At 70.3% G+C, this 56,111-nt stretch carries 52 protein-coding genes (2 of these 52 cut by a window edge); 24 read left to right on the forward strand and 28 right to left on the reverse strand.

Going from position 1 to position 56,111, the window contains the following annotated elements; translation table 11 throughout:
- The 6 genes from QRN19_RS10425 to QRN19_RS10450 all read right to left on the reverse strand — a co-directional run.
- Positions 1-1,364, reverse strand: partial view of a family 78 glycoside hydrolase catalytic domain gene (locus QRN19_RS10425; protein ID WP_285026800.1) — the beginning only. It extends 1,465 nt beyond the left edge of the window; the window shows 1,364 of its 2,829 coding nt (coding positions 1-1,364); its start codon is at positions 1,362-1,364; its stop codon lies beyond the left edge, outside the window.
- Entirely contained in the window at positions 1,361-3,838 is a 2,478-nt protein-coding gene (locus QRN19_RS10430) for a beta-glucosidase family protein (RefSeq protein ID WP_285026801.1), read from the reverse strand. The genes QRN19_RS10425 and QRN19_RS10430 overlap by 4 nt, the downstream gene beginning before the upstream one ends.
- Before the next feature lie 205 nt (positions 3,839-4,043).
- Positions 4,044-4,895, reverse strand: coding sequence for an ATP-binding cassette domain-containing protein (locus tag QRN19_RS10435; RefSeq protein ID WP_285026802.1), 852 nt, complete (start codon positions 4,893-4,895; stop codon positions 4,044-4,046).
- Positions 4,892-6,751, reverse strand: a complete 1,860-nt coding sequence (locus QRN19_RS10440; protein ID WP_285026803.1) for a dipeptide/oligopeptide/nickel ABC transporter permease/ATP-binding protein — start codon at positions 6,749-6,751, stop codon at positions 4,892-4,894. The genes QRN19_RS10435 and QRN19_RS10440 overlap by 4 nt, the downstream gene beginning before the upstream one ends.
- Positions 6,748-7,689, reverse strand: a complete 942-nt coding sequence (locus QRN19_RS10445) for an ABC transporter permease (protein WP_085511322.1) — start codon at positions 7,687-7,689, stop codon at positions 6,748-6,750. The genes QRN19_RS10440 and QRN19_RS10445 overlap by 4 nt, the downstream gene beginning before the upstream one ends.
- 207 nt (positions 7,690-7,896) lie before the next feature.
- Positions 7,897-9,417 (reverse strand): ABC transporter substrate-binding protein, encoded by a 1,521-nt coding sequence (locus QRN19_RS10450; RefSeq protein WP_079704502.1) that lies wholly within the window; start codon positions 9,415-9,417, stop codon positions 7,897-7,899.
- Between the two features lie 247 nt (positions 9,418-9,664).
- Between QRN19_RS10450 and QRN19_RS10455 the strand changes: the two genes are divergently transcribed.
- A complete protein-coding gene (locus tag QRN19_RS10455) occupies positions 9,665-10,225 on the forward strand; it encodes a TetR/AcrR family transcriptional regulator (protein ID WP_285026804.1) in 561 nt (186 codons plus the stop codon).
- Positions 10,226-10,247: 22 nt separating this feature from the next.
- Here QRN19_RS10455 and QRN19_RS10460 read toward each other — a convergent pair whose 3' ends face one another.
- Positions 10,248-11,378, reverse strand: coding sequence for a VanZ family protein (locus tag QRN19_RS10460; protein ID WP_285026805.1), 1,131 nt, complete (start codon positions 11,376-11,378; stop codon positions 10,248-10,250).
- Between the two features lie 117 nt (positions 11,379-11,495).
- On the opposite strand from QRN19_RS10460, the gene QRN19_RS10465 reads away from it, so the two are divergent.
- Positions 11,496-12,095: an NAD(P)H-dependent oxidoreductase gene (locus QRN19_RS10465; protein ID WP_285026806.1), complete on the forward strand. Its 600-nt coding sequence runs from the start codon at positions 11,496-11,498 to the stop codon at positions 12,093-12,095.
- A gap of 174 nt (positions 12,096-12,269) precedes the next feature.
- Here QRN19_RS10465 and QRN19_RS10470 read toward each other — a convergent pair whose 3' ends face one another.
- Positions 12,270-13,007: a FadR/GntR family transcriptional regulator gene (locus QRN19_RS10470; RefSeq protein WP_285026807.1), complete on the reverse strand. Its 738-nt coding sequence runs from the start codon at positions 13,005-13,007 to the stop codon at positions 12,270-12,272.
- A 140-nt stretch (positions 13,008-13,147) separates the two neighbouring features.
- Between QRN19_RS10470 and QRN19_RS10475 the strand changes: the two genes are divergently transcribed.
- The 8 genes from QRN19_RS10475 (at position 13,148) to QRN19_RS10510 (ending at position 22,148) form a co-directional block, all read left to right on the forward strand.
- Complete coding sequence (locus QRN19_RS10475) at positions 13,148-14,527, forward strand: MFS transporter (RefSeq protein WP_285026808.1); 1,380 nt, start codon at positions 13,148-13,150, stop codon at positions 14,525-14,527.
- A complete protein-coding gene (locus QRN19_RS10480; protein WP_285026809.1) occupies positions 14,524-16,308 on the forward strand; it encodes a dihydroxyacetone kinase family protein in 1,785 nt (594 codons plus the stop codon). Before QRN19_RS10475 ends, QRN19_RS10480 begins: the two co-directional genes overlap by 4 nt.
- Positions 16,305-16,775, forward strand: a complete 471-nt coding sequence (locus QRN19_RS10485) for a ribose-5-phosphate isomerase (protein WP_064295405.1) — start codon at positions 16,305-16,307, stop codon at positions 16,773-16,775. Before QRN19_RS10480 ends, QRN19_RS10485 begins: the two co-directional genes overlap by 4 nt.
- Positions 16,775-17,560 (forward strand): triose-phosphate isomerase family protein, encoded by a 786-nt coding sequence (locus QRN19_RS10490; RefSeq protein ID WP_285026810.1) that lies wholly within the window; start codon positions 16,775-16,777, stop codon positions 17,558-17,560. The genes QRN19_RS10485 and QRN19_RS10490 overlap by 1 nt, the downstream gene beginning before the upstream one ends.
- A complete protein-coding gene (locus QRN19_RS10495; RefSeq protein ID WP_285026811.1) occupies positions 17,557-18,354 on the forward strand; it encodes a sugar phosphate isomerase/epimerase family protein in 798 nt (265 codons plus the stop codon). The genes QRN19_RS10490 and QRN19_RS10495 overlap by 4 nt, the downstream gene beginning before the upstream one ends.
- The gene (locus tag QRN19_RS10500; RefSeq protein WP_082455984.1) at positions 18,351-19,223 is read left to right on the forward strand and encodes a phosphogluconate dehydrogenase C-terminal domain-containing protein; all 873 of its coding nucleotides are present in this window, start codon (positions 18,351-18,353) and stop codon (positions 19,221-19,223) included. The genes QRN19_RS10495 and QRN19_RS10500 overlap by 4 nt, the downstream gene beginning before the upstream one ends.
- 230 nt (positions 19,224-19,453) lie before the next feature.
- On the forward strand, positions 19,454-20,206 hold the full coding sequence (locus QRN19_RS10505) for an SDR family NAD(P)-dependent oxidoreductase (RefSeq protein ID WP_285026813.1): 753 nt from the start codon (positions 19,454-19,456) through the stop codon (positions 20,204-20,206).
- A 10-nt stretch (positions 20,207-20,216) separates the two neighbouring features.
- Positions 20,217-22,148: a D-apionate lactonase family protein gene (locus QRN19_RS10510; protein ID WP_285026814.1), complete on the forward strand. Its 1,932-nt coding sequence runs from the start codon at positions 20,217-20,219 to the stop codon at positions 22,146-22,148.
- 7 nt (positions 22,149-22,155) lie between these two features.
- Here QRN19_RS10510 and QRN19_RS10515 read toward each other — a convergent pair whose 3' ends face one another.
- On the reverse strand, positions 22,156-22,671 hold the full coding sequence (locus tag QRN19_RS10515; RefSeq protein WP_285026815.1) for a GNAT family N-acetyltransferase: 516 nt from the start codon (positions 22,669-22,671) through the stop codon (positions 22,156-22,158).
- Between the two features lie 160 nt (positions 22,672-22,831).
- Here QRN19_RS10515 and QRN19_RS10520 point away from each other — a divergent pair, with 160 nt between their 5' ends.
- Positions 22,832-23,110 (forward strand): hypothetical protein, encoded by a 279-nt coding sequence (locus QRN19_RS10520; protein ID WP_285026816.1) that lies wholly within the window; start codon positions 22,832-22,834, stop codon positions 23,108-23,110.
- Between the two features lie 10 nt (positions 23,111-23,120).
- Complete coding sequence (locus QRN19_RS10525; RefSeq protein ID WP_285026817.1) at positions 23,121-24,440, forward strand: MFS transporter; 1,320 nt, start codon at positions 23,121-23,123, stop codon at positions 24,438-24,440.
- An 11-nt stretch (positions 24,441-24,451) separates the two neighbouring features.
- Here the strand turns inward: QRN19_RS10525 and QRN19_RS10530 are convergent, their stop codons facing one another.
- A complete protein-coding gene (locus QRN19_RS10530) occupies positions 24,452-25,462 on the reverse strand; it encodes a diacylglycerol/lipid kinase family protein (protein ID WP_285026818.1) in 1,011 nt (336 codons plus the stop codon).
- Between the two features lie 170 nt (positions 25,463-25,632).
- Between QRN19_RS10530 and pdxY the strand changes: the two genes are divergently transcribed.
- Positions 25,633-26,481, forward strand: a complete 849-nt coding sequence (pdxY, locus tag QRN19_RS10535; protein WP_285026820.1) for a pyridoxal kinase PdxY — start codon at positions 25,633-25,635, stop codon at positions 26,479-26,481.
- Positions 26,482-26,553: 72 nt separating this feature from the next.
- On the opposite strand, the gene QRN19_RS10540 is transcribed toward pdxY, so the two are convergent.
- From QRN19_RS10540 to QRN19_RS10570, 7 genes are all read right to left on the reverse strand, one after another.
- Entirely contained in the window at positions 26,554-28,062 is a 1,509-nt protein-coding gene (locus QRN19_RS10540; RefSeq protein WP_285026821.1) for a PucR family transcriptional regulator, read from the reverse strand.
- Positions 28,059-29,114: a DUF917 domain-containing protein gene (locus tag QRN19_RS10545; RefSeq protein WP_285026822.1), complete on the reverse strand. Its 1,056-nt coding sequence runs from the start codon at positions 29,112-29,114 to the stop codon at positions 28,059-28,061. Before QRN19_RS10545 ends, QRN19_RS10540 begins: the two co-directional genes overlap by 4 nt.
- A gap of 9 nt (positions 29,115-29,123) precedes the next feature.
- On the reverse strand, positions 29,124-30,272 hold the full coding sequence (locus tag QRN19_RS10550; RefSeq protein WP_285026823.1) for an S-methyl thiohydantoin desulfurase family protein: 1,149 nt from the start codon (positions 30,270-30,272) through the stop codon (positions 29,124-29,126).
- Positions 30,269-31,366 carry an S-methyl thiohydantoin desulfurase family protein gene (locus tag QRN19_RS10555; protein ID WP_285026824.1) on the reverse strand — a complete coding sequence of 366 codons (1,098 nt, stop codon included), beginning with the start codon at positions 31,364-31,366 and terminating at the stop codon, positions 30,269-30,271. The genes QRN19_RS10550 and QRN19_RS10555 overlap by 4 nt, the downstream gene beginning before the upstream one ends.
- Positions 31,363-32,916 carry a hydantoinase/oxoprolinase N-terminal domain-containing protein gene (locus QRN19_RS10560; protein WP_285026825.1) on the reverse strand — a complete coding sequence of 518 codons (1,554 nt, stop codon included), beginning with the start codon at positions 32,914-32,916 and terminating at the stop codon, positions 31,363-31,365. Before QRN19_RS10560 ends, QRN19_RS10555 begins: the two co-directional genes overlap by 4 nt.
- Positions 32,917-32,980: 64 nt before the next feature.
- A complete protein-coding gene (locus tag QRN19_RS10565; RefSeq protein ID WP_285026827.1) occupies positions 32,981-34,333 on the reverse strand; it encodes a purine-cytosine permease family protein in 1,353 nt (450 codons plus the stop codon).
- 171 nt (positions 34,334-34,504) lie between these two features.
- Positions 34,505-35,233: an alpha/beta hydrolase gene (locus QRN19_RS10570; RefSeq protein ID WP_285026828.1), complete on the reverse strand. Its 729-nt coding sequence runs from the start codon at positions 35,231-35,233 to the stop codon at positions 34,505-34,507.
- Between the two features lie 229 nt (positions 35,234-35,462).
- Here QRN19_RS10570 and QRN19_RS10575 point away from each other — a divergent pair, with 229 nt between their 5' ends.
- Complete coding sequence (locus tag QRN19_RS10575) at positions 35,463-35,666, forward strand: hypothetical protein (protein ID WP_124768057.1); 204 nt, start codon at positions 35,463-35,465, stop codon at positions 35,664-35,666.
- A 16-nt stretch (positions 35,667-35,682) separates the two neighbouring features.
- Here QRN19_RS10575 and QRN19_RS10580 read toward each other — a convergent pair whose 3' ends face one another.
- From QRN19_RS10580 to QRN19_RS10610, 7 genes are all read right to left on the reverse strand, one after another.
- Positions 35,683-36,663, reverse strand: coding sequence for a cyclase family protein (locus tag QRN19_RS10580; RefSeq protein WP_285026830.1), 981 nt, complete (start codon positions 36,661-36,663; stop codon positions 35,683-35,685).
- Positions 36,644-37,435: an IclR family transcriptional regulator gene (locus QRN19_RS10585; protein ID WP_285026832.1), complete on the reverse strand. Its 792-nt coding sequence runs from the start codon at positions 37,433-37,435 to the stop codon at positions 36,644-36,646. The genes QRN19_RS10580 and QRN19_RS10585 overlap by 20 nt, the downstream gene beginning before the upstream one ends.
- 65 nt (positions 37,436-37,500) lie before the next feature.
- Positions 37,501-38,619 carry an extracellular solute-binding protein gene (locus QRN19_RS10590; protein WP_285026833.1) on the reverse strand — a complete coding sequence of 373 codons (1,119 nt, stop codon included), beginning with the start codon at positions 38,617-38,619 and terminating at the stop codon, positions 37,501-37,503.
- Positions 38,620-38,717: 98 nt separating this feature from the next.
- Positions 38,718-39,854, reverse strand: coding sequence for an ABC transporter ATP-binding protein (locus QRN19_RS10595; protein ID WP_285026834.1), 1,137 nt, complete (start codon positions 39,852-39,854; stop codon positions 38,718-38,720).
- 8 nt (positions 39,855-39,862) lie between these two features.
- The gene (locus QRN19_RS10600) at positions 39,863-40,753 is read right to left on the reverse strand and encodes an ABC transporter permease (protein WP_285026835.1); all 891 of its coding nucleotides are present in this window, start codon (positions 40,751-40,753) and stop codon (positions 39,863-39,865) included.
- On the reverse strand, positions 40,750-41,628 hold the full coding sequence (locus QRN19_RS10605) for an ABC transporter permease (protein WP_285026836.1): 879 nt from the start codon (positions 41,626-41,628) through the stop codon (positions 40,750-40,752). The genes QRN19_RS10600 and QRN19_RS10605 overlap by 4 nt, the downstream gene beginning before the upstream one ends.
- Positions 41,629-41,632: 4 nt before the next feature.
- Complete coding sequence (locus QRN19_RS10610; protein ID WP_285026837.1) at positions 41,633-42,400, reverse strand: IclR family transcriptional regulator; 768 nt, start codon at positions 42,398-42,400, stop codon at positions 41,633-41,635.
- 207 nt (positions 42,401-42,607) lie between these two features.
- Between QRN19_RS10610 and QRN19_RS10615 the strand changes: the two genes are divergently transcribed.
- The 9 genes from QRN19_RS10615 (at position 42,608) to QRN19_RS10655 (ending at position 52,333) form a co-directional block, all read left to right on the forward strand.
- On the forward strand, positions 42,608-43,528 hold the full coding sequence (locus tag QRN19_RS10615; RefSeq protein ID WP_285026838.1) for a DUF6282 family protein: 921 nt from the start codon (positions 42,608-42,610) through the stop codon (positions 43,526-43,528).
- A complete protein-coding gene (kce, locus tag QRN19_RS10620) occupies positions 43,528-44,460 on the forward strand; it encodes a 3,5-dioxohexanoate:acetyl-CoA acetone transferase (RefSeq protein WP_285026839.1) in 933 nt (310 codons plus the stop codon). Before QRN19_RS10615 ends, kce begins: the two co-directional genes overlap by 1 nt.
- Before the next feature lie 61 nt (positions 44,461-44,521).
- Positions 44,522-45,439, forward strand: a complete 918-nt coding sequence (locus tag QRN19_RS10625; protein ID WP_285026840.1) for a hypothetical protein — start codon at positions 44,522-44,524, stop codon at positions 45,437-45,439.
- 2 nt (positions 45,440-45,441) lie between these two features.
- Complete coding sequence (locus QRN19_RS10630) at positions 45,442-46,230, forward strand: HpcH/HpaI aldolase family protein (RefSeq protein WP_285027067.1); 789 nt, start codon at positions 45,442-45,444, stop codon at positions 46,228-46,230.
- Positions 46,231-46,306: 76 nt separating this feature from the next.
- Positions 46,307-47,089: an SDR family NAD(P)-dependent oxidoreductase gene (locus QRN19_RS10635; RefSeq protein WP_285026841.1), complete on the forward strand. Its 783-nt coding sequence runs from the start codon at positions 46,307-46,309 to the stop codon at positions 47,087-47,089.
- A 57-nt stretch (positions 47,090-47,146) separates the two neighbouring features.
- Positions 47,147-48,379 (forward strand): iron-containing alcohol dehydrogenase, encoded by a 1,233-nt coding sequence (locus tag QRN19_RS10640; protein ID WP_285026842.1) that lies wholly within the window; start codon positions 47,147-47,149, stop codon positions 48,377-48,379.
- Positions 48,376-49,845: an NAD-dependent succinate-semialdehyde dehydrogenase gene (locus QRN19_RS10645; RefSeq protein WP_285026843.1), complete on the forward strand. Its 1,470-nt coding sequence runs from the start codon at positions 48,376-48,378 to the stop codon at positions 49,843-49,845. The genes QRN19_RS10640 and QRN19_RS10645 overlap by 4 nt, the downstream gene beginning before the upstream one ends.
- A gap of 129 nt (positions 49,846-49,974) precedes the next feature.
- Positions 49,975-51,027 carry a sodium:calcium antiporter gene (locus QRN19_RS10650; RefSeq protein WP_285026844.1) on the forward strand — a complete coding sequence of 351 codons (1,053 nt, stop codon included), beginning with the start codon at positions 49,975-49,977 and terminating at the stop codon, positions 51,025-51,027.
- 118 nt (positions 51,028-51,145) lie between these two features.
- Positions 51,146-52,333, forward strand: coding sequence for a cobalamin-independent methionine synthase II family protein (locus QRN19_RS10655; RefSeq protein WP_285026846.1), 1,188 nt, complete (start codon positions 51,146-51,148; stop codon positions 52,331-52,333).
- Between the two features lie 15 nt (positions 52,334-52,348).
- Here QRN19_RS10655 and QRN19_RS10660 read toward each other — a convergent pair whose 3' ends face one another.
- From QRN19_RS10660 to QRN19_RS10670, 3 genes are all read right to left on the reverse strand, one after another.
- Entirely contained in the window at positions 52,349-53,257 is a 909-nt protein-coding gene (locus QRN19_RS10660) for a cation diffusion facilitator family transporter (RefSeq protein WP_285026847.1), read from the reverse strand.
- Between the two features lie 76 nt (positions 53,258-53,333).
- Positions 53,334-53,546, reverse strand: a complete 213-nt coding sequence (locus tag QRN19_RS10665) for a hypervirulence associated TUDOR domain-containing protein (protein ID WP_285026849.1) — start codon at positions 53,544-53,546, stop codon at positions 53,334-53,336.
- Between the two features lie 103 nt (positions 53,547-53,649).
- The gene (locus QRN19_RS10670) at positions 53,650-54,201 is read right to left on the reverse strand and encodes a hypothetical protein (protein WP_285026851.1); all 552 of its coding nucleotides are present in this window, start codon (positions 54,199-54,201) and stop codon (positions 53,650-53,652) included.
- A gap of 154 nt (positions 54,202-54,355) precedes the next feature.
- Between QRN19_RS10670 and QRN19_RS10675 the strand changes: the two genes are divergently transcribed.
- Positions 54,356-55,630 (forward strand): threonine/serine exporter family protein, encoded by a 1,275-nt coding sequence (locus tag QRN19_RS10675; protein WP_285026852.1) that lies wholly within the window; start codon positions 54,356-54,358, stop codon positions 55,628-55,630.
- Positions 55,631-55,681: 51 nt separating this feature from the next.
- On the opposite strand, the gene QRN19_RS18515 is transcribed toward QRN19_RS10675, so the two are convergent.
- On the reverse strand, positions 55,682-56,111 hold the 3' portion of the coding sequence (locus tag QRN19_RS18515) for a GrpB family protein (protein WP_350224034.1). It continues 644 nt past the right edge of the window; 430 of the gene's 1,074 nt are visible here — the last part of the coding sequence; the start codon falls outside the window, past its right edge; it ends in the stop codon at positions 55,682-55,684.

The following is a 56,111-nucleotide window of genomic DNA, read 5'->3' on the forward strand; positions in this document are numbered from 1 at the left end:
CAGTCGGTCGGGATGCTCAGGAAGTTGCCGCGCATGCCCCAGACGACGTTCTCGTGGAGGCGGTCCAGTAGCTCGTGCGAGGAGGAGAACCAACCGGTGCGCGTGAGGTCGCTGTGGAGGACGACGGCGGTGACCGACGCCGGGTCGAACGCGCCCGGCCAGCCGTCGATCTGCGCGTAGCGGAAGCCGTGGAAGGTGAAGCGCGGCTCGATCGTCTGTTCGCCGTCGCCCGAGAGCGTGACGTGGTCGGTGGCCGCGGCGTTGCGGAGGGGACGCAGGGCGAGTTCGCCCTCGTCGAGGACCTCGGCGTGCCGGAGTGTGAGCGTCGTGCCCCGCGGGCCGGCGACGGTGAGCCGGAGGCGGCCGACGAGGTTCTGGCCGAAGTCGAGGATGGTGGCGCCGGAGGGCGAGGTGAGCACTTCCGCCACCGCGCGCTCCTCGATGCGACGGACGGGCGCGGCGATGCGGGCCTCCGGCACCGGGTGCGCAGCGTCGTCGACGTCCACCTGGGCCCAGGTGGACGCGTCGAACGCCGTCGTCGACCAGCCGGGTTCGGCCAGGGTGGTGTCGATCGCCTCGCCGGCGTAGATGCCGCTGTCGACGAGCTCGGCACCGTCGGCCGCCGACCAGCTCGCGTCGGTGACGAGCGTCTCCGTCGTCCCGTCGAGGTAGTCGAGCTGCAGCTGGGCGGCGAAGCGTGGCTGGTCGCCGTAGATCCGCTCGGCGAACTGGAAGAACCCGTAGCGCTCGGTGTACCAGGCGCCGGCGACGGTCGCGGCGAGGACGTTCTCACCCGGCTCGACGAGCGCGGTGACGTCGACGGTCTCGTGCACGAGGCGGTCGCCGTAGGCGGTCCAGCCGGGGGAGAGGACGTCCTCCGAGGCGGGCATCCCGTTCAGCTGCGGTTCGGCGGCACCGAGCGCGGTCCAGAACAGCCGGGCGCGACGGACGGGCCCGCCGACCGTGAAGGTGCGGCGCACCCGGATCGGCTGCGCCGGACGCTCGGGCGCCGCGAGACCGATGAAGTGGGCGGTCCAGGCTTCGTCGGCGAGGAACGCGGCCTCGACGACGGTCGGCTCGCTCCAGGGTGTCTCCTCACCCGCGGTCGACGCGGCACGGACCTCGACGGTGCGCACCTCGTCCGGCGCGAGCGGCGGGAACGGCCAGGAGACGAGGACGGAGTCGCGCCCCTCGACACGCGCCGTGGCACCACTGCCGTCCCGGAGCTCGGCCCAGGCCTGCACCCAGTCGGAACGCGAGGTCTCGACGGTCCAGCTCAACCGAGGCGTCGGCGTCGCGACCGCCGGGCTGTCGTCCCGGGTCTCCGCCCGCAGCCGACCGATCCGCGCGACGTGCGCGGTCATCGGGAGGTCCCGGCGGGGATGGTGACGACGTGCTCGTGCACGAGGTCGACGACGGACGATCCGATCCGGAGGGTGACCTCGCCCGGCTCGACCTGCCAGCCGTCGGCCCAGTGCGCGAAGACGCGTGTCGGCAGTGCGACCTCCCAGGCCACCGACTCGCCGGCATCCGCGCGGACGACGGCCGATCCGACGAGCCAGCGCACGGGGCGGTCGACCGAGGAGTCCGGTCGCTCGGCGTACACCTGCACGACGTGCTTGCCGGCGCGGTCACCGGTGTTCGTGGCGGTCCCGGAGACGCGTGCGTCACCGGCGGCAACGTCACCCGAGACCTCGCCACCGTCGATGGACCAGCCCGTGTACCCGAGGCCGTGGCCGAACCAGTAGGCGGGCGTGGCGCCCGAGCGGAGCCACGCGCGGTAGCCGATGTGGATGCCCTCCTCGTAGCGGAGCACGCCGTCCACCGGGGTGACGTCGAGCACCGGGACGTCGTCGAGCGCCGCAGCCCAGGTGGTGCTCAGGCGACCACCGGGTTCGGAGACCCCGAGGAGCACGTCGGCCAGGGCGTTGCCCATCTCCTGTCCGCCGAACCAGCCGAGGAGCACGGCGGCGACCTCGTCGCTCCAGGGGAGCAGGACCGGGGCGCCGGAGTTGACGATCACGACGGTGCGCGGGTTCACAGCGGCGACGGCGCGGACGAGCTCGTCCTGACGGCCAGGGAGCGTGAGGTCGCTGCGGTCCCAGCCCTCCGACTCGACCTTCGAGTTCGTGCCGACGACCACGACGGCGACATCGGCCGCGCGGGCCGCCTCGACCGCCTGGGCGATGAGGGCGTCGGGGTCGGAGTCGTCGGGAGCGCGACCGACGGTGACGCTGATCGCGCCGAGCCCGTTCTCGCTCGGGGAGAGGTCGAACTCCGCGCGGAGCTCGACGGCGACGTCGGCCTGGGCGGCGAACGCACCCGTCGCCGACGGCGGGGCGAGCAGCGCCGCGCCGAGGTCGTTCCCGACGACCACGGGCTGCTCGTCGACGAGGAGGACGCCGTCGACGAAGAGCCGGCCGTGGAGCCCCGTGGCGAAGCCGAGTCGCAGCTGCTCGGTGGCCTCCGGCGTGTATGTGGTGGTGAGCACGAGCTGCGACGCCGTGGTGACCGGGGCGTCGCCGCCGAACCAGACGAGCGCGGTGGAGCGACGGTCCTCGGTGAAGAGTTCCGCACCGTCGGCGTCGAGGAACGTGGCGACGAGACCGGGGTCACCCGTGCGCGGGTTGGTGAGGCGCTCGAGCGGGAGTTCGGCGACTCCCTCCTGCACGATCGCGCCGACGGCGTAGTCGATCGTCGCCTCGGGGAGCGCGAGTCGGAGTCCTTCGAGCGGGCTGACGGTGTGCTCGGGCAGGACCGTCGCGCTGCCACCGCCCTGGGTGCGGGAGTCGCGGGCGTTGTGCCCGATGACGGCGACGCGGGTGAGCGCTGAGGCGTCGAGGGGCAGGGTGCCGTCGTTGTCGAGCAGCACGACGCCCTCGGTCTCGGCCTCGCGGGAGAAGGCGACCCCGTCGACCGGGGCCGGCGCCAGTGCTTCCTCGCCGAGGGCGCCGACGCGGACCGCGAGGGCGAGGAGCCGGGCGACCTTGCGGTCGACGTCGGACTCGGCGACCCGGCCGTCGCGGACGGCCTCGACGAGGGCCGCGCTCCACGCGGGAGCGGGGCCGGGCATGGCGAGGTCCTGCGACGCCGATGCCGAGCCGAGGCTGCGGACGCCGGTCCAGTCGCTGACGACGACACCGTCGAAGCCCCACTCCGAGTTGAGCGGCGTCTCCAGGAGGTCGTTCTCGCTCATCGTGACGCCGTCGACGGAGTTGTAGGCGCTCATGATCGCCCAGGTGCCGGCCTCGGTCACCGTGCGCTCGAACGGCGCGAGGTACAGCTCGCGGAGGGCACGCTCGCTCGCGTGCACGTCGACCGTGAAGCGGTCGGTCTCGGAGTCGTTGGCGACGTAGTGCTTCGGGGTCGCGGCGACGCCGTTGTCCTGCAGGCCACTGACGTAGGCGGCCGCGAGCGAACCGGTGAGCTCCGGGTCCTCGCTGAACGCCTCGAAGTGCCGCCCGCCGAGCGGGGAGCGGTGGAGGTTGATGGTCGGGCCGAGGACGACGTCGACGCCCTTGCGGCGGGCCTCGGCTGCGGCGACCGCACCGTAGCGGTAGGCGAGCGACGGATCCCACGAGGAGGCCAGTGCGGTCGCTGACGGGAGGTTGATCGATGGCGAACGCTCGTCCCACAGCGGACCGCGGACGCCGGCCGGGCCGTCGGACAGGACCATGGCGCGGAGACCGATCTTCTCGAGCGGCACGGTGGTCCAGAAGTCGGCGCCGGAGACGAGCGCGACCTTCTCCTCGAGGTCGAGCCGGGCGACGAGGGCGTCGATGGCCGCGGTGTCGACGGGCTTCGTGGCGGCGGCGTGCCGGGGAGTGGTGATGGTCATGCGATGTGGGTCCGTTCTGGGGTGGCCCTTCGACAAGCTCAGGGACCGGTTGTGGGTCTCAGGGACCGGTTGTGGGTCTCAGGGACCGGATGGTGGGTCTCAGGGACCGGATGGTTGTCCTTCGACAAGCTCAGGACCGGTGGTGCGCCCGGCCGGCCAGGTTCCTGGCCCCGGCCGACCGGGCGGTCGTGGTGATCCGGACGGATCAGGCGGCGGACTCCGCCGCACGCTGCTCGTCGATGAGGCGGCGTCGCTCCACGCGGCGGTCCTCCTGGCGGTCCGGGTCGGGGATCGGTGCCGCCATGAACAGCCGCTGCGTGTACGGGTGGGCCGGGTGCGCCGTCACCTGGTCGCCGTCGCCGGACTCGACGATCTCGCCGTGGTACATGACCGCCACGCGGTGGCTGATGTGCCGGACGACCGCGAGGTCGTGCGAGATGAACAGGTAGGCGACGCCCGTCTGTTCCTGGATGTCGATGAAGAGGTCGAGGACCCGCGCCTGCGTCGACAGGTCGAGGGCAGACACGGGCTCGTCGCACACGATGAGCTTCGGATCGAGGGCGAGCGCCCGGGCGATCGCGATGCGCTGCCGCTGGCCGCCCGAGAACTCCCGGGGGAGCCGTGAGGCCGCGCCGGTCGGCAGCTGCACCTGGTCGAGCAGGGATCCGACGCGCTTGCGGGCGTCGGCACCGGAGACGCCGCGGACGGTGAGCGGCTCGGTGAGGATCTGCTCGATCGTGAGCGAGGGGTTGAGCGAGGAGTACGGGTCCTGGAAGACGACCTGGATCTCCGAGCTCAGCGCCCGGCGCTCCTTGCGCTTCAGGTGCCCGATCTCCTGGTCGCGGTAGCGGATGCTGCCGCCGGTGACCGGGGCGAGGCCCAGCACGGCACGACCGAGCGTGGTCTTGCCGGAGCCGGACTCGCCGACGAGGCCGACGGTCTCACCGGGCTTGATGTCGATCGACACGCCCTTCAGCGCCTTGAACGGCTGGGCACGGAACCCCTTGCCCGGGTACTCGACTTCGAGGTCCTTCACCTCGAGCAGTGACGACGTCATCGGGTCTCTCCTGTCAGGTTCGTCGCGAGTGCCGGTCGGGCGGGACCCTCGTCGAGGATCGCGCCGAGCAGCGACTGCGTGTACGGGTGTTGCGCGTGGTTGAAGATCGAGCGCACCGGCCCGGTCTCCACGATGAGGCCGTTCTGCATGACCGAGACACGGTCGCAGAGGTCGGCGACCACACCGAAGTTGTGCGTCACGAGGAGCATCGCCATGTGGCGCTCCGCCTGGAGGTCGCGCAGCAGGTCGAGGACCTCCGCCTGGACGGTCACGTCGAGGGCGGTGGTGGGCTCGTCGGCGATGATGATGTCCGGGTCCGTGGAGACGGCGCCGGCGATGAGCACGCGCTGCGCCATACCGCCCGAGACCTCGTGCGGGAACGCGGCGAAGGTGCGCTTGGGGTTCGGGATGCCGACCCGCTCGAGCAGGGCGAGCGCCTTGTCCGTCGCCTCCTTCTTACTCAGGCCGAGGGTGACGCGCAGGGGTTCGACGAGCTGGCTGCCGATCGTGAACGCCGGGTCGAGGTTCGACATCGGCTCCTGCGGGATGTAGCCGATGCGCTTGCCGCGGATGGCCGTGTACTCGCGCTCCCCGAGGGTGTCGAGCCGGGTGCCCTCGTAGCGGATCGTGCCGTCGGTGACCCGCCCGCCGCGCGGCAGGAGCCCGAGGACACCCCACGCGGTCTGGGTCTTGCCCGAGCCGGACTCGCCGATGAGGCCGTGGACCTCGCCCTTGCGGATGTCGAGGTCGACGCCGTGGACGACCTCGGTGACCCGGCCGCCCTCCTGGTCGTAGCCGACGCGGAGGTCGCGGACGCTGAGGACGAGCTCCTCGGCGCGGACGGCGGCGCGCGCGTCGTCGTCGTGGCGGATGGGCGGGACGCCGACGATCTCGTCCTCGCTGATCCCGGAGGTGCTGATCGACTGCGTGACGATCGTGTTCGAGCCCGTCTTCGACATCGTCACGATCTTGCGACGGCGCCGACGGACGGACACGGTGCGCTCGAGCTCGTCACGCATCGCGTTGGCGAGCAGGGTGAGCGCGATGCAGGTGAGCGCGATCGCGAGCGACGGCCACACCATGAGGATCGGTGCCTTGTAGATGTTCGTGAAGCCGTCGTTGAGCATCGACCCCCAGGTCGGCACGGACAGGTCGCCGAGACCGAGGAACTCGAGGCCGGACTGGATCGCGATGGCGATGCCCGCGATGATCGCCGACTGGATGATGATCGGCGCGCGGACGACGGAGAGGATGTGCTTGCCGATGATGCGCGGGTCGCTGAGGCCGGAGACCCGGGCGGCGTCGACGTAGAGCTCCGAGCGCACGGCCGTGACCGCCGCGTACACGAGCCGGAAGTAGGAGGGCGAGAGCAGGATGCCGAAGATCGCCATCGAGATCCAGACCGACGGGCCGAGGACGGCACGGGCGGCGAGGAGGACGACGATGCCGGGCAGCGCCATGATGAGGCCTGTGAACCAGGACGACACGGAGTCGAACCAGCCCTGGTAGTACCCGGCGATCAGTCCGGCGACGACCCCGATGACGATGGCGACGACGAGCGCGAGGAGTGCCGCGGCGACGCTGATCTGGGTGGCGGCGAGCAGGCGCGAGAACACGTCGCGCCCGGCGCTGTCCGCTCCGAGGAGGTGGTCGGCACTCGGCGGCGCCAGGACCTGCTGCAGGGACGCGAGGTTCGGGTCCTGCGGGGCGATGAGCGGTCCGAAGATCGCGACGACCCCGATGAGCGCGAGGAACACGAGCGACGCGGCGCCGATCGGGCGCTTGAGGAGCCGACGCAGGAGGTTGACGCGGACCTGCGGGGTCGGGACGGTGAGCGGGGTTTCGATGGCGGTCATGACAGTCGCACCTTCGGGTTGAGCGCAGCCTGCGCGAGGTCGATGAGCAGGTTGACGACGACGACGATGATGGCCGTCGCGATGACGACCCCCATGACGATGGGGATGTCGCCCTGGGTCGTGGCCTGCACGGCGAGCTGACCGATGCCCGGGAGGGCGAAGATCTGCTCGATGATGACGGCGCCGCCGAGGAGGCCGATGAACTGCACGGCGAGGACGGCGAGGGCGGGGCCGCCGGCGTTCCGCAGCACGTGCTTGTAGATGACGCGGCCCGTGCCGAGGCCGCGACTGCGGAGCGTCCGCACGTAGTCCTTCGACATCGCGTCGACGACGGAACCGCGCACCTGCTGCGAGACCGTCGCGATGGCGCCGATCGCGAGGGCGATGATCGGCAATGTCACCGAGGCGACCCAGCCGGAGAAGGACGTGGTGATCGGGATGTACCCGGTGGCTTTGAACAGGCGCAGGTTGATCGCGAAGGTGATGACGAGCACGAGCGCGATGAGGAAGCTGGGGATCGCGAAGCCGATGACGGAGATGAACTGGACGACGTTGTCGATCCATCCACCGCGACGGGCGGCGAGGACACCGAGGATGACGGACACGATCGCGGCGATGATCGTCGCGCCGAGCACGATCGAGAGGGTGACGGCGAGGCGGCCCGTGACGCCGGAGGAGACGAGCTGGCCGGTGAACCACGAGCGGCCGAGGTCGCCCTGGAAGGCGGAGGTGATCCAGTCGAGGTACTGCACCGGCAGCGGGCGGTCGAGGCCGAGTTCGGCGGCCTTCTTCGCGACGGTCTCGGTGGTGGCGCTCTGGCCGAGGATGCGGCGGGCGATGTCGCCGCCGCCGAGGTAGAGGAGGGAGTACGCGATCACGGAGATCACGAAGATGAGGACGACGCCGGACACCAGGCGTCTGAGGATGAATCCGAGCATGGGTCACTCCAGGAAGTGGGTGAGTGAGGGGTGTTGGGGCCGGCCCGCCCGAGCGCTGGGCACTCGGGCGGGCCGGGGTCGAACCGACGTGCGACCGTGGTCCCTGAGCCTGTCGAAGGGCGTACCCCTCGAACCGGGCAGGGCCGGTCCGTTCCGGTCCCTGAGCCTGCCGAAGGGCGAACCCGGACCGGCTCAGGAACCTGCGGACTACTTCGGCTGGATGTCGTAGATGGACGGGTACGCGTTCGTGGGGATCATCTTGACGGTCGTGTTGGCGTCCGTCGCGAAGCTGCCCTGCACCCGGTAGAAGGGGGCGAACCAGGCCTGCTCGACGATGTAGGCGTTGAGTTCCTTGGCGACCTTGCCCTGCGTCGCCTCATCGCCGTACTGGATCTGCTTGATGTACTCGTCGACCTTCGGGTCGTCGTACTTGAAGGGGTTGAAGACGGCGTTCGGGGCGATCATGAACTGGATGAGCTGCCAGTCCGGGTTCTGCTCCAGCGCCATGAAGGAGACGGGGAACTTCGGGGCCAGGAGGTCGGCGATGAAGTTGTTGCCCGGGTCCGTGTACTCGGCGGTGATCCCGACGTCGGCCAGCTGCTGCGAGATCAGCGTGTAGGTGGTGGCACCGAGCACCGTGGAGGACGGCATCGAGAGCGTCAGGCCGTCGGCGTAACCCGCCTCGGCGAGCAGCTCCTTGGCCTTCTCGGGGTCGTAGCCGTAGCGGTCGTCGAGCGACTTGTCGTAGGCGGGGGAGTTCTCCGGGAAGACCTGACCCGTGACCGTGCCGTTGTCGTTCTGCAGTGCCTTGAGCAGGGCCGGGCGGTCGAACGCGTAGTTGATGGCCTGGCGGACGCGGACGTCGGCGATCGCCGGGTTCATCGTGCCGGCGCGGTCGAGGAGGAGCATGCCCTGGAAGTCGAGCTCGTTGGCGTTGACGGTCCAGCCGGCGCCCTCGACCTCGGCGAGGTTGTCGTTGTTGGCGAGCTTGATGCCGTTGACCTCGCCCGACTTGACGGCGTTGAGGCCGGCGGTCGCGTCCTGGAGGACGTTGATGGTCAGCTTGTCGTAGTGCTGCCAGTCCTTGTTCCAGTAGTCGGGGTTCGCGGTGTAGCTGTAGCTCGTGCCGGTGACGGTCGCGGCCGTGTCGAGCATGTACGGTCCGGAGCCGACCGGGTTGGTGGCGAGGTCGGGGCTGTCGAACGACTCGGCGCTGGCGATCAGGCCGGGGTCGCGGGTGAGGTAATTGAGCATGGCCGGGTCGGGTGCGCTCAGCGTGATCACGACCGTGGTGTCGTCGGGCGCCTCGACGGAGGCGACGCCCGCGAAGTACCCGGCGTCGGGGGAGGTGCCGGTCTTGAAGCGCTCGAGGTTCTGCTTGACGACGTCGGCGGTGAGCTTCGACTTGTCGGTGAAGGTGACGTCGTCGCGGATCTTGAGCGTCAGGACGGTGTTGTCGTCGTTGTACTCGTACGAGGTCGCGAGCGACGGGACGATCTCACCGTCGGCGGTGGCGACGAGCAGGGTGTCGAAGACGGCCTGGTAGAAGGGCGAGCGGTTGCCCCACTCGGAGCCGGCCGGGTCGAACGTGGTGGGGGGAGTGATCGCACCCAGGATCAGGGTGCCACCGGAGCCGCTGTCAGAGCCGGAGGTGCTCCCGGAGCAGCCGGTGAGCACGAGTGCAGCAGCGGTGACCGCGACGGCTGCGGTCGTCTTCCATCGGAACATCTTTGTCCATTCGCTGTGAGCAATCCCTCATCGGATCGCTGGTGATTGAGGACGCTAGCATGAAACCCGAGTGGTCACTAGCTTTTTGTTTTCGACCATGTCACAGTTGGATCACGACCAGGCCGCGGCGTTCGACGGGGAACGCGCTATCGTGAAGCCGTCCGAAGGGGGAGGTCGTCCGATGACATCGGTCAAGGCCGGGAACAAGCCGCAGGGGAAGCCTCGCGGGGCATATGCGAAAACCGGTATGAAGCGCGTCGCCATCCTCGACGCTGCGCTCGCCGTCTTCGCCAACGGGGGATATCGCGCGGGTTCACTCCGGGAGGTGGCCGCGCAGGTGGGGATGAGCGAGGCCGGACTCCTGCATCACTTCCCGAACAAGAGCGCGCTGCTCGCCGCTGTGCTCTCGCACCGCGACGATCTCTCGGCGACACTCGTGCCGATGGACGGCGACGAACCGCTCGAGACCCTCCGGGGGTTGGTCGCGCTCGCCCGCTACAACGCTTCCGTGCCGGGCGTGGTCGCGCTCTACTGCACGCTGTCGGCGGAGGCGACGTCGCCCGACCACCCGGCGCACGACTACTTCGTCGAGCGCTACGAGGGCACACGCGGGCGGCTCGAGCGCACCTTCGGGCTGCTCGTCTCCGCAGGACGGGTGCGGGCCGACTTCCCCACCACCAGCGCGGCCTTCATGACCCTCGCGCTCATGGACGGCCTGCAGGTGCAGTGGTTGCTCGCGCCGGAGTCGGTCGACATGGCGGACGAGCTCCACGCCTTCCTGTCGGGGCTGCTCGGCACCGAGCTGTAGTCGCCGAGCGCCTGATGTCGCGCTACGGGGTCGTCGTGCGGGTGTCGCGGAGGTCCGCGCCCACGGAGGCGTACGAGACGCCACGGTGGTGCCGGGTGAACGGCACGGAGACGACGGCCGTGGCGACGATGATGAAGCTGAGGATCCCGACGATCCCGACGATCGTCTGGGTGAGGCCGCTGGTGGCGTCGGGGAGCTGTGCGGCGGTCGTCGTGGCGATGTACGGCAGGGCGACGACGGACCCGCGGTAGAGGCGCCGGGCCACCGACCCACGGCCGTTCGGCCACTGCGGGGCGAGCCAGACGAGGCGTTGCCCGAGCGACGCGCCGCTCCCGATGAGCGCCGGCAGGACGATCACGAGGACGACCGTGCCCGCGCCGATGCTGAGCACCTCGGGCAACGTCGGGTCGTTGGCGGTCCCGGTCGCGCCCGTGAGCAGGACGCGTGGGACGACGAACACGAGCGACAACACCGTGATCGACAGGTTCACGGCGAACGCGTCGAGCACCATGCCGAACCAGCGTCTCCAGACGGTGATGGGTCGCGCACGGTCGCGGGTGGCGCGGAGGGCTCGAGCGCTCGGCATCCACCCGAGGACGATCGGGGCGATGAGTGCTCCGATCGCGGCTCCGGCCGTGTTCGTGATCACGTCGTCGACGTCGGCCACCCGGTAGGCGCATTCGTACAAGCCCCAGATGCCGGTGTACTGCGTCGACTCGATCAGCAGGGAGACGAGTGCCCCGAGCAGGATGGAGACTCCGAGCCCGCGGTTCCAGTACCGCCGTGCGATGGCGCCGAACGGGATGAAGAGGATCACGTTCAGGACGACCTGGAGGAATGCGTGGCTCGTCAGGGTGCTCAGGACGGAGAGCCCGGCGGTCTCCCGTGCGATGTCCCCGATCGAGTGCCCGGGGATCAGCTCGAGCGCGCCGTGGGCCGTGCTGCAGTTCGCGCGCTCGTCGGGCAGCGGCAGGAGCGTGTAGGCGACGAGGGCGACCGCGTAGACACTGACCGCCGCAGCACCGATCACCCGGGGGAGCGACATCTGGCCGTAGCGGCGGAGCTGCACGAGCAGGATCGGACCGAGGACGGCGAAGAAGATCAGCGTGCCGCCGACGAGTCCGACCCACGCCTGCCATGTCCATCCGCTCATTCCGACAACTGTAGGGCGCTCGCCGCGCCGTCGGCATCAGTCGTCGGATGGACCCCGGTCATCCTGCGGAGGGTGCCGAACGGCTGATCCCGCGTCCGATGCAGGCGATGATGGAGTGTGCCGACGCTCATCGTGACCACCCATCCCGACTCTGACTCCCTCACCCACCACCTCGCGCAGCGGCTCGCGCAGGAGCTGCGATCGACCTCCGGCTCGACCAGCGTCGAGGTCGCGGATCTGGCTGCAGAGGGCTTCGACCCGCGGTACACGCTCGCGGACCGACACACGTACCGCGTCGGCGGGGACTTCACCCCGGACGTGACAGCCGAGCAGGAGCGGCTCGACCGGGCCACCGATCTCGTCCTCGTCTTCCCGGTGTACTGGTGGTCGGCGCCCGCGCTCCTCAAGGGCTGGTTCGACCGCGTGTTCGTCAACGGTTGGGCGTTCGGCCTCGATGCCGAGGGCAGGATCGTCCGGAAGCTCGACCGCCTGCGCGTGCACCTCGTGCCGATCGCGGGTGACGACGCCGGGGTCTACGACCGCCACGGCTACGAGCAGGCGATGCGGACGCAGCTCGAACACGGCATCGTCGACTTCTGCGGTGCGCGCCGCGGCGTGACGACCTTCGTCCACGACTCGGAGGGCGAGGACGCTGCCGCCCGGACGCGTGCGGTCGAGGCCGCTGTGACGGCGGTCGTCGAGGCGATCCGCGCCTGACCGCCCTTCGACAGGCTCAGGGACCGGGGTTCGGCTCAGGGACCGGGATCCGGCCCAGGGACCGGGATCCGGCTCAGGGACCGGAGGGGCGGCTCAGGGAACGTATCCGGTCACTGAGCCGCCCCTCCGGTCACTGAGCCGCTCCCACCGGTCACTACTGAGCTTGTCGAAGTGCTACGCCGTGAGGGTGCGGTTCAGGCGCTCGGTCGCGGTGTCCATGTGGTGCTGCATCGCTGCCGTGGCCGCGGCGGGGTCGCCCGACATGATCGCCTCGTAGACGGCCTCGTGCTCCTCGAAGGCGCGCTGTGCGTCGACGTCCTCGTGGATGCCGCGCTCGACCCAGATGCGGAGGAGCGAGCGGATGCTCTGCAGGAGGTCCGACAGCACGCGGTTGCCGGTCGCCGAGGCGAGTTCGAGGTGGAACTTCAGGTCGGCCTCGATGAACTTGGTGCGATTGGCGCCCGCCTCACTCATTGCGGTGAGATGGTTGCGCAGTCGGTTGCGCGCCTTGTCGTCCATGCGCGTCGCGGCGAGGCCGGCGGCGAAGACCTCGAGCTGCCCGCGCACCTCGATGAGTTCGCGGGTCCGCGGCTCGCCCAGCATGAGGCCCCAGCTGAGCGTCTCGGGGAGGAGCTCGGAGACACTGCCGCGGAGGTAGGTGCCGCTGCCCGGGCGGACGTCGACGACGCCGAGGATCTCGAGCGCCGCGAGTGCCTCGCGGACGGCTGAGCGCCCGATGCCGAGGGACGCGGCGAGCTGACGTTCCGGTGGGAGGCGGGTCCCCGGGGCGATCTCACCGCTCGTGAAGTGGTCGAGCAGGCGCTTCGCGACGGCGGAGACGGCGGATCCCACGGCGACCGGTCCGAGGCTGGACGAGATGTCGTCGGTCGGCCGATCCGGGAACGCAGGCATGGGTTCACTGTATCGCGGCGGGTCGGCATGCCCGGAGCCCACTGCTTGAATTGGTCAACCGGTTGATGTATCGTTCATTCCGGTCCGGACCGGACCACGCCCTGCCCGCGGCATCGATGCCGCCCACCCGAGGAGTCATAGTGGACACCACCGCCCCCGCGGCCAACCCGGCTGTCGAGCGATCAGCCATCCGGAAGGTCTCGATCCGTCTCGTGCCGTTCGTGGCGCTGATGTTCTTCATCAACTACCTGGACCGCACCGCGATCGGCTTCGCCGCCCCCAACGGCATGAACGAGGACCTTGCGCTCTCCGCCGCCCAGTTCGGCTTCGCGTCCGGCGTCTTCTTCATCGGCTACATCCTGCTCGAGGTGCCCAGCAACCTCGCGCTCAACAAGTTCGGCGCCCGCCGCTGGCTCGCCCGGATCATGGTCACCTGGGGCATCGTCGCGGTCCTGTTCACCTGGGTCGCCAACTTCGAGCAGCTCGCGATCCTCCGCTTCGTGCTCGGTGTCGCCGAAGCCGGCTTCTTCCCCGGAGCGATCCTCTTCCTGAGCCTCTGGGTCCCGGCCAAGCACCGCAGCAAGATCCTCGCGCTCTTCTACCTGGCGCAGCCGCTCACCACCGTCATCGGCGCCCCCCTGGCCGGGTGGCTCATCGGACAGCACGGCGTGTTCTTCGGCCTCGAGGGCTGGCGCTTCATGTTCCTCGGCGTCGGGCTCCCGGCCATCATCATCGGTGTCATCGCCTGGTTCTACCTGAAGGACCGCCCCGCGGACGCCAAGTGGCTCACCACCGAGGAGCAGGTCTGGCTCACCGCGGCCCTCGCACACGAAAAGGCCACCACGGAGCAGAAGCAGGGCCACGTCAGCCTCAAGCACGCGTTCACGAGCGGTCGCGTCTGGATGCTCGCGTTCATCTACTTCGGCTTCATCTACGGCCTCTACGCGCTCGGCTTCTTCCTCCCCACGATCATCGAGGGCTTCCAGGAGACGTTCGGAACCGAGTTCAACGTCATGCAGAAGGGCCTCATCACGGCGATCCCGTACGTGCCGGCCGCCATCGCCCTGTACTTCTGGTCGCGTGACGCGACGCGCCGTGGCCTGAAGACCTGGCACATCGTGATCCCCGCGATCGTCGGTGCCGTGAGTATCCCGCTCGCGCTCTTCGCCAACTCGCCCGCCCTCACCATCGCGATCATCGCGGTCACCGCCATGGCGATCTTCGCCGCGCTGCCCAACTTCTGGACGCTGCCCACGCAGTTCCTGACCGGTGCAGCAGCGGCCGCTGGTATTGCGCTCATCAACACGGTCGGCAACCTCGCCGGGTTCTCGGCGCCGTACATCACCGGTGCCGTCGCGGACCTCACCAAGGTCGGCGACACCCCGCAGTACGTCGTCCCGATGTTCATCGTCGGCGGCTTCATGATGATCTCCGCGACGCTCATGGTGATCCTCTCGAAGCAGCGGAGCTCTCGCGAGCTGCGCGTCTCGCACGACGACCTCACGGGTAAGACCCGATGACGCGCCTCTTCAACGATCCGGTGGACTTCGCCGACGAGATGATCGACGGCTTCGTCGCCGCGAACCGCAACCAGGTCCGGCGCGTGACCGGTGGCGTCGTCCGGAGCACCCGGACGCCCGAGGGCACGGTCGCGCTCGTCATCGGCGGTGGCTCCGGCCACTACCCGGCGTTCGGCGGCATCGTCGGCCAGGGCCTCGCTCATGGCGCGGCGATGGGCAACCTGTTCGCCTCACCCTCCGCCCACCAGGTCGAGTCGGTCGCGAAGGCGGCGCAGCGTGGCGGCGGCGTCCTCCTCAGCTACGGCAACTACGCGGGCGACGTGCTCCACTTCACCCAGGCGCAGGACGCGCTGAACGCGGCGGGTATCCCCACCCGCAGCGTCGCCGTCACCGACGACATCTCGAGCGCGCCCCTCGCCGAGAAGCACAAGCGTCGGGGCATCGCCGGCGACCTCACCGTCTTCAAGTCGGCCGCCGCTGCGGCCGAGGCGGGCTACGACCTCGACGAGGTCGTCCGCGTCGCCACCCACGCGAACGAGCGCACCCGGTCCTTCGGCGTCGCGTTCAGCGGCTGCACCCTGCCGGGCGCGACCGAGCCGCTGTTCACCGTGCCCGAGGGGCGCATGGCGGTCGGCATGGGCATCCACGGCGAGCCCGGCATCGACGAGACCGACGTGCCGACGGCCGACGAGCTCGCCACCCTGCTCGTCTCCTCGCTGCTCGCGGAACTGCCCGAGGGCGTCTCCGAGGCCACGGGCGCTCGCGTCGGCGTCATCCTCAACGGCCTCGGCTCGGTGAAGTACGAGGAACTGTTCGTCGTCTACCGTGCGGTCGCCGCGCAGCTCGAGGCCGCAGGGGTGGAGATCGTCGACCCCGAGGTCGGCGAGCTCGTCACGAGCTTCGACATGGCCGGGGTCTCGCTCACCCTCTTCTGGTTGGACGAGGAGCTCGAGGGTTTCTGGGCCGCCGGTGCCGACACCCCCGCCTACCGCAAGGGCGTCGTCGCAGCGGCCGAGCAGCTCGACCCCTCGGAGCTCGTCGCCGAGACGGCTGCCGAGATCCCCGCCGCCTCCGACGAGTCACGGGCCGCCGCCGCGGTCGTGGTCGAGGCCCTCGACGCGCTGGTCCAGGTCATCGACACGAACGTCGAGGAGCTCGGACGGATCGACGCCGTCGCGGGTGACGGCGACCACGGCATCGGCATGCAGCGCGGTGCTCGTGCCGCCGTCACCGCCGCGCACACCGCCGCCGAGGCCGGGGCCGGTGCCCGCACCGTCCTGCACCTGGCCGGCGACGCCTGGGCGGACCGCGCTGGCGGCACGTCCGGCGCCCTGTGGGGCCTCGCGCTCCGCTCGGTCGGAACCGCCCTCGGCGACGAGGTCGCACCCGACCGCGCCGCCGTCGCGACCGGCGTGCAGGCCGCGGTCGACGGCATCATGTCGTTCGGCAAGGCCGAGGTCGGACAGAAGACGATGGTCGACGCGCTCGTGCCGTTCACCACCACGCTGAGCACAGCCGTCGCCGACGGTTCCGACCTCGTCGCCGCCTGGACGACCGCCGCCGCGGCTGCGTCCAGGGCCGCCGCCGAGACCGCCGACCTCCTGCCGAAGATGGGCCGCGCCCGTCCGCACGCCGAGAAGAGTCTCGGTACGGTCGACGCCGGTGCCTACTCGTTCGGCCTGATCGTCACGGCGATCGTCCCCGTCCTCGAGCGCGCCGCCGGCACCACCGCACCGGACGGCTCCACCAGCACCACCACCAACGAAGGAGTACACGCATGACCGATCAGCTGCGCATCGTCATCGGCTCGGATGACGCCGGGTTCGACTACAAGGAGATCGTCAAGCGCGACCTCGAGCAGCACGACGGCGTCGCCTCGCTCGTCGACGTGGGCGTGGACGCCGATGGCCACACCGCCTACCCACGGGTCGCGATCGCCGCCGCGGAACTCGTCGCGTCCGGCCAGGCCGACCGCGCGCTCCTCTTCTGCGGCACCGGCCTGGGCGTCGCGATCGCCGCCAACAAGGTCGCCGGCATCCGCGCCGTCACGGCACACGACAGCTTCTCCGTCGAGCGCGGTGTCCTCAGTAACAACGCGCAGGTCCTGACGATGGGCCAGCGCGTCATCGGCATCGAGCTCGCGCGCCGCCTCGTCCGCGAGTGGCTCACCTACCGCTTCGACGAGACCAGCGCGAGTGCCGAGAAGGTCGCCGTCATCGGTGAGTACGAGGCGACGGGCTCCTGCTGATGACCACCCCGTCCCCGTCGGCCGTGCCCGCGCCGACCGCGCCCCGCGTGGTCGGCGTGAGCCTGAAGATGTACTTCGGCCACGCGCAGACCCTCGAGTGGATCGAGCAGGTGGGTGCCTTGGCCCGTCGGCACGAGGCCGTGGTCGACGGTCGCGTGCGACTGTTCGTCATCCCCGGCTACCTCGCGGTCGCGCCGTCGGCGGCGGCCCTCGCCGGGACGGGCGTGCTGGTCGGCGCACAGGACCTCGCGAGCGCGGACCGTGGCGCGTTCACCGGTGAGGTCGGCGGCCCCGAGCTCGCCGAGGTCGGCGTCGCCGTGGTCGAGGTCGGCCACGCGGAGCGCCGCTCCCTCTTCGGCGAGACCGACGAGGTCGTCGCCGAGAAGACCGCCGCGGCCCTCCGAAACGGCCTCTCGCCGGTCCTCTGCATCGGCGAGGTCGAGCGCACGACGCCTGAGGCGGCTGCAGCGGAGTGCGTGCGCCAGCTGGACTCCGCACTCGCGGACGCCGTCGCCGGGTCGGTCATCGTGGCCTACGAGCCCGTGTGGGCGATCGGTGCGGCCGAACCCGCGTCTGCCGAGTACGTGCGGGCCGTCGGCGCGATCCTGAAGCGATCGATCGCCGAGCGTCCCGATCGGGTCGGCAGCTCCGTCATCTACGGCGGCAGTGCGGGGCCCGGTCTGCTGACCGCCCTCGGTGACGATGTCGACGGCGTGTTCCTCGGACGCTTCGCCCACGACGTCGCGGCGCTCGAGGCCGTGCTCGACGAGGCGGCCCGCGCATGATCGGCTTCGGCACCTACACCTTCTTCTGGGAGGGATCCGAGCTCGCGCCCGAGCGCTTGAGCGTCATCGGAATGATCGAGCGCACGGCCGAGGCCGGCGTCGAGCTCTTCCAGATCTGCGACGACGCCCGCATCGAGTCGATGTCCGACGACGAGCTGCGTCGGATCGCCGAGGTCGCACATGAGCTCGGGGTCACCCTCGAACTCGGGACGAAGGGGATCGCGGTGGCGCACCTCGAACGCTTCCTCCACATCGCGACCCTGCTGGGCGCGAAGCTCCTGCGCAGCATGGTCACGTCCGGCGACGACCGGCCGTCCCACGCCGACGCCGTCGATCGACTTCGCGCGGTGCTCCCGGCGTTCGAGGCGGCCGGCGTGACGATCGCGCTCGAGACCTACGAGCAGCTGTCGTCGCAGGAGCTCGTCGACCTCGTGACCGCCGTCGACCACCCGAACCTCGGCATCTGCCTCGACCCCGCCAACACCGTGGCCCGGCTCGAGCACCCGAGTGACGTCATCGCGCGCACTGCTCCCTACGTCCGGAACATCCACGCCAAGGACTTCGCATTCACCCGCCGGGGTGGCTGGGTCGGCTTCACCCTCGAGGGTGCCCCGCTCGGCACCGGCCTGCTCGACTACCCCGCCCTCGCCGCCGTCGTCCGACCGGACGAGCGCGGCGTCAACCAGATCATCGAACACTGGCTCCCGCTCGGCGACTCCATCACGGAGACCATCGAGCTCGAGCGCACGTGGACCGCACACAACCTGCAGTACCTGAGAGAAGGAAGATCATGACCGACACCACCACCGTCGCGGACCAGCTCACCATCGCCGTCATCGGCGCGGGCGGCAAGATGGGCATGCGCGTCTCCAACAACCTCGTGAAGACCAGCCACACCGTCTTCTACAGCGAGGTCTCGCCCGCCGGCCAGGAGCGCGTGACCGAGGCCGGTCGCGAGCTCACCGAGACCGACGCGGCCGTCACCGACGCCGATGTCGTCATCCTCGCCGTCCCGGACCTCGCCCTGAAGGCCGTGTCCGCCGGCGTCGTCCCGCTCATGAAGTCGGGCGCCGTGCTCCTCACGCTCGACCCGGCCGCAGCGTACGCGGGTCTGCTGACCCGTCGCGACGACGTCATCCAGGCCGTCACGCACCCCTGCCACCCCTCCGTCTTCGTCGAGCGCCACACGCCCGAGGAGTACGCGGACACCTTCGGTGGCATCGCCGCCCTCCAGGACGCCATCGCGGCGATCGAGTCCGACGACGCTGCCAAGCAGGCGCAGGTCGAGGCCGTCGTCCGGGCGATCTTCGCCCCCGTCGGCGAGGTCCACTGGGTCACGGTCAAGCAGCTCGCGCAGCTCGAGCCGACCCTCGTCGAGACGATCGCGTGCATGATCGGTGCGCTCCTCAAGGAGTCGCTCGACGAGGCTGTCAACACCATGGGCGTGCCGGAGCCGGCCGCTCGCGCGATCCTCCTCGGCCACACGCAGGTCGCCCTCGCGAACTCGCTCAAGGGCGACAACCCGTTCTCCGACGCGTGCCTCATCGCGATGGACTACGGCCGCAGCGCGATCATCAAGGACGACTGGAAGAAGGTCTTCCAGGACGACGAGCTCGACAAGAACCTCGCCGCCATGCTCCACCTCGACAAGATCGAGCGGTAACCCGCTTCCCCGACTGTTCGCAATTCAGGACGTGCCCGGCGCGCCGCCCCGCTCTACCCCCGATCCGGGTCGGCGCGCCGCGGCCGTCCTGAATTGTGAACACTACATGCGGTCAACCGGTTGTGACGGATAGGCTGCAGACCACCCGACGCACCACCCGCGACACCCTCGGCAGCACCGCGCAGCACCCCCACGCGACACCCCGAACACCGCACGAGAGACAGGCGACGATGACTGGACGACTTGTAGGAAAGACCGCGCTCGTGACGGGCGCCGGATCGGGGATCGGACGCTCGGTCGCCGAGCGGTTCGCGCGGGAGGACGCTGCCGTCGTCTTCTCCGACCGCGACATCCAGGCCGCCCGTGATGCTGCGGCACCATTCCCGACCGCCATCGCCGTGCGACTCGACATCGCCGACGAAGCGAGCGTCGAAGCAGCGTTCGCGGTCATGGACGCCGCCGGCAAGACCCCGGACGTCGTCGTCGCGAACGCCGGCGTGCAGCTCTTCGGTCAGGACGCGAAGATCGCCGACCTCGACCTCGAGGTCTGGCAGCGCACGGTCGACATCAACCTCACCGGCACCTTCCTCACGACGAAGCACGCCGTCCGCGCCATGCTCGGCCGGGGAGGTTCCATCATCCTCACGGGCAGCCCGACCGGCCTCAACGGGGAGGGCGCCGACTTCACGGCGTACAGCTCCACGAAGGCCGGGATCCACGGCCTCGGCCGGACCGTCGCCGCGGCGTACGCCGACCAAGGGATCCGCGTGAACACCGTCGTCCCCGGCTACACGGAGACCCCGCTCGTCACCGCGATCTCCGGCGACCCCGAGTCGCGCGCCGCGATCGTCGGGCGCATCCCGCTCGGTCGTCCCGGTCAGGCCTCGGACGTCGAGGGCATCATGGTGTACCTCGCCAGCGACGAGTCGAGCTTCGCCACCGGTGCGATCTTCCGGGTCGACGGCGGCATGACGAGCCTCTGAGCCGACGATCATGACCTCGCGTTCGGGAACCACCTTCCGCGTCGCATCCGACCTGCTGCTCGACCGCGAGCGCGACGCCCTCGCCGTCGGCCGGGGCCCGTGGTCGGCTTCGCTCCGCGGCTCCGAGCTGGACGACATCGCCTTCGACGGCGAGCTCGTGCTGCGCAGCATCCGCTTCGTCGTCCGCGACCAGGACTGGAAGACGCTGCCCGTCATCGTCGACGCAGTCGACCACACGACGAGCGGCCTGCACCTGCGCGGCCGAGTCGGCGACGACGGCGAGGTCGTCGCCTGGTCCCTGTCGGTCGACCTCGGTGCGTCGACACTTCGGGTCGCCGTCCGGGCCGAGGTGACCGCCGCGTTCCGGCGCGCGCGCATCGGTCTCATCGTGCTGCAGTCACCGGCCCTCGCCGGCACCGAGCTCGTCGTCGGCCACCCGGAGGGGTCCACGACGACCACGCGCCTCCTGGAGCACGTCGCTCCGCATCAGCCGGCGATCCGCATCGCGTCCCTCGCCTGGACCGGCGACCGCATCGCGACCACAGCCCGCTTCAGTGGTGACGTCTTCGAGATGGAGGACCAGCGCAACTGGACCGACGCCTCGTTCAAGACCTACTCGACGCCGCTCTCGTTGCCGTTCCCGGTCGCGCTGGCGGTCGGTGACGTCGTGGAGCAGTCCGTCGAGGTCTCCTGCGCGCGGGTCGGTGCTGCCGAGCCCGCCGAGGCCCCACTGGCGACGCCGCTCGCCGTGACCGTCGTGCCTGAGACGGAGCGCGTTGCGCAACGAGAGGTCCCTGTCTCTGAGCCTGTCGAAGGGCGGATCGGCGCGCCACTCGACAGCGTCGTCCCGACGATCTCGACCTCGGTGTCGAGCGACCCCGACGGTGGACGCGCTGGTGCGGTGGCCCCGGACACGATCACCGGGATCCTCGTGGAGATCGACCCGACCAACCCGGACTGGCCGGCCATCCTCGACCGCGCCGTGCGCCAGGCCGGCTCCCGGCCCCTCGACCTCCGACTCGTGCTCGGGACGGGCGAGGAGGCCGAGCCGGTTCTGCGCCGGCTCCACGATGCGGCCGTGCCCGTCGTGCGCGTCGGGGCGTTCCATCGCCGTACCCACCTCTCGGAGGTCACGCTGCTGACCGCGCTCGGCGACGTCCTGCGAACCCTGTGGGCCGAGAGCCCGACGCCGCATCCCGAGCTCGTCGGCGGCACGCGCGCGCACTTCACGGAGCTCAACCGCAACCACGCGCGCCTCGAGCGCTGGACGGGCCCGGTGGCGTTCAGCATCACGCCCTTCATGCACGACCGCGGCGGGCACCAGCTCGTCGAGTCGCTCGGCATGCAGGCGGTCGTCGTGGCGGACGCCGTGAGGATCGCCGACGGCCGTCCGCTGCACGTCGGGCCGGTCACGCTCGGAGCCCGCTACAACGCGGTCGCCACCACGCGGGCGAGCGCCGGTGACTCCCGCGACCCGGAACTCCACGCGGGCTTCGGCGCGGAGCACGTGCCCGGCGCGACGGACGACCGGCAGTCGGCGGAGGCGCTCGGCGCCTGGGTCGTCGGCAGTGTCGCAGCGCTGGCCGTCTCCGGTGTCGAGTCGCTGTCGTACTTCGAGGCGACCGGACCGCGCGGGCTCGTCGCGGCCGACGGGGTGCTGACGGCTGCGGGCCGGGCACTCGGGTGGATCGCCGAGCTCAGCGGACGGCGGCGCATCGCGGTCGAGATCGGCGGGGTGTCGCTCGGTGCCGGGTCGCCCGTCTCGCCGGGAGGCGTGACCGCGATCGCAGCCGTCGATGCAGCAGGCGAGACCGTCGTGATCCTCGGCAACCTCGGCGAGACACCGGTCCGGGTCGTCCTGGCCGGCGCGTCCGAGCCGCACACCGTGGACCTCGGTGCGGGCGCGGTGGTCCGGGTCGTGATGGCCGGTTCGGGTTCGTAGATCCTGCTCAGGCGAGCGTGCGGCGCAGGATGGCGAGGTCGAGCCAGCGGCCGAACTTCGTCCCGACCTCCGGCAGCAGGCCGACCTGTTCGAACCCGAGCTTCGTGTGCATGGCGATCGATGCGGTGTTCTCGGCCTCGATGAGGGCGAGCATGACGTGGTGGCCGTCGGTCGTGGCGCGTTCCAGCAGCTCGACCATGAGCGCCTTGCCGAGGCCGCGCCCCTGTGCGTCGGGGTGGACGTAGACGGAGTTCTCGACGGTGTGGCGGTACCCGTCCTTCGCGGCGTACGGGCCGTAGCTGCCGTAGGCGAGGACGCCACCCTCGGGGAGCGCGTCGTCGGGGCCGTCGGCGATGGCGACGAGCGCGACCCGACCCGGCTCCTGGTGGCGCGCGAGCCATGCCTCGCGCTCGGCGAGGTCGGGTGTGACCTCCGTCCAGATGGCGACACCGTTCTCGACGGCGTCGGTGTGGATGGCGAGGACGCCAGGCAGGTCGGCGGGTTCGGCGAGACGGATGCGCATACATCGATCGTAGAGCGCCGGTCGACAAGCTCAGGGACCGGTGGGTGGGTTCAGGGGCCGGTGGTGTCCGGCTTCAGGGGCCGGGGGGGCCGGGGTCGGGCTCAGGGTCCGCGCGTGTCCAGCTCAGGGGCCCGGTGCCCGTGACGGGTAGATTCGAGGCATGCCCTCCTCCACTCCGCTCCCGATGGAGCAGCTCACCGCCGTGCTCAACGCCGAGGTCGCCCGCTACGCCGCGCGCGGGTGGACGGTGTCGTCGGTGCAGGGCCAGCAGGCCGTGCTGCAGCGACAGAAGCGCATCGGCTGGTTCTGGAACCTGATCCTGACGCTCATCACCGGTGGGCTCTGGCTCATCGTCGTGATCATCCGCGTCGTGAACCGCAAGGTCGAGTCGCTCATCGTGACGGTCGACGCCTACGGTCGCATCTCCACGCGACGCTGACGGCCCGGGCATGACGCACGGCGAAGACGTCCGGGCCGCTGCGACGGCCGCGATCGCCGCCGAGCGTGCCCGCGTCCAGCGGCGGACGCTCACGGTCGTCGTCATCAGCCAGGTCCTCGGTGGCGCCGGTCTGGCGGCCGGGGTCACGGTCGGCGCACTCCTGGTGCAGGACGTCCTCGGCAGCACGAGCCTCGCGGGCGTCGCGGCCGCACTCCTGACCCTCGGTTCGGCGCTCACCGCCTTCCTCGTCGGGCGCGTGACCCAGCGGCTCGGCCGGCGTATCGGGCTCGGACTCGGATTCACGGCGGGCGGCATCGGCGCGATCGGTGTGGTCGTGGCCGCCACCACCGCCCTGGTGCCGCTCCTCTTCCTGTCACTGTTCGTCTACGGCGCAGGCACGGCCACGAACCTCCAGGCGCGCTACGCCGGAACCGACCTCGCGACCCCGGCCCGTCGTGGTTCGGCGATCAGCGTCGCGATGGTGTCGACGACGCTCGGCGCCGTCGCTGGTCCCAACCTCGTCGAGCCGTTGGGTGCGTTCGCGACCGGTCTCGGGCTCCCGGCGCTCGCCGGGCCGTTCCTCCTCGCCGCGGTCGCCTACCTCGCGGCCGGGACGGCGTTCCTCGTGCTGCTCCGACCCGACCCGTTCCTCCTCGCCCGCCGTCTCGACGCCGAGCTCGCGCAACTGGACGCGCAGCAGACCGCCGCCGAGCAGGTGGGGTCGAAGCAGGCATCGCCGACGACCGCCGCACGCCCGCGTCCCGGCGTCGGCGCCTATGTCGGTGCCGCGGTCATGGTGGTCACGCAGATCGCGATGGTGGCGGTGATGACCATGACCCCGGTGCACATGCGGGCCCACCACCACGGCCTCGGCGAGGTCGGGCTCGTGATCGGGATCCACATCGCGGCGATGTACCTCCCCTCGCTCGTGACCGGGGTCCTCGTCGACCGCGTCGGCCGCACCCCGATGGCCATCGCCGCCGGCGTGACCCTCCTGCTCGCCGGCGTCACGGGAGCCCTCGCGCCGGCGGACTCGCTCGGCCTGCTCATCCTGGCGCTCGCCCTCCTCGGACTCGGCTGGAACTTCGGGCTCATCGCGGGCACCGCTCTCGTCGTCGACCACACCGTGCCCGCCAACCGGGCACGCACCCAGGGCACGCTCGACGTCCTCATCGCGCTCGCCGGTGCCGGAGCCGGTGTCATGTCCGGCGTCGTGATGGCGGGTGTCGGCTACGGTGCGCTGTCGATCGCGGGCGGCGTGCTCGCCCTCCTGCTCATCCCCGTGCTGCTCTGGGCCCGTCGGGTCACCCCGCGCACACGCGCGAGCTGAGGCGGGGCGAGCTACTCCGCCGCAGCTGGAACGCGAACGGTGAGGGCGCCGGGCTCGATCCAGGTGTTGATCGCGACGGCCTTGCCGAAGCCGTCGCCGTCGAGTTCGATCTCCTCCGGCTTCGACATGCGGGCGACGAAGCGCTTCGCGGTGCCGTATTGGAGGTCGCCGTCGTCCTTCTGTTTGCCGGCGAGGGCCTTGCCCGCCTTCGTGCGGCGGAGGACGCCGTTCACCCAGGCGACCTTCGCCCAGATGCGGATCCACCCGAGGATCCCGCCGGGGCGCATGAACATGAGGTCGAACAGGCCGTCGTCGACGACCGCGTCCGGCAGCAGCAGGATGTTGGCCGGCAGCGAACCGCAGTTGCCGATGATGACGGTGTGGACGGTCGCGCGGGTCTGCGGTTCGTCGTCGATGCGGAACCGCAGGTGCAGTTCGTCGGGGTCGCGCAGCGACTTCACGATCGCGTCGACGTAGGCGGCCCAGCCGGCCTTCGCCTTGAGGTCGTCGTCGGTGTTCTTGATCATCTTCGCGTCGATGCCCATGCCGGCCATGACGACGAACACGTGGCGGTCGCGCGAGTGGTCGGCGCGCTCGATGTCGATGACGCCGAGGTCGATCGCCTTGTCCTCGCCGGTGAACGCCGCGACGACGGATCCGGGCAGGTCGTTGAGGGTGAGGTTCAGGTTGCGCGCGAGGAGGTTGCCCGTGCCGGACGGCAACAACGCGAGGGGGATGTCGCTCCCGCGCAGGGCCTCGGAGACCGCCCGCACCGTGCCGTCGCCGCCGGCCGCGATGACGAGGTCGACCTTCGCGGCGATCGCCTCGGCGGTGACACCCTGGCCGACGTCGTCGATGCTCGTCTCGAACCAGAGCGACTCGCCCCAGCCCGCGTCGGCGGCGGAGCGGTCGACCGACTCCCGGAGTGCGTCGAGGTCGACCTTCACAGGGTTGTAGATGACGGCGGCGGTCTTGGTCGCCGTGGTGTCGCTCGGCGCGGTCGTGCTCTCAGGAGTCGTCATCCGATCAGCATAGGAGCGGAACCGCGGGCGGGGGTGATCCGTCTCACGGGTTGACTCGGCACGTGGGTTCTGTAGGCGGCGGAAGAGTATCGTTGAGTCCTTGCAGGCACCGTCCATGCCCGCCACGAACGCAGTGTCCGCGGCGGCCTCCCCATCGTGATTGCGACATCGTGAAGATCCTCTCCATCCAGTCAGCCGTGGCCTACGGGCACGTCGGCAACTCCGCGGCCGTGTTCCCCCTCCAGCGCATCGGCGTCGAGGTGATCCCGGTCAACACGGTGAACTTCTCGAACCACACCGGGTACGGTGCGTGGCGCGGGCCCCTCATCTCGCCCGAGCAGGTCGGCGAGGTCATCACCGGTGTCGAGGAGCGCGGTGCGTTCCCGCAGATCGACGTCGTGCTCTCGGGTTACCAGGGCGGCGTCGGCATCGGCGACGTGATCGTGGACGCGGTGCAGCGGGTCAAGGCGGCGAACCCCGACGCGCTGTACGCGTGCGATCCGGTGATGGGCAACGCCAAGTCCGGCTGCTTCGTCGCCCCGGAGATCCCCGACCTGCTGCGCGACCGCGTCGTGCCGAACGCCGACATCATCACGCCGAACCAGTTCGAGCTGGGCTTCCTCACGGGCACCGAGCCCGCATCGCTCGAGTCCACGTTGGCGTCGGTCGAGCTGGCCCGCGCGATGGGCCCGTCGGTCGTCCTGGTGACGAGTGTCGAGCGTCCCGACCGCGACCCCGAGACGATCGAGATGCTGGTCGTGGACGACGCCGGTCGGTGGATCGTCCAGACGCCGCTGCTGCCGTTCAAGGCGAACGGTTCCGGCGACGTCACGGCCGCCCTGTTCGCCGCACACTACGGCGAGACGCGCGACGCGAAGCTCGCCCTGGAGCGCACGGCGTCGAGTGTGTTCGACCTCGTCGAGCTCACGTACCGCTCTGGCCAGCGCGAGCTGCAGCTCGTCGAGGCGCAGGACTGCTACGCGAACCCGCGGATGCAGTTCACCGCGACGGCGGTCTGAGTCGCTGAGTCGCCCGGGTCTGTTCGGATCCGGGCGATTTCCGTGCAGTTCTGGGCGACTCAGCGCCCACCCTCACCGCACGGCGCGGCAGGCGAGGTGGAGCGCGAGGCGCACCTCCGGGTCGGCCATGTCGACGCCGAGGAGCTCCTGCGCACGGGTGATCCGCGTCGCGACGGTGTTGCGGTGCAGTCCGAGTGCTGCGGCCGTCGGCGCGACCGCGGACTCGTGGTCGAGGTAGGCGGACAGCGTCGTCAGCAGTTCACCGTTGCCGGTCTGCAACGGCGCGAGGAGCGACCGCGCCGCCGGGACGAAGGTGTCGTTGCCGGTCCAGGCGAGCAGGAGCTGCTCGAGGCCGAGGCCGTCGACCCGCACGAACCAGCCCGTCGTGGACCGGTTCGCGGCGATGCGCACCGCGTCGGACGCCTCGCCGAGTGACGACGTCAAGCCCGCCGATCCACTCGCCAGTGACCCGACGGCCGTCGCGACGTTGAACGAGCGCCGCGCCTCAACGTGCAGGTCGCGGAGGGCGGCGATGTACCGCTCGACCTGCGGTGGCTCCGGCGGTTCGGCGAACGTCAGCCAGCCGCTCACCCCGCGTCCGCTCGTCGTCGCGTGGGAGTCCACGGCGATCCGCCCGAGCGCGCCGGTCACGAAGCGGAGGAGTTGCAACGCGTCCACCCGGCTCCGGCCGACGATGCGGAACGCGAGGTGGTAGCCGGTCGTCCGCCAGCCCCGCTCGAGCATGCGGCGTTCGACGTCGGGATCGGGGCGGCCTCGGAGGTCCACGAAGTCCCGCAGGACGCCGGACGACACGGACGCGTCACTGACCTCCGCGACCTCGTCGATGAGGATCCGCGCCGCGACGGCGGGCATCGCGACCTCGGCGGCGACCGCGAGCGCACTCAGCTGTCGGTCGTCGAGTCCGTCCCCGAAGAACGCGACCCGGAGGCCCTCCCTGCTCGGGCTGTCCACCCGGACCGATGCCGCCGCGCCGCGCCCGGCCTTCGTCAGGTCGACCCAGGGGCCGAAGTCGATCGCCGCGTGCACCTCGGACGGCAACCGCCCGCCGGCCTCGAGCAGGACCCCCTCGCTGTCGATGAGGGCGATCCCGTGACCGATGCTCGTCGAGAGGTGGCGGAGCAGGTCGGCCAGGCCCTCGGCGTGGTACTCGATGGACTGCGCGACCTTGCGGACGTACCCGAGGGTCAGGGAGTCGCGGGCCTCGACGAGCTGCCAGCACGCCTTCGCGAGCAGCATGGGGCGGTCGACGTGCAGGAGCGAGAAGCCGAGCCGGTCGGCGAGCGCGCGAGTCCCCGCGCCGAAGCCGTCGGCCTCCGGGATCGCCAGGGCGAGGAAGCCGCGATCCCGGGTGCGACGGACGAGCGCGTCCTGCTGCCAGGGCCTGGTGGGCGGGGCCCCGGTCACCACGGCGAGGCGGCCGGCGCCGTCCTCGGGGAGGGCCGCCTCGTTCGTCTCGACCACCACGCCGGCCCAATTGGCGTCGGCCGGGCCGGCGACGAGCCGCACGCCGCCGTTGTCGGGGTGCGCGAGGAGCGCGCCCAACTGCAGGCGATCGCTCATACCGGGACCTCGTCGGTTCGGACCTCGTCGAGCTCGTCCAGGCCGTAGGCGGACGGGAGCACATGGCGGAGTCGCTCCGGGGAGCCGGACCACCAGTCCGGACCGTCGACCCGGATGACGGCGACGTGTCTCGCCATCGAGATCGCGGTGACCTCGAGGATGTCCCGCGAGACGGCGTCGACCACGACGATGAGGTCCGGCGCGGCGGCTTCGAGTCGTCCGTCGGTCATGAACGCGAGCGTCTCGGAGCGGGCGACGAGACGGTGCAGCGCGCCACTGCTCCCGTCGATCCCGAAGGTGAGCACGTGCGGGTCCCGGGAGTCCGGCTCGATGCTGCTGACCCGTCCCTCCGCGAGGAGCCGTCCACCCAGCGACTCGGCCAGGGCGGTCAGCGGACCGTCGATCCGCGCGAGGAACGCCCCGCCCAGCTCGAGTGCCCGGGCGGCGTTCCCGACGATGGCGTGCGCTCGGAGGTCGCCGACGGTGAAGCCCGCGAACACCATGCCGCCACTGCCGCCGGCCTGCACGATCGCCGCGCGGACGACGCGTTCGATGTCGAGGGCGCGCTCGGTCTCGACGAGGGCGACCCCACCGGCACCGGTGTCGCAGGTGACGACGATGCCCGGCACCTCGTCCACGAGGATCGACATCTGGTCGAGCGAGGGGACGGCGCGTCCGGTCAGATCCGCGTCGACGATGGTCCGTCCCGCGGCGAACGCGAAGGGCGTGAGTCCGTTGACCCCGCCACCCTCCAGCGAGCAGATGGCCGGGATGCGGTGCCCGAGCCAGCGTTCCGCAGCCCCGATCAGCCGCCCGAACGGATCCGTGCCGGGCAGGCGCTCGCTGAGCAGCATCGTCGAGCCGACGAAGCCGACGGCGAGACACGGGGTCTCCGGGTCGAGGTCGTCGACGCTGTGGAGGTCGAACGGCCAGGCGCGCTCGTCGCGGAGCGCCAGCTCGAGCATCGTCGTCGCGCCGCCACCTCCCGAGCCCAGGATCGCGAACCCCGTCGCCAGGGCGGGGAGGCGATCGTGCTCGAGGAGGGTCGGCATGCCCTCAGCCTAGGCTCGGACCGCCTGACCAGCGGCGAACGCGTCCGCGGCTTCCGCAGCCGCCGCCGCGCCCTCGACCGGGACGAACGGCTCCGTCAGACCGAACGCGCTCGGCCCGAAGGCGCGCAGTGCGTCCGGCGTGCGCATGAGTGCCGGCGTCGAGATCCCGAGGACTCGGACGCGTTGGCCGTAGCGGAGGCCCTCCGTGGTGATCGGCTCGGCGGTCTCGTGGTCGACGATGCAGATGAGGTCCGGTACGATCGCGACGACCTCACCGTTCCATCTGGCGATGAGGTTCTCGTTCTGGAAGGAGATCTCCAGGCGTTCAGAGCTCGACGGGTCGGCCGACCAGATGACCGCGGTGCCCTTGGCGAAGCCCTCGGTGGTGCGACGCTCCACGTCGGCCACCTTCCCGACGAACAGCTCCCGGACGTGCGAGTAGAGCGTCGTGGACAGCGTGTCGGCGATGGCGGCGAACGGCGAACGGTGCTCCTCGCGCGCGACCCGGATCGCCCGCCCGAGGGCCAGCGCCATCGAGATAGTCCGCGGCACCGCGGTGCGACGCACGTCCGCCCCGCTCATCGCATACTCGGCGATGTGCGCGACCCCGCCGAGGCGGATCGCGATGCCGCGCGCCAACCACTCCATCTGGCGGTCGTCGTCACCGGTGTCGATGATCACGCGCTCGCCGCGTTCCCCGGCGATGGCGAGCGGCGAACCGTGCACGCCGTACACCGCGAAGGTCTCCATGGAGAGCTCCGGGAAGGCCCGGCCCATGCCGTCGGCGTCGACGACCGGCAGCCCGGTCTCGGCGGCCACGATGAGCGGGATCATCGAGTTGATGCCACCGCACTCGATCGGCATGGTCGCGTCCGCGGTGCGCCCGAGGTGCTCCTCGAGTGTCCGCAGGGCGAGCGTCGGTTCGAACCCGGCCGGGATCTTCTCGACCATGACCGTCGGAGCGCCCATCTGCGCGGTGGGGATGACGAAGAGGTCGTCGGCGAGGTCGTCGGGGTCGAGGATCGTGATGGAGCGGTCGCCGAGCACCTGCTTCACGAGCATCATGCCGATGTACGGGTCGCCGCCGCCGCCGGTCCCGAGGAGCGTGGCGCCTCGGGCGAGGTCGGGCAGGTCGTCCGCGGTCAGCGTCCAGCTCATGCGGCGACCTCCGGCGCGTCAGGCGTCTCGGCTGCGCCGTCGAAGCGGTGCGACGGCACCTCGTACCCGAAGTACCCGGGCCCGACCATCGCGAGCGCCGCGGGGCTGTGCCAGCGGTCGTCGCTCGGTGCCGAGATCACGCGGACCCGCTGTCCGTAGCGGAGCCCCTCGGTGGTGATGGGCTCGCCCGAGTCGTGCTCGAGCACCATGATGAGGTCGGGCGTCGTCACGAGGGTGACGCCGTCGAGCGCCGCCATGAGGTGCTCGTTCTGGAACGACAGCTCGAGGCTCGCGTTGACGCCGTCGATCCGTGCGCGACCTCGGGCGAACCCGGTGGTGGTCGCGCGCTCGACGTCGACGACCTTGCCGGAGAACAGTTCGCGACCGCCGAGCAGCTGCACGGTCCGCTCCACGGGGTCGGCCTTCTCGGCTCGGGCCGCTTCGATGCCGTCGCCGATCTCGCGGCACAGCGACAGCGAGTCGGCCACGAGCGCCTCGCGGGCCTGCGCGCCGGACATCGGGAAGCCGGAGATCATGACCGAGCAGCCCATCTCGACACAGGCGACACGGGCGATGCGTTCTGTCCAGCTGTTGTCGACGGTCGTGAGGACGCCGGTGTTTCCCTTCTCGTCGCTGAACGCGAGCGGGGAGGCGTCGATCCCGTACAGGGTCGGGAGCACCATCTGCAGCTCGGGGAAGGCCCGGCCCATCCCGTCGGCGTCGATGAGCGGCAGCCCGAGCGCGGCCGCTGCGGCGATCGGGATGGTCGAGTTCACGCCGCCGACCTCGGCGCAGGCGATGTGCGTGACCGGGCGACCGAGGGACGCACTGAGGGCGTGGACCGGTGCGACGACCTCGGTGAGGCTGGGCAGCTTCTCGACCATGACGGTCGGGGCGCCCAGCATCGCGACGGTGAGGACGAGCGCGTCGTCGGGGACCTCGTCGAGGGTGACGACGGTGACGTCGCCGTGCTCGCGGAGTGCCTGCGCGGCGAGGAGCGCGCCGATGTACGGGTCGCCGCCGCCGCCGGTTCCGAGGACGGCCGCACCGCGGGCGAGGCCGGGGACGAGCTCGGGCGAAATGGTCCAGCTCATCGGAGGCCTCCCATGTCGAGGTCGCCGACGGCCTTCACCCGGATGCGCGTGGCGTTCCCGGGGAGATAGGGGATCGGGACCTCGTCGAAGTCGACGATCGCGACCGACGCGGGGGAGGCGCCGGCCGCGATCGCCTTGTCGATCGCCTCGGCACGGACCTCGGCGATCGCCTCCTCACGCCGGCCGGGTTCGATGGCGTAGACCTTGTCGATCTCGCCCCCGACCTGCGCGATGGAAGCACCGATGGCATTCGCCACGGCGTAGTTGTCGGGCCGGTGGACGGCGCCGAAGATGGGGAGTTCGTCGGAGAGCAGGATCGACCCGCCGCCGACCGCCACCACGGGGATCGGCTCTGGGGAGGTGCGCATGCGGTCGACGGCCTCGGCGATGCGTTCGCCGATCCGCTTGAGGACGCGCTCCACGAAGACCGGGTCGAGGTGGGCGACCTTCGAGGCGTCACCGATCGACGCGCGACCGGCGGCCACGGCGATGTCCGTCGCCGTGAGGGTGCTGCCGCCGAAGACGAGGGCCTCGGTCATGAGCTTGTACCCGACGGATGCCGGCCCGACCTCGGCGGTCTCCTCGTCGACGATGCTGCCGCCGCCGATCCCGATGGACAGGACGTCGGGCATCCGGAAGTTCGTGCGGATGCCGGCGACCTTGACCTCGTTCGCCGTCTCGCGGGGGAAGCCGTTGATGAGCAGACCGATGTCCGCCGTCGTGCCACCGATGTCGACGACCGCGCACGTCGCGAGCCCGCTCGTCAGCGCCGCCCCGCGCATCGAGTTGGTCGGGCCGGAGGCGAACGTCGCGACGGGGTAGAGGCGCACGTAGTCCTCGTCCATGAGCGTGCCGTCGTTCTGGCTGAGGAAGATGGGCGCCTCGATGCCCTGCTTCCGGACGGCGGCGGTGAGCCCGTCGACGATCTCCGAAGCGAGCTCGCGGAGGGCTGCGTTGATGATCGTCGCGTTCTCGCGCTCCAGGAGGCCGATGCGCCCGATCTCGTGCGAGAGCGAGATGGCGACGTCCGGGCCGAGGAGCTCGCCGACGATCCGAGCCGCCTCGACCTCGAGGTCGTGGTTGACGGGACTGAAGACGGAGGAGATCGCGACGGAGCGGATGCCGTTCGCGCGCATGTCCTCGGCGTGTGCCCGCAGCTCGTCGGGGTCGATCGGCGAGATGGGGCGGCCGTCGAACTCGTAGCCACCGTGCGCGAGGTAGCTGCGTGCACTGATCGCCTCGACGAGTTCCGCCGGCCAGTCGACGAGCGGCGGCAACGCGCGGGTGGCCGGGAGCCCGAGGCGCAGGGCCGCGGTGGGTGCGAGTCGCTTGGCCTGCACGAGGGCGTTGATGAAGTGCGTCGTGCCGATCATCACCGCGGTGATCTGGTCGCCGTCGAAGTGGTGGCCGCTCCGCAGTTCGCCGATCGCCTGGACGATCCCGTCGGTCACGTCCGGGGTGGTCGCGTGCTTGACGGCCGCCAGGGTGGTGGTGCCGTCCATGAGCACGGCGTCGGTGTTGGTGCCGCCGACATCGATACCGATGTGCATATGAGGGGTTCGCTTTCTGTTGGTGCGGTGTGCGGTGGAACGGTGACGGATCAGTGCGCGGCGGTCACTTCGAGGCGGTGGCGGGGCTGTCCGTCGTCACGTCCGCCTCGATCTGCGAGGTGTGGGCGACGCCGACCCCGCGGACCAGGCCGAGCTTGCCGGCCGCGATGTAGAGCACCATCGACAGGATGAGTGACAGGACGGCGGGGATGCCCCAGGTGACGAAGTAGCCGGTGATCGCGGACACGGCCCAGATGACGATGGTCGCCGGGACGATGCGCGGGGCGGTCGTGGGGAGGCGGCCCGAGGCGCGGGTCTCGTCGAGCTCACCGCGCCAGCGCTTCACGATGAAGTACTCGGCGACCATGATGCCCGCGATGGGCGGGAAGGCGACGCCGAGGATGATGAGGAAGCCGGAGAACTGACCGAGGATGCCGACCGCCGCGAGGATGGAGCCGACCACGCCGAGCACGATGGTGGTGGTCACGCGGTTGAGGTTCTTGCCGAACGCGGTCGAGATGAAGTTGACCAGTCCGAGCGTCGACGAGTACAGGTTCCAGTCGTTGATCTTGAGCGTTCCGGTGATGACGATGATGAGGCCGATGAGCCCGACCGACGACGTCACGATCGCGACGACGTTGCCCGAGGCTGCGGCGTGGGCGAGCAGGACGCCCGAGAGGCCGATGACGAACTCACCGAGTGAGACGCCGACGACGGTCTGCTTGATGACGTCGGCGCGGGACCGGTTGAACCGGGTCATGTCGGCGGTGATGATGGCGCCGACGATCAGGCCGCCCGCGACGATGCCGGTGCCGGCCCAGACGCTCATGGTGGGGCCGGGAGCCGGGCCCGTGACGAGCTCCATGAAGTCGTGCTGGGTGAGTTCGCTGATGATCGACCAGCCGACGAGGATGAGGAACAGTGGGACGGTGATGTTCGCGAGCCACTGCATGCCCTTGAACCCGTAGGCGACGATGGCGGTGACGGCGAGGCCGAAGATGAGGCTCCAGGCCCAGACCGGCATGAAGCCGGGGAGGAGGGCGTCGAGCGATTCGGCGGAGATCGCGCTCTGGATGCCGAACCAGCCGATGAGGCTGATGCCGATCGCGAGCCCGACGAGTGACGCGCCGACCTCGCCGAAGCCGGTCCAGCGGGCGAGGAGGGCGGTGTTGAGGCCCTCCTTCTGGCCGATGATGCCGACGATGCACATGATCACCTCGAGGATGATCGAGCCGAGGAGCAGGGCGAGGAACGCCTCGCCGAAGGTCATGCTGTAGCCGAGGGTGGCGCCGAGGAGGAACTGGGACAGGGCCGACACCTGTCCGAAGCGCTGGACGGCGATGCCGAACCAGGGCTTCTGTGCGTCGGGACGGACGCGGGACAGGGCGAAGTCGTCTGCGTGTGCCATGCGAGCCATGCTGGTCTCCAGAAGTGGGGGAGGGGGCGGTGCGGGTGGCGGCAACGTTACTGACGGCCCGCCCGCAGCAGAATGTGCATGATGCAGGAATGCGCGCGGGATATCAGCACTCTGCACACACTGGTCCCTGAGCTTGTCGATGGGCGGGGTTGTCCGCGTGCGCCTTCCGGCTCAGAGCGCTCGCTGGATGACCTCGAAGGTGCGCGCGCCGTCGAGCGCCGCCATGTCGTGGCGGATCCCGGGGAACCGGGTGACGGTCCAGCCCAACTGCTCGTAGCGCTGCACGTCCCGGCTCGGCACCACGAGCTTCGCGTCGTCCGACAGCACCAGCGTCGAGGGGACGACCGGCGCCGTCGGCGTCACCGGGTTCGCTGCGACGTCCTGGAGCACTTCCGCCGCCATCGAGCGGTCCCACGCGGCATGGGCGGCCTCGGCGAGCGCGACGTTCGCGGGACCCGTCTTGGGGTCCGTCCGGTCGTAGAGCCAAGCCAGGAGCCGCGGCAGCCCTGGGATACTCCAGAACAGTCGTGCGCCGAGGCCTCGTCCCGGCAGTTTCAGCCCGAACCCGGGATCGAGGTAGATCGCGTGCGCCGGGCGGAGCGGCTCCACGATGTCGATGAGGAGCCGCCCGCCAAGGGAGTGGCCGACGATCGCGTCGAGGCCGGTCGGCAGCGTCTCGACGAGGTCGGCCGTGAGCGAGGCGATGTCGTACCGCTCGCCCCGGCTCCGATCGGCCCACGGGCTGGACCCGTGACCGCGGAGGTCGACGAGCAGGAACGTGTACCGCTCCGGGTCGGACGCTGCGACGACGTCGGTCCAGGCGGCTCCGTCGGCCAGGAACCCGTGGATGAGGGCGATCCGGACCGGACCGGACCCGCGTTGCTCGACATGCAGTCGCATGGCCCTCCTTCGTCGGTGGTGATGGTGGGACGACTCTACGCGGCGAGAAACCGCGCGGTCGTCCCCGAGTCGTCGACGCCGGGTCCTCCCCGGCCGTGTCGGAGGACGCCGCTTCCGGGCGCGACCGGGTATTTTCGGGCAAGCGGACGCGAAACGCAAGCAGTCTGTTCACCGACTGCGTTCCTCGATACGGTTGGGAGATATGTCAGCCACGGTCGAGATGGAACACATGAGTCAGGTAGAACGCGAACGCCCGCTCCTGCGCAAGGGGAGCGAGGCGAGTTTCGTCCGGTGGGCCTTCGACGGTCGCTCATGGTGTGCCGACCTCGTGAGCGGACAGTACCGAGGCGCGACGAAGACCGGATGGCTGCTCCAGACCGAGAACGAGCAGCGCGAACTCTCCAACCAGGAGTGGGCCCCCTGCATGGCGTGAGCGCCGCACGCGCTCCCTATTTGAACGCGATCGCGTTCGGCGGGGAACCCACCCCACCAGGGATGTAGAGCGGCTTGCAGGTGACGAAGCACTCGTACACCCCGTCGGCCGCGCAGTCGTCGGCGAGCTCGTCCAGTCGCCACAACTCGCCGAGCGCCATGCCCAACAGGGCGATGAGTGGTCGGTGGAGCATGCCGCTATGGTCCACCCCGCGGGCCGGTGGCTGGTCGTCCGGCGACCGGAAGTCGCTCTCCACGACCGGATCAGCCTCCACGGCGAGGTTGTCCGCAGCGACGAGGGCGATCTCGTGGTCCCACAGCCAGCGGAGCACGGACTCCCGCTGCGCCAGTCCCGGCGATCGACGCCAGGGGGTGTCGAGCCGTTCGGCCGGCGTCTTCGCGAGGTACTGCTCGGCCCAGGCCGTGCGGAGGAGCAGGATGTCCCCGCCACGCCAGGTGACGCCCTGGTGCTCGGCGACGGCGTCCAGGAGCGGAGTGTCGATCGCGATCGTCGACGACGGGTCGTAGGCCCGGCCGGTCGCTTCGAAGTACCGTGGGACGTCGAGGAGCACCCCGCGTCCGGCGATGCCGGCGTCGGCCCAGGTGTGCACGCCGAGACGGGTCGACGACGCGTCGTTCGCCTCGGAGGTCAGCCCGTTGTAGAAGCCGTGCTGGGGGTGGCCGATGTGGCGCAGCGCGTCGATCTGCGACGACGACTGGAGGTAGAACGAGTCGAGGTAGTCGTCGCGGTGCCATTCGTTGTTCGAGAACACCTGATGCTCGAGGGGGCGTCGGGTGCCGGTCGGGTACGGCTCGAACGCGGTGACCGCATGGTCGAGTCCGAATCGCCGGCCGGTCCGGACGAGGCCGGCGGCGTGAGCGACGCGTTCGGGCGTCAGGAAGTTGACGGTTCCCAGTTCGTCGTCCGGCCCGAAGACCGACCAACTGGATCCGGGCGGGGTGGCTCTCGTGAGCTCGTCATAGTTCGGAATGGTCATCGGTGGATCTGTCCGGTCTGCCGCGGAGGTCGTTGCTCAACGCGGTCGTCGTGCGCAGGAGCGCGGTGATGATGGGGGAGTCGGCACTGAGATCGGCGTCGGGGTCGGCACCGAGCAGTCCGACGGTCGCGGCGATGCCGTAGTCGTCGAACACCGGTGCTGCGGCAGTGAACACGCCGCCGGACTGGGAGGCGATGCAGTAGCCGGAGCGACGCGCGGTGTAGACCGCCGCCTCCAGCTCGGCTCGCTGCGCCGAGGTCGACCCCTCGGTCATCCAGCCGAACGCGCGCTCGTCCGCCAGGTGCGCCAGGAACACCCTGGTCTGGGCGGCGGTCGCATCGAGGAGGGTACCCGCCCGGACCGTCACGACGGCGGAACGAGTGCGGTCCTCCTCGACGAGCGTGACGACCGGCCCGCGTGCGCCCCAGAGGCTGAGCACCGCCGTCATCTGGACGGCGGCGCTCAGCTCGGCGATGTGCGGTGGTGCGACCTCGGTGACCCGGCGGCGGCTCAGCGCGTGGATGCCGAGCTGGAGCATGAGCCCGCCGAGGACGAAGGTGCTCCGCCGCGGGCCGCGGTCGAGGATCCCGGCGGACACCATCGATGCGCAGTAGCGGTACGCGGTGGTGCGGTTGAGTCCCAGCCGTTCGGCCACCTCCGCCGCCGTCAGCTCCGTGGTGTGCGGGCCGAACAGCGAGCAGATCTGTCCGACCCGGTCCACCGCCTGGATGTCCGATCCGGATGCTTCGCCCGTTCCCTCGATGTTCGCCATGACTGAAGCGTAGTTCAGCTGGAGAACACGCCCGGGTGGGCGGAGCCTCGGGCCGGGTCACGGGATCACCCGGCGAGCCAGGTGGTCAGCTTCGTCGTCGTGTCGTTGAAGTTGTCCGTGTACCAGTCGATGTCCTGGAGCACGGTCTCGCCGGTGTTGGTCGGACCGTAGACCTCCACCTGCTCGGTGAACTCGTCGAGCTTCGGCTTCGCCGCCGTGTTGACGGGGGCGACCCCGAGCAGCTCCGAGATCTTCGCGACCTGCTCGGGCTCGACGACGCTCGAGATGAAGTCGACGGCGGCCTGCTTGTTCGGCGCGCCCTTCGGGATGGCGAAGGCGTTCAGCGAGGCGACGGTCACGTCCCACACGATCGTCATGTCGAAGCCGTTCTGGAGCAGTGGGACCAGCCTCGAGTCGGGCAGGAGGAACATGTCCACCTGGTTCGCCTCGACCGCCTGCTGCAGGGCGCCGACGTTCGGTGCGAAGGTGGTGACGTCTCGGATCTCGTCCAGCTTGTCGAGGGCGCGGTCCACGTCGAGCGGGTAGAGGTCGTCGGGCTTCACCCCGTCAGCGAGGAGCGGGTACTCGAGGATGCCGTTCTGCAGGTTCGTGACGATGCCCCGCTGGCCGGGGAACTGCTCGGCGTCGAAGAAGTCGGCGACCGTCTTCGGGCCCTTCCCCTTGGGGAAGGCGTCGGTGCGGTAGGCGATCGGGGTGGCGTTGATCCAGTTGCCGAGGTAGCACTCGCCGACGGTGCCCTCGACGAGGTCGGTCTGATCGACGTCGCTGAGGTCGAGCTTCTCGAAGAGCGTGCCGCAGTTCTGCTGGGCCGCGTAGGGTGCCGTCGCCATGACGTCCCACTGCACGGAGCCGCTCTCGACCTGCGCCTTCACCTGTGCGACGTCGGGCGGGGAGGTGTTGACGAAGGTGACGTTCGGGTGCTCCTTCGTGTACGGCTCCTGCCAGGCCTCGATCTGCGCGTCCTGTCCGCCGCCGCCGTAGCCGACGAAGGTGATCGTGGCGGCCGCGTCGTCGCCGGCGGCCGCTGAACCGCTCGGGGCGGCGTCGCCACCGCTCGCGCAGCCCGACAGCAGGGCCGTGATCGCGATGGTGCTCACCCCGATGGCGAAGCGGGTGCGTGACGTGGTCTTCCTGGTGGATCTGGAGGTGGAGCTGGGCGCCATTGTCGTCTCCTCTGGGTGGGCGCTCCGACCGAGGTCGGAGCGCAGGGTGGGTGTTCGGGTGTTCGGGTGTTCGGTCGGTGTGAGGCGTGGGTCGCGGCTCAGGCGGCGACGATGCGCTGCCGCTCCGGCTTCCACCAGGCGGTGACGGTGTCGCCGATCGCGTGGGCGGCGTCGAGCGCGTCGATCCGGGCACGGCCGAGCTGACCCGATCGTCCGAGGTCGAGCATCGCCGTGCGGTAGGAACCCATGTATTCGAGGTCGCGGACGACCGCTTGCACGGTGTTGCTCCCCGCGGGGACGGCGGCCGTGTCCTGGGTGATGCGCACGTCCTCCGGCCGCACGACGACCGCGCCGTGGACGCCGACGCCGGGGTGGTCGGCGACGGTCGTCGGATCGATGGACCAGGTGTTGCCCTCCCAGCCCGCCTGTGGGCCGAACGCCGATCCACCGAGGTCGAAGACGTTCGAGTCGCCGAGGAAGGTCGCGGTGAAGAGGGTGTCCGGCTCGCGGTAGAGCTGCTCCGGAGAGCCGACCTGCTCGATGCGGCCACTGTTGAACAGGGCGATGCGGTCGGAGAGGTTCATCGCCTCCTCCTGGTCGTGGGTGACGAAGACGAAGGTGGAACCGACCTCGCGGTGGATGCGTCGGATCTCCATCTGGAGCGCACCCCGGAGGTTGCGGTCGAGGGCGCCGAGGGGTTCGTCGAGCAGGAGTGCCGCCGGGTTGAAGACGATCGCCCGCGCGAGGGCGACCCGCTGCTGCTGTCCGCCGGAGAGCTGGGACGGGTAGTTGCCGTCCCGCCCCGGGAGCTGGACGAGCTCGAGCACCTCGGCGACACGGCGGGTGATCTCCGCCTTCGGCAGCTTGCGCTCGCGCAGCGGGTAGCCGACGTTCTGGGCGACCGTCATGTGCGGGAAGAGCGCGTAGTTCTGGAAGAGCATGCCGAGGTTGCGCTTGTGCGGCGGCAGGGAGCCGACGTCGGTCCCGTCCAGGTCGATGGTCCCGGCGGTCAGCGTCTCGAACCCCGCGATGAGGTTGAGCGTCGTGGTCTTCCCCGATCCGCTCGGGCCGAGCAGGGTCATGAACTCACCCGGCTGGATCGTCAGCGAGATGTCGTCCACCGCCGGGATGGCGAGGCCGTAGTCCTTGGTGACGCCCGACAGGCGGATCTGGGTGCCCTGCCGGGAGGCGGTCTCCTGGGCGGATGTGGTGGTGTCTGATCGCGAGATGGTCACGACGGCTCCTAACGGTTCTTGGTGCGGCTGCCGATGAGCATGGGCACCAGGAAGATGACGGTGACCGCGACGACGACGAGGCTCGACGACGCGGAGATGGTGGGGTCCAGCTCGAAGGTGACGCTGTTGTACATCTGCACGGGCAGCGTCTGGAAGGTGGGTGAGCGGAGGAACAGTGCGATGACGACCTCGTCGAAGGAGGTGACGAAGGCGAAGATCGCCCCGGTGAGGACGCCGCGGCTGATGAGCGGCATCGTCACGGTGATGAAGGAACGCAGGGGTGAGGCGCCGAGCGATGCGGAGGCCCGGAGCAATTTCGGGTCGAACCCGCCGAGCGCCGTGGTGACGGAGACGAGGACGAACGGCACGCCGAGGGCCGCGTGGGCCAGGACGTAGCCGAGCAGGCTGCCCGTCAGGTGCCACTGGAGGAACGACACGTACACCGCGACGGCGACGACGATGGCCGGAGTGACCATCGAGATCATCAGCAGCGTGCGGAGGAAGCCGGCGAGCCGACCGGTCAGCCGGTTCAGGCCGACCGCCGCGGCCGTGCCGACGAGTGTGGCGATGACGGCCGCCAGGATCGCCACGAGGAAGGAGTTGCCGAGCGAGGAGAGCCACTTCGGGTCGGTGAAGAAGTTCTCGTACCAGCGGAGGGAGAACTCCGTGGGCGGGAACTGGAACGCCGACGCGGCACTGAAGCTCAACGGGATCACGATGAGCGTCGGCAGGATGAAGTACAACGCCACGAGGGTCCCGATGACGATGAGCCACCACGGCACCGGGTCGATGCCACGGTCCTTGCGTCGTGCTCGGCGCGCGGACGGCGAGGCGGACGGTCCGCGGGCGGTGAGGACGCTGCGGGTGTCGAGGTCGTCGACGTCGCTCAGCGCGGTCATGACTGCTCCTTGCTTCGGGCGGTGCTGGTGACACCGATGGCCGAGATGGTCCCGCCGAAGCGGTTGGCCCAGGCGACGAGGGTCAGGGTGACGACGAGGACGAGGATGCCGAGCGCCCCGGCTCCGGCGAAGTCGAGCAACTGCGTGGTCCGCTGGGCGAGCAACTGGGCGATGAGCGACTGCTGCGGGGAGCCGAGCAGGGCCGGTGTGACGTAGAAGCCGAGGCTCAATGTGAACACGAGGATGAGGCCGGACACGACGCCACCGCGGGAGAGCGGCCAGTAGATCTTCCAGAACGCGACGAGCGGTGAGGATCCGAGGCCTCGGGCCGCGAGGAGCAGCTTGCGGTCGATGCCGCCGAGTGAGCTGTACAGCGGGAGGACCATGAACGGGAGGAGTACCTGGCTCATGGCGATCGTGACGCCGACGACGCTGCCTTGGAACGTGACGTCCCCGAGGCCGAAGAACTCGAAGGCGCTCTGCACCGGCCCACCGCGCTGCAGCAGCACGATCCATGCGTAGTTGCGCGCCATGACCGAGGTCCAGAACGGGATGAGCACGATCACGAGCAGGATCCCTCGCAACCGTGGTCCGACGCGCGTCATCAGGTAGGCGTAGGGGTATCCGAGCAGGAACGCGACGACGGTCACGATGACCGCGGTCGACGCCGTCCGCCCGAGCACCGTGAGCGTGACCCCGTCGGTGAAGAGGGAGGCGTAGTGGTCGAGGGTGATGTCGGGGGCACCGAGGCTGCGCACGAGGCTCTGCCCGAGTGGCACCAGCAGCACCACGGCGAGCAGGCCGAGCGCGGGCACCAGCATGAGCCAGGCCGGGCGCGGGAGTCGCCTGGTGGAGGGTGGGGAGGTGGTCGTCATGTGGTCATCCGTTCAGCATGGCGCTCAGCTGCTCGGCAGCCTCGCGGAGCATGGTCACGCGCTCCTCGGATTCCGTGGAGGACGGGAGCATGGTCGTGGTACCCAGGACGGCCATGGCCGCCTGGACGTCGTCGGCGCCGAACACGGGCGCGGCCACCGAGGCCAGCCCGACCCGGCCGAGGTCCGCCCAGGCGATGCGATCGCGTCGAGCGAGGGCGAGTTCGGCGTGCTCGCGTTGCGCCTCCGCCGGCGGGAGGCCGGCGTGCAGGCGTGACACGACCGCGGGGTCGGACTGGAAGGCGAGGAGCACGCGCGACTGCGCGGCCTTGATCTCGAGCACCGTCCCAACCCGCACCGTCAGCACGATGGTGCCCTCGTTCGCCTCCTCGACGTGGCCGACGACGGCGCCGGAGCGGCCGAGGAAGCTGACGACCGCGGTGAGGCCGGTCCGGTCGGACAGTTGCCGGAGTAGGGAGGGGGCGAGGCTCATGATCTGCTGACGCGTCGAGACGAGCCCGGAGAGCTGGTCGATGAGCGGGCCCGGGCCGTAGGAGGCGTTGAGGAAGCCCGAGGCCTGCATGGAGAGCAGGTACCGGTGCGCCGTCGTGCGGTTCAGACCGAGCCGCTCGGAGACGAGCGTGGGCGAGAGGGTGCGGGTGTGCTGGTCGAACAGCGCGAGGACCATCGCCGCCCGTTCGATCGACTGGATGGACCCGCGGTCGGTGTCAGGCAGTGGGACCGGCTGGGTGATCCCCGCGATCGCGTCACTCATGTCACTCACCTCCTCGTCGAGGGTCGAAGCTGCTGATGTCGATCAGTACAGCAGGTGTTTGTTCATAATGCAATCACTATTTTCGCATCATGAACAAGCTGGCCGATTCGCCCGTCCCTAGATTCCGCAACTTCTGCTGGACAATGCGAGAGCTGTGTGCGTAATCTGAACCAAAAGTACGCAATCCGAACACAAGGAGGTTCTCGGATGCTCGCCACCGAAGACGCACCGATCCCGTCGCCCGCCCTGTTGAAGGTCTTGGACGGAGCCGTCGATCTGCACGTGCACTCCGGTCCCAGCCCGTTCCCGCGACGGCTCAACCACGTGGAGGCGTCCTACGACGCGGCCCGCATCAACCTGCGGGCGATCCTCATCAAGTCGCACCACCACAACACCGTCATGGACCTGCTCGCCATGCGGGACCTCCTGAAGGACGCGCCCACGCCGGCCTACGGCGGCGTCGCCCTGAACTCCGAGGTCGGCGGGGTCAACCCCTCCGCCGTCGCCGTCGCGATCCAGATGGGCGGTCGCGCCGTGTGGGGGCCGACGGTCTCCGCCGGTCAGCACATCCGTGCGCACAGTCACGACGACGGCTTCCCCACCGCCGGCTCCAACCTCGAGGAACGGGAGGAGTCGATCTGGGCTGCCGACGGCAACGTCTCGGCTGAGACCGTCCGTGTCACCCAGCTTGTCGGCGAGGCCGGCATCATGCTCTCCGGCGGCCACCTCGACGCCGAGTCGATGAAGGCGCTGTTCGCGACCGCGAAGGACAACGGCGTCACCCGGCTCCTCCTGCACCACCCGGACTTCATCGTCAACGCCTCCGACGGCGACGTCGAGGAGATGCTGGGGTACGGTGCCTTCGTCGAGCACGAGATGTCGATGTACCACCCGGACGTCCCCGCGCCCGGCTTCCCGATCAGCCGACTGGTCGACTGGATCGAGAAGGTCGGCCCCGAGCGGACCGTGATCGACTCCGACCTCGGACAGCTCACGAACCCGCTTCCGGTGGACGGCTACATCTACGTCATCCAACAGTTGCTCGACCACGGGGTAGCCGAGCGTGACATCCGGCAGATGATCTGCCGGAACACCGCCTTCCTCCTGGGGCTCGAGGAGACCAACTGATGCGCGCCGCCGAGCAGGTCATCATCAGCACCGCTGTCACGGGCTCGGTCAATGTCCCGTCCCAGAGCGACCACCTGCCGCTCAGCGCCGACCAGGTCGTCGCATCGGCGCTCGAGGCCGTGGAGGCGGGCTCGGCGATCATCCACCTGCATGCCCGCCACCCCGACGGCCGCCCCGCCTGGGAGGCCGAGGTCTACGAGGAGATCGTCCCGCGCATCCTCGACGAGACCGATGTCGTCATCAACATCACGACGGGCGGGTCGTCGGCCATGACCATGGAGCAGCGACTGGCCGGGGCGATGCGCTTCGCCCCGGAACTCGCCTCGCTCAACATGGGGTCGATGAACTTCGTCTACTCGGGGATCGCCGACAAGGTCACCGAGTGGAAGCACGACTGGGAGCGCCAGTACGTGCTGAACACCTACTCGCAGCCCTTCATCAACTCCTTCGACCGCATCGAGCACACCCTGCGGGAGCTGGGCGACGGTCTCGGCACCCGCTTCGAATACGAGTGCTACGACATCGGGCACCTGTACTCGCTCGCCTACTTCGCCGATCGGGGGCTCGCGAAGGCGCCGTTCCTCATCCAGGGCGTCTTCGGCATCCTCGGCGGGATCGGGGCCGACCACGAGAACCTCACGCACATGGTCGCGATCGCGGACAAGCTCTTCGGCGACGACTACTCCTTCTCCGCCTTCGCGGCCGGCCGAGGCCAGATGCAGTTCGGGACGCACAGCGCCTGGCTCGGCGGACACGTCCGCGTCGGGCTCGAGGACAGCCTCTGGATCGGCAAGGGCGAGCTCGCCACGAGCAACGCCCAGCAGGTCCGGAAGATCCGCGGCGTGGTCGAAGACCTCGGCAAGACCGTCGCCACCCCCGCCGACGCACGCCGCATGCTCCACCTCAAGGGACTCGACCGGGTCACCCGCTGACCCGCGTCCGTTCACGACGTCCTCTCCCTCGCGACGTCACCGCTCACACCGAAGGAACCCCATGACGATGTATGCCAACGACGACATCCGCTCACGACTGGCCACGACGGCACCTCCGTCCGCAGCGGCGGTCGATCCCCGCACGCCCGTGAAACCGTCGCAGTGGATCGCGTTCCACGACGTCGAACCCACCGAGACCACGCCGACCGGCGGCCGCACCTGGATCGCCAGAGCGGCCAACCTCGTGATCGCCTACTCCGACGCCCGCGCCGGAGACCGCTTCACCCGCACCGGGCAGCCCGACGAGTACGCCGTCCTCCTGTACTCGGACAGCGCCGCACTCCGGATCACGGCGGGAGCGACGGAGGCCACGGTCGATGAGGAGGCGTTCGTCGTCGTCCCGCCCGGCGACAGCGGGATCGAGGTCCTGACCGACGGCCCGGTCATCCGCCTGTTCTCCACGCAGGCCGCGGACCTCCTGCAGCAGGCTTCGAACGCCGAGGCGTACGCCGAACCCGACGAACGGGCCGCGCCGCTCGTGCCGTGGCCAGACCCGGTCGGCGGCTTCGCGCTCCGGGTGTACCGCCTCGCCGACACCCCGATCGCCGAGGGGCGGTTCGGCCGGATCTTCCGGACGACGAACCTGATGGTCAACTTCCTCGCGGAGGAGCCCGCGCCGCGCGACGCCCACAAGCTCTCGCCGCACTTCCACGACGACTTCGAGCAGATCTCCTTCGGGGTGAAGGGCCGCTTCCGGCACCACATCCGCTACCCCTGGGGACCCGACTCGGCCACCTGGCGCGAGGACGAGCACGCCGAGATCGGTACGCCGTCGATCTGCATCATCCCGCCGCCCACCGTCCACACCACGCAGGGCGTCGGTGAGCACCAGCAGCTGCTCGACATCTTCGCGCCGCCGCGGGTCGACTTCTCGGCCTCCGGCTGGGTGTTGAACGCCGACGACTACCCGGCCGCGTGACCATGACGACCCAGCGCTCGAGCCGGTTCCGCGCCGCGCTCGCCGACCCCTCCGGACCAGCCCTCGGCACCTGGGTGAAGCTCCCCGCGATGGAGAGCATGGAGCTCGTGGCGCTCGCCGGTTTCGATTTCGCGGTCATCGACCTCGAACACTCGCCGATGAGTCTGGAGACGGCCGCACAGCACATCGGGGTCGCGCTGCTCGCCGGCGTCTCGCCGATCGTCCGCATCCCGTCCCTCGACGGCGGCATCGTCCAGCGGGTGCTCGACGCCGGCGCGGAGGGGATCATGCTCCCGCACGTGGACTCGGTCGAGCAGGCCGAGGCCGCAGCGACCGCCGTCCGCTTCGCGCCCCTCGGCACGAGGGGGGTCGGCAGCACGAGTCGGGCCGGTGCCTGGGGTGCGACCTCACGGGAGGAGTACCTGCGGTTCGGGCAGGAGGAGGTCGTCCTGATCGCCCAGATCGAGAGTGCCGCCGCGGCCCGGGCAGCCGGTGCGATCGCCGCGGTCGCCGGTGTCGACGCCCTGCTCGTCGGCGCGGCCGACCTCTCCACGAGCGAGGGTCGGAGTGAGTCCGATCCGGTCGTCACCGCGCTCATCGCCGACGCCGTCCGCGACACGGTCGCCGCCGGGAAGCCCATCGGGAACGCCGGCGGTGCGTCGGCGGCATCCGTCCAGGCCTCCGTCGACGCCGGCTACCGCTTCACGCTGATGAGCAACGATGCCAGTCTGCTCGGAGGCGCGGCGTCCGCGGCGGTGCAGGCGGGCCGAACGGTGCGGTACGCCCGATGACCGCCGACCGCCCCGACGCCCGATCCGACACACCCACCGCGCACCGTTCGCAAGCCACCCGCTGGAAGGACCCCTCATGACCACCGCATCCATCACGACCCCGCAGCAGCCGCTCCTCGACGGCAAAGTCGTCCTCGTCATCGGTGCGAGCGCCGGCATCGGTGCCGACGCCGCGCGGGTCTTCGCGCGGCACGGTGCCTCCGTCATGCTCGTGGCCCGGACCGCGGGACCACTCGAGGCGGTGACCGAGGACCTCGTCGCCGCCGGATTCGACGCCGCATCGACCACCGGCGACATCAGCGTCGGTGCCGATGTCGCGCGGATCGTCGACGCCACGGTGGAACGGTTCGGCAGGCTCGACGGCGCGTTCAACAACGCGGCGCTCACCCAGGCCGGTCGCTTGGACGAGGTGACCGAGGAGGACTTCGACCGCATCCTCGCCGTCAATGTGAAGGGCGTGTGGCTCTGCATGCGTGAAGAGCTCCGCGTCATGCGGGAGGCCGGAGTCGGCTCGATCGTCAACGTCAGCAGCATCGGCGGACTCCGCGGCAGCTCCGGCATGGGCGCCTATCAGGCCACGAAGCACGCCGTGATCGGCCTCACCCGCACGGCGGCACACGACAACGGGCCGCTCGGCATCCGCGTGAACGCCCTCGCGCCCGGACCGACGGAGACCCCGATGCTCGACCAGACCCGGGTGGCCATCCCCGGCGGGGTGGAGGCGCGGATCGCCGCGACGCCGCTCCGCAAGGTCGGGACGGGCGCCGAGGTCGGCGAGGCCGCCGCCTGGCTCCTGAGCGACCTGGCGAGTCACACGAGCGGCGTCGTCCTCCCCGTGGACGGCGGCTTCAGTGCCTGACACCGATCGCCGCCGGACCGCCCGACCCGCACCCTTCGACCAGACAGGATCCCCCGCATGACCGAGACCGGAACCCTCCGGCTACCGCCCCGCATCCACGTCGGCTTCGGCGTCCGCCACCAGCTCCCGGTCATCATCGGGGAGCACGGGACGCGGGTGTTCGCCGTCGTGGACCCGTTCCTCGCCGGTTCACCCGACTTCGTCGTGATCGTCGACGCGCTGCGGGCCGGCGGGTCCGAGGTCGCCGTGTACACCGACGTCCTCCCCGAACTCCCGGTCGACTCGCTCACCGAGGCCGGAGCCGTCGCCGCGGTCTTCGCGCCCGACGTCGTGCTGGCCTACGGCGGGGGCAGCGCGCTCGATGCCGCGAAACTCATCGCCGTGCTCGTCGCTCACGGCGGGGTGCTCGCCGACTACTACGGCGAGAACAACGTGCCGGGGCCCATCCTCCCCATCGTGGCCGTACCGACGACCGCCGGGACGGGGTCCGAGGTGACGCCGGTCGCGGTGATCTCCGACCCGGACCGCGAGATGAAGATCGGTGTCTCCAGCCATCACCTCATCCCGGTCGCCGCGGTCGTCGACCCGGAGCTCACGATCGGGGCGCCGCCCTCGGTCACCGCCTACGCCGGCATCGACGCCCTCGTGCACGCCCTCGAGTCCTTCACCGCGGCGGACCTCCCGCTGGACTGGGAGACGCAGCTGCCCGTCTTCACCGGACAGAATCTCTTCGTCCAGCACCTGGCGCTCGAGGCGATCCGACGGATCGCGCCGAACCTGCCGCGGGCCGTCGCCGACGGGACGGACCGCGAGGCCCGCGCCCAGGTCGCCTACGGCAGCCTGCTCGCCGGCATGTGCTTCGGCCCGACCGGCACGCACCTCTCGCATGCGGTGCAGTACCCGGTCGGCGCGATCACGAAGACGCCGCACGGGCTCGGCACCGGGCTCATGATCCCGTACGTCCTCCAAGCCTGCGTACCCGTGATCCCGGAGCGGCTCGCGGCCATCGGCGCCGCCCTCGGGGGGACCGAGCCGGACGTCCGGGCGGCCGCGCAGGACGCCGTGGACCGGGTCGCCGAGCTCTGCCGCACCATCGGCATCCCGAGGAGCCTCGCCGAGATCGGCGTCCGGGCCGACCAGCTGCCGCGCATCGCGGAGTTGACGCTGCGGTCGAAGCGACTCGTCGACATCTCACCGATCGGCTCCGACCCGGAGCTCATCGACACCATCCTCCAGGCCGCCCACGCCGGCGACCGATCCGCCCTCCGAGCAGACACGGACGCACGATGACCACCACCACACCAGCCACGACCCGCAGCACCACGCGCACGGAACCGATCGCGCAACTCTTCATCGACGGCGCCTGGCGGCCCGGCTCCGACGGAGGGACCTTCCCCGTCGTCGACCCGGCCGACGGCACCACGATCGCCGACTTCGCCATCGCGACCCGCGAGGACTGCCTCGCGGCCGTCGAATCCGCTGCGCGTGCCCAGACCTCCTGGGCGGCGACGTCTCCCCGGGAGCGCAGCGAACTCCTCCGGGCGGCCTACGAGGTCCTCACCGACGAGGTGGAGACGCTCGCCGAGATCATGATCCGGGAGAACGGCAAGTCCTACCGCGACGCCATCGGCGAGGCGAACTACGCCAAGGAGTTCTTCCGGTGGTTCGCCGAGGAGGCCGTCCGGATCCCCGGCGAGTACCGGCTGTCCCCGAGCGGCGACAAGCGGATCGTCGTCGACCGGCAGCCCATCGGCGTCTCCCTCCTCATCACCCCGTGGAACTTCCCCGCAGCGATGGCGACCCGCAAGCTCGCACCGGCGCTCGCCGCCGGGTGTACGGTGATCCTCAAGCCCGCACGGGAGACGCCGTTGGCCGCCGCGTTCGTCGTCGACGTGCTCCGCCGGGTCGGCTTCCCGCCGGGCGTCGTCAGCCTGGTCACGCCCGTGCCGACCGGCCCCATCGTCGCCGAGATGCTCGCGCATCCGGCGGTGCGCAAGCTGTCCTTCACCGGCTCGACCGAGGTGGGCCGGGAGCTCCTGCACGCCTGCGCCGACACGGTCGTGAGCGCGTCCATGGAGCTCGGCGGCAACGCGCCGGTGGTCGTCCTCCCGGATGCTGACCTGGAGCTCACGGTCCGCGAGTCGCTGCTCGCCAAGATGCGGAACGGCGGCTCGGCCTGCACGGCGGCGAACCGCTTCTACGTGCACACGAGCATCCACGACGCCTTCGTCGCCCGGATGGGCGAGGAGCTCGCGGCCGTCCGGGTCGGCCCCGGGCTCGACCACGACAACGACCTCGGAGCGCTCGTCTCGGTGCGCGAACGCGACAAGGTGGCGGCACTCGTCGACGGCGCGGTGCGTGACGGCGCGACCGTCGTGCAGGGCGGCCGCAGTCGGGAGGACGGCGCGTTCTACGACGCGACGCTCGTGACCGGCGTCCGCCACGGATCGGAGATCACGACGACCGAGATCTTCGGACCGGTCACCGCCGTGGTGCGGTACGACGACGTCGACGACGCGGTCCGCATGGCGAACGACACCGTGTTCGGACTCATGGCCTACGTGTTCGGCGAGGAGCGCGAGGCCGTGGCGGTCGCACGACGGCTCGAAGCGGGCATGGTCGCGGTCAACCGCGGTGTCGTGAGCGACCCGGCGGCACCGTTCGGCGGCGTCAAGCAGAGCGGTCTGGGGCGCGAAGGGTCGAGCGAGGGGATCCTCGAGTTCCTGGAGGAGCAGTACATCGCGTTGACGGCATGACGGCATGACGGCATGACGGCATGACGGCATGAACGGTGGCCGGATGAGTCGTCCGGAGGCGGGGTAGTCCGCTGCGGCGCCCAGCGCAAGTCACCGCCGCGGACCGCTCGGGTGCGCTTCACTCGACGCATGGACGCTCTCCCCCTGTGGCTGCTCGTGGTGATCTTCGCCGGGGCCTCCGCCGTCGTCTGGGTCGCCGGTATCCAGCTCTCGAAGACGACCGACGTCATCGATGCACGGTTCAAGCTGGGCAGCGCGCTCGGCGGGCTCATCGTCCTCGCGGTGGCCACCAACCTCCCGGAACTGGCGATCACCGTGTCGGCGGCGCTGTCGGGCAACCTCGACGTCGCGGTCGGCAACATCCTCGGTGGGATCGCCCTGCAGACGGTCGTCCTCGTGATCCTCGACGTGTTCGGCCGACGTGGGCAGGGGGTGAAGCCGCTCACCTACCGCGCCGCCTCCCTGACGCTCGTCCTCGAGGGCATCGTCGTCGTCGCGGTGCTCGCCGTGGTGCTCGCCGGCAGCCAGCTCCCGCCCGGTCTGGAGGTGTTCCGGCTCACGCCCGACGTGGTGCTCATCGCCGTGCTCTGGATCGTCGGACTGCTGCTCGTGCAGCGGGCCGGGACGCGGCTCCCGTGGCACGAGGACGGGAGCGCTCCGGACGCGAGTCCACACCGGAAGGGTCATCGGGGTCGGAAGCAGCACCCCATGAGCACCCGCCGAGCCGTCATCGTCTTCCTCGTGTCGGCCGTCGCCACGCTCGGAGCCGGTGTCGTCCTCGAGCGCGCCGGCGACGCCGTCTCATCGGAGCTGGGGCTGTCCGGTGTGCTCTTCGGTGCGACGGTGCTCGCCCTCGCGACATCGCTGCCCGAGATCTCCACCGGCCTGCAGGCCGTGCGCCAGGGTGACGACAACCTCGCCGTCAGCGACATCTTCGGAGGGAACGCCTTCCTCCCGGTGCTCTTCCTCATCGCGACGCTCCTCTCCGGCAAGGCGGTCCTTCCCCAGGCGAACGCCTCGGACATCTACCTGACGGCGCTCGCCGCCCTGCTCACCCTCGTCTACGTGGTCGGTCTGCTCTTCCGTCCGCAGCGGCGTCTGGCCGGGATGGGGGTCGACTCGTTCATCGTCCTGATCCTCTACGCCCTCGGCGTCGCCGGACTGTTCGCCGTCGCGGCGTGACGTCCGCTGCGGCACGGGTCCTTCCGACACCCCGTGGCCAGCGGGATCGTGGCAGGGTGGACTCGGTCGCGACGACACGGCTCGCGCCCACCCGTACCACGCATCGAGGAGTCCACACATGACCGATCGCATCCTGACCACGCACGCCGGGAGCCTGCCGCGCACGCCGGAGTTGACCCGGTTGCTCGTCGCCCGCGACCAGCGGCGGGCGTTCGACGTGGCCGAGTTGGAGGCGGTCACCGCGGACGCCGTCGCCGAGACGGTCGCCGCCCAGCTCGCGGTCGGTCTCGATCTCGTCAACGACGGCGAGGTCCCGCGCGTCGGGTTCTCCACCTACGTGCTCGAACGCATCGAGGGGTTCGGCGGCGCGGGTCACCGCAAGCCGACCCTCGACTCGCTGGCGTTCCCGGATTACGCGGCCTTCCAGGCGAAGCAGATCGTCGAGGGCGCGGACGTCGCGCGGGTGTGGGATCCGCCGATGGCCCAGGGGCTGCTCACCTACGACCCGACATTGTCCGGCATCACCGCCGATCTCGACGGCTTCGAGCGGGAACTCGCCACGCAGGCCGGCCAGGGGCGCGTGCCCGCCGGCACCTTCTTCTCCGCGGCGACCCCCGGCATCGTGTCGACGACGCTCCTGCTCGACGCCGCCAATCCCCACTACGGCGACGACCGGGCGTACGTCTTCGCCCTCGCCGAGCAGCTGCGGATCGAGTACGAGGCGATCGCCGCCCGAGGGCACGTCCTGCAGCTCGACGCCCCGGACCTCGCCATGGAGCGGGTCATCCAGTTCGGTGACGCGACGCTCGAGGAGTTCCTCGCGGCCGTGGACCTGCACGTCGACGCGCTCAACCACGCGATCCGGAACATCCCCCGTGAGCAGGTCCGGTTGCACGTCTGCTGGGGCAACTGGCAGGGGCCGCACCAGGACGACGTCCCGGTCGACGTGCTCCTCCCGCACCTCTACCGGGCGCGGGTGGGTGCGTTCAGCATCCCGCTCGGCAACCCGCGGCACCAGCACGAGGCGCCGGCGTTCCGCGACCACCCGCTCCCCGAGGGGGCGCTCCTCATCCCCGGCGTGGTCGACGTGACCACCAATTACCTGGAGCACCCGCAGGTCATCGCGAACCGGATCGTCGAGGTCGCGGAGGCGGTCGGCGACCCGACGCGGGTCATCGCCGGCACCGACTGCGGCCTCTCGACCTTCGCGAGTTACGAGTTCGTCGCGACGGACGTCGCCTGGGCGAAGCTCGGTGCACTCGTCGAGGGTGCTGCGATCGCGTCGAAGCGGCTGTTCGGGTCGTGAGCCTCGGGCCCGGGCTCAGACCGTGATCGACGGCTCGTCGCTGACCGACAGCGTGAGCACGGCCTTGCCGATGAGCTCGTCCCGTTCCAGGTCGCCCTCGAGTCGACGGAGCTGACGCGCGACGTCGTTCTCGCGGTCGTCGCCGACGAGGTCGACCGACGCGACGAGGAAGAGGCGTTCCGGTCCGCTGAACTCGAGGTACAGCGCCGTCACCCGCTCGATCTCCGGGTGGGACAGGAGCGCCGTGATGGTCTGCGCGCGGTAGGCGGGGCTCGGCGAGGCTCCGAGGAGGTAGCGCCGGTTGCGGTTGATGAGCAGCAGCGCGACGCCGCCGAGCAGCACACCGATCGCGATCGACCCGATCGCGTCCCAGACCGGATCGCCGGTCACCTGGTGGAGGCCGATGCCGGTACCCGCGATGATGAGGCCGAGCAGTGCTGCGGAGTCTTCGAAGAACACCGAGCGGAGCGTCGTGTTGGAGCCGTTCACGATGTAGTCGAAGAAGCCGCGGCCGTACTTCTTCGCCGTGCGCCGACCCTCGAGGATCGACTGGGTGAAGGAGAAGCCCTCCAGGAGGAAGGCGACGCCGAGCACGAGGTAGCTGAGGGCGTAGTTCTCCATCGCCTCCGGTGCGGTGAGGCTCTGGATGCCGTGCTGGATCGAGACGACCGCACCGACGGTGAAGATCCCGAAGGCGGCGAACAGCGAGAAGATGTACGCGTCACGGCCGTAGCCGAGCGGATGTGCGGCGTCGCGTCGCTTGTCGGCCCGTTTGTCGGCGATGAGGAGGAAGATCTCGTTCCCCGCGTCGGCCCACGAGTGCGCGGCCTCGGCCAGCATCGACGCCGACCCGGTGAGCGCGGCGACGATGGACTTGGCGATGGCGACGACGATGTTGGCCAGGAAGGCGATCACGACGGTCATGCGCCAACGCTACGCCCAGCCGGGGTCCGTCGTGGACGTCCGCGTGTCTGTGCAACGGGCCGGCAGTGGGAGAGCGTCAGGACTTCAGGACGCGCAGCGCCGTGCCCTTGTGCGCAGCCTTCGCGCCGGTCTTCTCCGACTCCACGATGAACGCGGGCTCGTCCTTCGAAGCCGTGAAGTGCTGGCCGTCGAACTGGAAGTCCGCGGTCTTCCGCTCGACGACCTTCCCCTGCGTCCGTCCCTGCGAGGTGCCCCACGACACGCGGTCGCCCACTCGTACGTCTGCCATGCTGCCTCCTCGCTGTCACACCGCGCGTGCGGCGTAAGCGAGGATGCCAGGGCGATGTCTGGACCGACAAGGGCTTGCGCCCCGAAGGCCCACGGCCCGGCGGCTAGAAGATATTGACGACGTCGTCGCAGCTGCTCTCCTCGTCGAGCGCCGAGATGACCTGCTGATCCTCGATGTCGCGGAAGGGGAATCCGTCGGGCTGGTCGTCGCCGTACTCGCCGATGTCGTCGAGGACGTCGCGTGCCTCCCCAGTGACCTGGTCGTAGTTGCGCTCGAGCGTGGTCGGGAACTGCTCGAACTCGGCGATGCGGGCCTCGGCGATCTCGATGCGGGCGTCGTAGTAGTCGGTGAACGCCTTGACGATCGTCTTGGTGTCCTCTCCAGCGGGTGGATTGTCCGCGATGGCGTCGCGTGCGGCTTGGAGCGCGGCGAGATGGGCGTTCGCGGCCTCGAGGATGGCCTGTTTCTGTGCCGGTCCGTCCTCGGCCGTCCGCTCGGAGCTTCGGACGCTCGTCAGGGTCCGGAGGACCGCGTCGTCGGCGTCGTCCGCTTCGGTCATGTTCGTCCAACCCGTGCAGGCCTGCTTCGCGAACGCCGCGCTGTCTCCCGAGTCGCCCGCGCCGGCATCGGACGCGCAACCCGTCAACGCCGCCATCAGGGCGACTCCTGCGATCGCTGCTGTCCCGAACCTGCGCATTGCCACTCCCGTCTCGTCACGGTCCGACCGCCGGACCGCCCCGACCACGGTAGGGCAGCCGGGCGGACGGTCGCGACGGGGACCCCTCCCCATCTCGCGTACCGTTGGCGGGATGAGTGACGACACCGCGACCGAGGAGCGCCGCAGGACCGCTGCGCACGCCTACAGCGCGCTCGGCTGCCTGCTCCTCGACGCCGGCACCTCCGTCACCGACGTCCGCGACTCCCTGGAGCGCGCCACGGTCGCATCGGGCGACGAGGGCCTCGCCTTCTCGGTGCTGCCGCAGCTCATCATCGTCAACGACGTTCACTCCGGCGCGGTGCTCGCAGCCGGCAACACGCACGGCGAGCTGTCGTTCCGCGGCGCGGCCCGCGCGAACCGGCTCATGCGCGAGCTCGAGCTCGGGCACTGGCCGGTCGGCGACCTGCCGGCCCGCATCCAGTCGATCCGGGAGACGCCGCGCCCGCACGCGTCGATGCACTGGGTGGTCGGGAATCTGCTGCTCGCGGGTGGGCTCGCGCTGCTGTTCCGCTGCCCATGGTGGGCGATCGTCGCATCCATGCTCGTCGGAGCGTTCGTCGGCCTCGTCATCACCCTGCTGGCGCGGTGGCGGGGTGCGGTCGCGATCGCCCCGTTCGTGACGGCGTTCGTGTCGACGACGCTCGTCGGGACGCTCGCATCGGCGATGGATCTCGGCCCCGTGCCGCTGTTCGCCGTCTGCGCGCCGATCGCGATCCTCGTGCCCGGTGCGCTCATCACCAACGCCCTGCTGGAATTGACGGCGACGGACATCGTGACCGGCTCGGCGCGCCTGATGTACGGGCTCATCGTGCTCGCCTTCATGGCGGCCGGGATCTCGGCAGGGGCGCTGCTCACCGGCCTGTCGATCGACCCCGACTCGACGGCGCTCGTCGGTCAGGTGGTCCGTGGGAGCTCGGACCTCGTCGGGTGGGAGTCGGTCCCGCCGCTGTGGTTCACGTGGATCGGCGTCGTGATGCTCGCGGCCGGGATCGGGATCGCGTTCGGCTCGGGCCGCTCCCTGACGCTGCTGACCATCTGCGTGATGGCGCTGACCTACGCGGGTATCGTCCTGTTCGCCCCGCTCGTGGGGAACGCGGTCGCGACGGGGCTCACCGCCGGGGTCGTGTTCGTCGTGGCCCGGATCGTCGAGCGGTACTCGGCGGCGGTGCCGTCCAATGTGACGTTCCAGCCAGCGCTGCTCATGCTCGTGCCGGGCACGGTCGGACTCGTCTCGCTCGCGACGCTCGAGGGTTCAGCGGTCACGGCGGCACTGACGGTGTTCATCAGCCTCTGCGTCGGCATCAAGACGGCGGCGGTCGTGACCGGTGTCGTCATCCCGCCGGTGCGTGCGACCGCGCGTCCCTGAGTCGCCCGGAACTGTCCGAAACCGAACCGGATCTGTGCAGATTCGGGCGATTCAGTGGTTCAGCGCTGCCCGCGCTCGCGCCTTGATCGCGAGGATGACCTCGGTCTTCGCGTCGGCGTAGTCGTTCATGTCGTCCCAGGACCTCCCGAGCAACTCCCGCTTGGTGCGCTCGTACAGCGCGCGGTCGTCGGTGTCGGAACGCAGGTGGTCTCGGAGGAGGAGGTACTCGTCGATCTCGGGGGCGCCCTGCTCGTAGAGGTGCACGTGGACGTCGCGCTCCGGCGTCCGGACCATCCGATGGCGGGGTTCACGGACGCGCAGCACGTAGCCGGCGACCAGCAGGGGGTCGAGGTAGTCCTCCTCCGCCGTGATGTCCTCCACGGCGACCACGATGTCGACGATCGGCTTCGCCGCGAGTCCGGGCACCGAGGTCGAGCCGATGTGCTCGATCGCGACGGCACTGGCGCCGAGGGCGTCGACG

Origin of the sequence: Plantibacter sp. ME-Dv--P-122b, from assembly GCF_030209375.1 — a bacterium.
Lineage (GTDB): Bacteria > Actinomycetota > Actinomycetes > Actinomycetales > Microbacteriaceae > Plantibacter.

Bases quoted from the DNA above. Each gene is read 5' to 3' on its own strand.
- QRN19_RS10430 (WP_285026801.1), bottom strand. From the start codon at position 3,838: ATGACCATCACCACTCCCCGGCACGCCGCCGCCACGAAGCCCGTCGAC.
- QRN19_RS10435 (WP_285026802.1), bottom strand. From the start codon at position 4,895: ATGACGTCGTCACTGCTCGAGGTGAAGGACCTCGAAGTCGAGTACCCG.
- QRN19_RS10440 (WP_285026803.1), bottom strand. From the start codon at position 6,751: ATGACCGCCATCGAAACCCCGCTCACCGTCCCGACCCCGCAGGTCCGC.
- QRN19_RS10445 (WP_085511322.1), bottom strand. From the start codon at position 7,689: ATGCTCGGATTCATCCTCAGACGCCTGGTGTCCGGCGTCGTCCTCATC.
- QRN19_RS10450 (WP_079704502.1), bottom strand. From the start codon at position 9,417: ATGTTCCGATGGAAGACGACCGCAGCCGTCGCGGTCACCGCTGCTGCA.
- QRN19_RS10455 (WP_285026804.1), top strand. From the start codon at position 9,665: ATGAAGCGCGTCGCCATCCTCGACGCTGCGCTCGCCGTCTTCGCCAAC.
- QRN19_RS10460 (WP_285026805.1), bottom strand. From the start codon at position 11,378: ATGAGCGGATGGACATGGCAGGCGTGGGTCGGACTCGTCGGCGGCACG.
- QRN19_RS10470 (WP_285026807.1), bottom strand. From the start codon at position 13,007: ATGCCTGCGTTCCCGGATCGGCCGACCGACGACATCTCGTCCAGCCTC.
- QRN19_RS10480 (WP_285026809.1), top strand. From the start codon at position 14,524: ATGACGCGCCTCTTCAACGATCCGGTGGACTTCGCCGACGAGATGATC.
- QRN19_RS10485 (WP_064295405.1), top strand. From the start codon at position 16,305: ATGACCGATCAGCTGCGCATCGTCATCGGCTCGGATGACGCCGGGTTC.
- QRN19_RS10490 (WP_285026810.1), top strand. From the start codon at position 16,775: ATGACCACCCCGTCCCCGTCGGCCGTGCCCGCGCCGACCGCGCCCCGC.
- QRN19_RS10495 (WP_285026811.1), top strand. From the start codon at position 17,557: ATGATCGGCTTCGGCACCTACACCTTCTTCTGGGAGGGATCCGAGCTC.
- QRN19_RS10500 (WP_082455984.1), top strand. From the start codon at position 18,351: ATGACCGACACCACCACCGTCGCGGACCAGCTCACCATCGCCGTCATC.
- QRN19_RS10505 (WP_285026813.1), top strand. From the start codon at position 19,454: ATGACTGGACGACTTGTAGGAAAGACCGCGCTCGTGACGGGCGCCGGA.
- QRN19_RS10510 (WP_285026814.1), top strand. From the start codon at position 20,217: ATGACCTCGCGTTCGGGAACCACCTTCCGCGTCGCATCCGACCTGCTG.
- QRN19_RS10515 (WP_285026815.1), bottom strand. From the start codon at position 22,671: ATGCGCATCCGTCTCGCCGAACCCGCCGACCTGCCTGGCGTCCTCGCC.
- QRN19_RS10520 (WP_285026816.1), top strand. From the start codon at position 22,832: ATGCCCTCCTCCACTCCGCTCCCGATGGAGCAGCTCACCGCCGTGCTC.
- QRN19_RS10525 (WP_285026817.1), top strand. From the start codon at position 23,121: ATGACGCACGGCGAAGACGTCCGGGCCGCTGCGACGGCCGCGATCGCC.
- QRN19_RS10530 (WP_285026818.1), bottom strand. From the start codon at position 25,462: ATGACGACTCCTGAGAGCACGACCGCGCCGAGCGACACCACGGCGACC.
- QRN19_RS10540 (WP_285026821.1), bottom strand. From the start codon at position 28,062: ATGAGCGATCGCCTGCAGTTGGGCGCGCTCCTCGCGCACCCCGACAAC.
- QRN19_RS10545 (WP_285026822.1), bottom strand. From the start codon at position 29,114: ATGCCGACCCTCCTCGAGCACGATCGCCTCCCCGCCCTGGCGACGGGG.
- QRN19_RS10550 (WP_285026823.1), bottom strand. From the start codon at position 30,272: ATGAGCTGGACGCTGACCGCGGACGACCTGCCCGACCTCGCCCGAGGC.
- QRN19_RS10555 (WP_285026824.1), bottom strand. From the start codon at position 31,366: ATGAGCTGGACCATTTCGCCCGAGCTCGTCCCCGGCCTCGCCCGCGGT.
- QRN19_RS10560 (WP_285026825.1), bottom strand. From the start codon at position 32,916: ATGCACATCGGTATCGATGTCGGCGGCACCAACACCGACGCCGTGCTC.
- QRN19_RS10565 (WP_285026827.1), bottom strand. From the start codon at position 34,333: ATGGCTCGCATGGCACACGCAGACGACTTCGCCCTGTCCCGCGTCCGT.
- QRN19_RS10570 (WP_285026828.1), bottom strand. From the start codon at position 35,233: ATGCGACTGCATGTCGAGCAACGCGGGTCCGGTCCGGTCCGGATCGCC.
- QRN19_RS10575 (WP_124768057.1), top strand. From the start codon at position 35,463: ATGAGTCAGGTAGAACGCGAACGCCCGCTCCTGCGCAAGGGGAGCGAG.
- QRN19_RS10580 (WP_285026830.1), bottom strand. From the start codon at position 36,663: ATGACCATTCCGAACTATGACGAGCTCACGAGAGCCACCCCGCCCGGA.
- QRN19_RS10585 (WP_285026832.1), bottom strand. From the start codon at position 37,435: ATGGCGAACATCGAGGGAACGGGCGAAGCATCCGGATCGGACATCCAG.
- QRN19_RS10590 (WP_285026833.1), bottom strand. From the start codon at position 38,619: ATGGCGCCCAGCTCCACCTCCAGATCCACCAGGAAGACCACGTCACGC.
- QRN19_RS10600 (WP_285026835.1), bottom strand. From the start codon at position 40,753: ATGACCGCGCTGAGCGACGTCGACGACCTCGACACCCGCAGCGTCCTC.
- QRN19_RS10605 (WP_285026836.1), bottom strand. From the start codon at position 41,628: ATGACGACCACCTCCCCACCCTCCACCAGGCGACTCCCGCGCCCGGCC.
- QRN19_RS10610 (WP_285026837.1), bottom strand. From the start codon at position 42,400: ATGAGTGACGCGATCGCGGGGATCACCCAGCCGGTCCCACTGCCTGAC.
- QRN19_RS10615 (WP_285026838.1), top strand. From the start codon at position 42,608: ATGCTCGCCACCGAAGACGCACCGATCCCGTCGCCCGCCCTGTTGAAG.
- kce (WP_285026839.1), top strand. From the start codon at position 43,528: ATGCGCGCCGCCGAGCAGGTCATCATCAGCACCGCTGTCACGGGCTCG.
- QRN19_RS10625 (WP_285026840.1), top strand. From the start codon at position 44,522: ATGACGATGTATGCCAACGACGACATCCGCTCACGACTGGCCACGACG.
- QRN19_RS10630 (WP_285027067.1), top strand. From the start codon at position 45,442: ATGACGACCCAGCGCTCGAGCCGGTTCCGCGCCGCGCTCGCCGACCCC.
- QRN19_RS10635 (WP_285026841.1), top strand. From the start codon at position 46,307: ATGACCACCGCATCCATCACGACCCCGCAGCAGCCGCTCCTCGACGGC.
- QRN19_RS10640 (WP_285026842.1), top strand. From the start codon at position 47,147: ATGACCGAGACCGGAACCCTCCGGCTACCGCCCCGCATCCACGTCGGC.
- QRN19_RS10645 (WP_285026843.1), top strand. From the start codon at position 48,376: ATGACCACCACCACACCAGCCACGACCCGCAGCACCACGCGCACGGAA.
- QRN19_RS10650 (WP_285026844.1), top strand. From the start codon at position 49,975: ATGGACGCTCTCCCCCTGTGGCTGCTCGTGGTGATCTTCGCCGGGGCC.
- QRN19_RS10655 (WP_285026846.1), top strand. From the start codon at position 51,146: ATGACCGATCGCATCCTGACCACGCACGCCGGGAGCCTGCCGCGCACG.
- QRN19_RS10660 (WP_285026847.1), bottom strand. From the start codon at position 53,257: ATGACCGTCGTGATCGCCTTCCTGGCCAACATCGTCGTCGCCATCGCC.
- QRN19_RS10665 (WP_285026849.1), bottom strand. From the start codon at position 53,546: ATGGCAGACGTACGAGTGGGCGACCGCGTGTCGTGGGGCACCTCGCAG.
- QRN19_RS10670 (WP_285026851.1), bottom strand. From the start codon at position 54,201: ATGGCGGCGTTGACGGGTTGCGCGTCCGATGCCGGCGCGGGCGACTCG.
- QRN19_RS10675 (WP_285026852.1), top strand. From the start codon at position 54,356: ATGAGTGACGACACCGCGACCGAGGAGCGCCGCAGGACCGCTGCGCAC.